The sequence below is a fragment of the Pseudomonas sp. Pseusp49 genome, from assembly GCF_059491875.1.
In genome coordinates this window covers 4712101-4768225 of record NZ_CP168514.1, presented here as the reverse complement: position 1 = coordinate 4768225, position 56125 = coordinate 4712101, and the positions used below count along the sequence as shown (strand labels likewise).

The following is a 56125-nucleotide window of genomic DNA, read 5'->3' as shown; positions in this document are numbered from 1 at the left end:
TGGTCTGGCTGTTGAGGCTGGTCATATCAATCCCTGGCAAAAAACGTCACGTCCTCAACGGACAGTAATCGACCGAGGAGGGTTCGATCAGTGCCCGGAAAGTTTTACGGTCAAACAGGGCGACATCGTTGCACAGCGCCGCTGTTTTTCGCGATATGTTGAGCCATTCCAATGACACACGGAGGGCGCCATGGCGCAGAGGTACGATGCACGGGGCAATATTTACATCGTGGTAGCGCCCGAAGAATTGCGCCACCAGGGCATCGACTTGCCCGATCAGGCCAGCCACGCAGCACAAACTCGTCAGGCATGGGCCGTGGCGGCCATCGAAGCCTGCTGCAACTGGGCACCCGGCACGCAACCGGCCGGCAGCAAGGATCATCGCAGCGACGGATTGCTGGTCGGACCGTTCCAGTCCTCGCCCCCCTTTGACCTGTTGATCGTCAACACCGACGGTACCCTGGCCGAACGCAGTGGCAACGGGCTGACGATTTTTTCCCAGGCGTTGAGCGACCAAGGGCTTTTACCCGGCGACGAATCCTGTCTGCTCAGGGTTCACCACGACAAGTCCGACACGCCTTCACCGGGGCAGACTTCGGTGAAAGCCGCTGAAGTCGAGGACGTGCAGGGTTTCTGGCTCGACCTGGGCCAGCCTGGTTTCGGGCCGTCGGCGGTCAGTGCCGAGGGTGTTGAAACGGCGCTGTTGAATGGCCGCGAACTCAGCCACGTCAAACCGCTGTCGGCACTCAATGGCGCATGGTCGCGCAGCCAGTTCGCGCGGGTCGGTAATCCGCATTGCGTGACGCTGGTCGAAAACGCCGACGACTTGCCGAGTAATGAGCAGATGCGAGAACCGGCGCTGGGTGACGGGTTGATGCGAATTGCCTACGCCATGCCGGTCGGTGCAGGCAAACCCTGTCCGGCGGGGATCAATCTGCAATGGGCGATGCGCTTGTCAGATGGACACATCGCCGCGCGGGTATTCGAGCGCGGCGAGGGACCGACGGCGTCGTCGGGGACCAGCGCCAGTGCGGTGGCCTGTGCGGCCTGGCGCGTGGGTTGGGTCAGGGCCGGGGAAGTGAAGGTGACGATGCCGGGTGGCACGGCGCCGATCTTGCTGGAAGAGGAGCGGGGGGAGTTGAGGCGGGTCAGTCTGTTTGGTACGGCTCGGTTAATCGATTGACTTCAAAATAGCCTTCGCGGGCAAGCCCGCTCCCACAGGGTTTTGTGAACGACACAAATCTACTGTGGGAGCGGGCTTGCTCGCGAAGAGGCCAGATCAGTCAACACCAAACTCAACTCAGCTCACTGAACTCCACCACCGGCATTGTCCGCTTCATCAACACCTTGCCCTCGCGCACCGAGTACAGCGGCAAACCCTGGCTGCGGATCACCTCGTAATCACTCTCCGCCGACAGAATCAGCAGGTTCGCCGGCCGCCCGCGTTCCAGGCCATAGCGTTCGCCGAGGTTCATGGCCCTGGCGCTGTTGTCCGTCACCAGGTCCAGCGCGCTTTGCAGGTTGCGATAACCGAGCATGTGGCAGATGTGCAGCCCGGCCTCGAGCACCCGCAAAATGTTGCCATTGCCCAGCGGGTACCACGGATCGACGATGGAGTCCTGGCCGAAGCACACGTTCATCCCCGCTTCCAGCAACTCGTTGACCCGGGTCACGCCCCGGCGTTTCGGAAAGCTGTCGAAGCGACCTTGCAGGTGGATGCTTTCGGTGGGGCAGGAGACAAAGCTGATCCCCGAATGCCCGAGCAAGCGAAACAGCTTGGCGCAGTAGGCGTTGTCGTAGGAGCCCATGGCCGTGGTGTGGCTGGCCGTGACCCGCGAACCCATGTCGCGGCTTCGGGCCTCTTCGGCGAGCACTTCGAGAAAGCGTGAATGCGGGTCGTCGGTTTCATCGCAATGCACGTCGACCAGGCAACCGCTGCGTTCGGCCAGGTCCATGAGGAACTTCACCGAGCTGACACCCTGGTCGCGGGTGTACTCGAAATGCGGAATGCCACCGACCACGTCCGCCCCCATGCGGATCGCCTCTTCCATCAACTCGCGACCATTGCGGTACGACTCGATGCCTTCCTGAGGGAAGGCGACGATTTGCAGGTCGACCAGGTGCTGGCTTTCCTCGCGCACTTCGAGCATCGCCTTGAGCGCGGTCAGTTGCGGGTCGGTGACGTCGACGTGGGTGCGCACATGCTGGATGCCGTGGGCGGCGAGGGCCTGGATGGTTTTCTTGGCACGGGTCTTGGTGTCTTCCTGGGTGATGGTCGCCTTGCGTTCGCCCCAGCACTCGATGCCTTCGAACAGCGTGCCGCTCATGTTCCAGCGCGGCTCGCCGGCGGTCAGGGTGGCGTCGAGGTGGATGTGCGGCTCGACAAAGGGCGGCACCACCAGATTGCCACCGGCATCCAGGTCGCCAGGGCCTAGGGTCGGGGCCTCGATCTGGCGGGCGATGCTGCTGATCAGGCCGTTTTCCAGGTTCAACTCATGCAGGCCTTCCTGGTTGCGCAGACGGGCGTTGATGATGTGCATCGGGCGAGTCCTTTTAGCGAATCGTATTGGCAATACCTTTACGTTAGCTCGGTGGTGGCGATCCCCGCCAGTTCAAAATGTGGGAGCGGGCTTGCTCGCGAAGGCGGTTGTACATTCGACATATGCATCGACTGATACTCCGCTTTCGCGAGCAAGCCCGCTCCCACAGGGGATTGGGTTTGTTCAGGTGGATTGAAGCAGGGGCAGAAAACGCAGCAGCGCGGCGACTATGGCTTCAGGCGCATCTTCCTGAACCAGATGACCGGCGTTGGGGATCGGATGGAACTGCGCGCCGGGAATCATCTGCTGCAAGGCCCGCCCGCGTTCGACGGGAATCCACTGATCGTCTTCACCCCAGAGAATCTGCACCGGGCAGCGAATCGTCGGGTACAAGCCTTCGGCCTCACGGGTATAGCGCTCGTCCATCTGCGCGATCTGCCGATAGAACGCCGCTTGCCCCAGCTCCCCCAGCCACGGCTGAACGTAGGGGGCGAGATCGGCGTCGGGGATTTCGCGCTGGATGGCCCCGCGAATATAGGTTGGCACGATGGCGCGCTGGATGTAATCGGGCAGTCCGCTGAACGCCGCTTCATGCTGGCGCACATGCTGCACGAACGGCGAACCCCAGGGCGTCAGCGCCACCGGATCGATCAGCGTCAGGCTGCGGTAATCCTTGCCGTTGAGCAGATGCGTGCGCAGGGCGGTGGCACCGCCGAAGTCGTGGGCCACCACGTCGGGGCGATCCAGGCCCCAATGCTCCAGCAACTGTGCCAGCAACTCGTTCTGCACACCCAGGGACACGTCGCCATCGACTTTCTCGGATTGCCCGTAGCCCAGCAGATCGAAATAGTGCACCCGGTGCGTGGCGATGAAATGCGGGGCAATCCGGTGCCAGACACAGGAGGAGAAGGGCGTGCCATGCACGAACACCAGCGACGGGCCATCGCCGCGCACGGCGTAGCGCACGGAGTGCCCTTTGAAGCGATAGGTCTGGGGCAGTGGCCAATCAGTCATGGGCTTGTCCTCTTGGCGGGGGAAGAGGCAAAAAGCATAGGCATAAAAAAACAGCCAATGAAGGCTGTTCTTTATTTCTCTGACAAAACGCTGTTCCCCTGTGGGAGCGGGCTTGCTCGCGAAGGCGTAGTGTCAGTCACCACAATGTCGAATGACACGACGCCTTCGCGAGCAAGCCCGCTCCCACATTCGATGGGGAGCGCCGGGATTACTCGCCGCGATAGATGCAACCGCTGGTGCAGGTTTCGTGGATACGAATCGCACTGAGCTCCGGCAGCAATGGCTTCATCTCATTCCAGATAAACTTGGCCAGCACTTCGCTGGTCGGGTTTTCCAGGCCGGGAATGTCGTTCAGGTAGTTGTGGTCCAGACGCTCGTACAGTGGCTTGAAGATCGCCTTGATCTCGGAGAAGTCACGGATCCAGCCGGTGTGCGGATCAAGATCGCCGCTCAGGTGGATCGCCACTTTGAACGAGTGACCGTGCAGGCGCCCGCACTTGTGGCCGTCCGGTACGTGGGGCAGGCGGTGGGCGGATTCGAAAGTAAATTCCTTGAAGATTTCCACAGTGTTTTCAGCTCTGTTCAGGTGGCGTTCGCCGCAGCGATTCGGGCAGGCGGCGAGTTTACCAGTTTGTCCTGACTAAAGGGTCAGCAAGCGTTCGCCGAGGCGACCGTTGGCGGCCAGTTCGAGGAATTCGTCGCCCAGGCGGCGGCTTTCTTCCATGGTGGTGCGCCAGTATTTCTGCCGGCTCGGGGCGTCGCCCATGAAGCGTTTGAAGTCGTTACGGTCCGGCAGTTTGCCGTAGGGCAGGCGCGCCAGGTATTCCTTGGACGGTGCCAGCAGCAGCACGTTTTGCAAGCGGGCCGGGCAGGCGCGGCGCCACGGCAGGGTCTTGTCGAACCAGCCGGGAATCACCCGGTCGGTGAAATGTGGGTAGAGCACGATGTCATCGCCGCTGTAGGGCAGGTCCAGGTGATAGTCCAGCAGACCGCCGTCGCGGAAGGTGCCGGCACCGGCGCCCGGCAGGTCGCGCACGCCTTCCATGACCATCGGGATCGAGCCGGAAGCCAGCAAGGCCTGGCGCAAATTGCCGGCATCGAGGGCGACGAAGCGCGACGGGAAGTCGTTCAAGGCATTGACCGGAGGCGCCAGGCGCGGGTCGTGGATGATCAGGCGTTCGAAGTGCCGGGCCAGCCGCGCCCGGCCGCGCAGGTTGTCGGCGATGACCGAGGACAGCCCCAACCCCAGGCGACCGCGATGGTCGTCGGCGAGCAGGCCGTGGCTTTTGACCACCATGATGTTCAGGCGGTAGGCGCTGTTGCCGAGGATCGCGGCATCACGACCGTCGAGCAGGTCATCGAGCATGCGCCGCGAGCTCTGGCTGATTTGCGCCATGGTCACGCCCTTGGCAAAGTTTTGCTCGGTGTACAGCTGCCCGAGACGCCGGATGCCCTCGGCGGCGTCCGGCAGGCAGGCGCTGGCGAAGCGCCAGGAGCCCACCGATGCACCAATCAGCGAGCGCTCCCGCGGTGCCGCCGGCAGCCACTCGCCGAACAGCGCCAGGTCCAGCCCCTGAATCCCCAGCGCCTTCGGACCGCCCGCCGCACCGGGCAGGGTGCCGACCTCGGCGGCGTTCAAGCCGCTTTCACGGATGCGCGCAAAAGCGCGCGGACCGGCCTTGAGGGTCAGGGAAGGAAACTTGATGTGGATGGCCGTCATACCGGTCTCGAATGTTGGCAAGCGGGGAATTATAAACACCACATCCCCTGTAGGAGCGAGCCTGCTCGCGATGGTCGTCAACGATTACGCGGGTAACCTGACACCCCGCGGCGTTCCAAGGTCCATCGCGAGCAGGCTCGCTCCTACAGGGGGTGCGGTGTGAGCAATGATGGCAATTCAGTTTCAATTAAGTTTAGCGGGTTAAGGTGGCTCGGCTGGCCCCCCGACGCAACGCTGGTACCATTGCGGCTTTCGAGAAGCTCACACCACTCGCATTAGACCCGGTCAGCGGGCAGTGACTCAAGGATCATCAGGATTCGTAATGAAGGTGTTTCTACTCAATCGATGTTTCGCACGGCGAATGGCGCTGCTGCTTCTGGCATTTTGCTCGGCAGTGATGGCCCGCGACCTGGATCAGGATGAAGCCCTGCGCCTGCGTCAACAGGGCGTGATCCTGCCGCTGGAGCAGCTGTTGCAGCAAGCGATGGATCGCTACCCCGGTGCAAAACTGCTGGAAGCCGAACTCGAAGAGAAGCACGACATCTACCTTTATGATGTTGAATTGCTGACGCCCGAAGGCGTGGTCCGTGAGCTGCACATCGATGCGACTGACGGCCGACTATTGAAAGACAAGGAAGACTGATCCATGCGTTTGCTGCTGGTGGAAGACCATGTGCCCCTGGCCGACGAACTGCTGGCCGGTCTCAACCGCCAGGGTTATGCGGTGGACTGGCTGGCCGACGGTCGCGACGCGGTGCATCAGGGCGGCACTGAGCCATACGACCTGATCATCCTCGATCTCGGCCTGCCGGGCGTGCCGGGGCTCGAGGTGCTGGCGCAATGGCGCGCGGCGGGGCTGGCCACGCCAGTGCTGATCCTCACGGCCCGGGATTCCTGGGCCGAACGCATCGAAGGCCTCAAGGCCGGCGCCGACGATTACCTGACCAAACCCTTTCATCCCGAAGAGCTGTTCTTGCGCATCCAGGCGTTGCTGCGCCGCTCCCATGGCCAGGTCAACCAGCCGACGCTCCAGGCCGCCGGGCTGCACCTGGACGAAGGTCGCCAGTGCGTTGTCCGCGACGGTGCGGACATTCAGCTGACCGCCGCGGAGTTTCGCCTGTTGCGTTATTTCATGCTGCACCCCGAGCAGATCCTCTCCAAAAGCCACCTCGCCGAACACCTCTACGACGGCGAAACCGAGCGCGATTCCAATGTGCTGGAGGTCCACGTCAACCATTTGCGCCGCAAGCTCGGCAAAAGCGTGATCGAAACCCGGCGTGGCCAGGGCTACCTGTTTGGCGGGCAAGCGCGGTGAGATCGATCCAGCGTCGCTTGAGCCTGGGCCTGATCAGCGTGATGGTGGTCGTTGGCCTGGTGCTGGCGCAAACCAGCCTGTGGCTGTTCGAAATGGGTTTGCAGCGCTACCTCGAAGCCGGGTTGCGCAATGACAGCGAGAGCCTGCTGGCGGCGCTGGTGCGCGGGCCGCAAGGTTTGCAACTGGATGAACGACGTCTGTCGCCGGCCTATCAGCGGCCGTTTTCCGGGCATTATTTCCGCATCGATTTCACCGATGGCCATTGGCGTTCCCGTTCGTTATGGGATCAGGAACTGCCGGCGCTCGATCACCCCGGTCTGCACGACGATCTGCAACTGGGGCCGGAAGGTCAGCAGTTACTGGTGCTGCGCACGGACTATCGGCGTTTGGGGTTGCCGATCTCCATCAGCGTCGCCGAGGATTACACGCCGATACGCGAAAGCTTCCGGCGCGTGCAACAGCTCGGGTTGGGCCTGGGTTTGACCGGGCTGCTGTTGATTCTGTTGCTGCAACGGATTACCGTGCGCCGCGCCTTGCGTCCGCTGGAACAGGCCCGCGAGCAGATCGCGCAGTTGCAACAGGGCCAGCGCTCGCAACTCGATGATCAGGTACCGCTGGAGCTGGAGCCACTGGTGGCGCAGATCAACCACTTGCTGGCCCACACCGAGGACAGCCTCAAGCGTTCACGCAATGCCCTGGGCAACCTCGGCCACGCGTTGAAAACACCGCTGGCGGTTCTGTTGAGCCTGGCCTCGAGCGAGCAGCTTGAGGCGCACCCGCAACTGCGCAAGACCCTCAAGGAACAACTGCAACAGGTCGAGCAACGGCTCAATCGGGAACTCAATCGTGCACGGTTGTCCGGTGATGCGCTGCCGGGCGCGCTGTTTGATTGCGATGCCGAACTCCCCGGATTGCTGGCAACCCTGAACATGATCCATGGCGAACACCTGGCGCTGAGCTACCGCGTTCCGGCCGGCCTGCAATTGCCCTGGGATCGTGAAGACCTGCTGGAGCTGTTGGGCAACCTGCTGGATAACGCCTGCAAATGGGCGGATGCCGAGGTTCGCGTGAGTGTCGCCGAGTTGGCGAACGGGTTTGAACTCAGTGTGGAAGATGACGGCCCGGGCATTCCCGAAGAGCGTCGCGATCAGGTGTTCGGCCGGGGAACACGGCTGGATGAGCAGACCCATGGGCATGGCCTGGGACTTGGCATCGTGCGCGACATCGTCGATAGCTGGGGTGGCAAGTTATCGCTGCTGGAAAGCGAGTGGGGCGGGCTGAAGGTTGTCATCGAATTGCCCAAACACTGAGATCCATTGTGGGAGCGGGCTTGCTCGCGAAGGCGGTTGTACATTCGACAGATGCATCGACTGTTACTCCGCCTTCGCGAGCAAGCCCGCTCCCACAGGGGTTCACTGATTGGCTGGCAAGTTTCAGGTGTGATGAATCTCCCGATCCTTGGTTTCAGGCATGAAGAAAATACCCAGCACAGCCGTCATCACCGCGATGACGATCGGATACCACAGCCCGTAATAGATATCCCCCGTGGCCGCGACCATGGCGAACGCCACCGTCGGCAGGAAGCCGCCGAACCAGCCATTGCCGATGTGATAGGGCAGCGACATCGAGGTGTAGCGGATGCGCGCCGGGAACAGTTCCACCAGCCAGGCGGCGATCGGCCCGTAGACCATGGTCACGTAGATCACCAGGATCGTCAGGAGCAATAGCACCATCGGGTAGTTGGTCTTGGCCGGGTCGGCTTTCTCGGGGTAGCCGGCGTCCTTGAGGGCGGTGGCGAGGGTGGCGGTGAAGGCATCGTTTTTGGCCTTGAAGTCGGCGGCCGGCATGCCGGTGCCCTCGAAGCTCTCGATCACTTTCTCGCCGATGCGCACCTGCGCAACAGCGCCCGGCTCGGCGTTGACGTTCTTGTAGGGGATGGCCCGCTTGGCCAGCACGGTCTTGGCCAGGTCGCAGGAGCTGGTGAATTTGGCCTTGCCTACCGGGTCGAACTGGAACGAGCACTGGTCGGGATTGGCGACCACCGTGACCGGGTTTTTCTCCTGCGCAATGAACACGTCGGGGTTACCGTATTGGGTCAACGCATGGAAGATCGGGAAGTATGTCAGTGCGGCGATGATGCAGCCGGCCATGATGATGCCCTTGCGGCCGATGCGGTCGGACAGGCTGCCGAATATGACGAAGAACGGTGTGCCGATCAGCAGCGAGCCGGCAATCAGCAAGTTGGCGGTCTGCGGGTCGATCTTCAGCATCTGCAGCAGGAAAAACAGCGCATAGAACTGCCCGGTGTACCAGACCACGGCCTGGCCGGCGGTGCCACCGAGCAGGGCCATGATCACGATCTTGAGGTTGTCCCAGCGGGCGAAGGATTCGGTCAGCGGTGCCTTGGACGATTTGCCTTCCGCCTTCATTTTCATGAACACCGGTGACTCGCTCAGTTGCAGGCGGATGTACACCGAGATAATCAACAACAGGATCGAAAGCAGGAACGGAATCCGCCAGCCCCAGGCTTCGAAGGCTTCCGTGCCCAGCGCGGTACGGCAGGCCAGGATCACCAGCAGTGAAAGAAACAGGCCAAGGGTGGCTGTCGTCTGAATCCACGAGGTGAAATAGCCGCGCTTGCCCTTGGGCGCATGTTCGGCCACGTAGGTGGCTGCGCCGCCGTACTCGCCACCCAGCGCCAGGCCCTGCAGCAAGCGCAGGCTGATCAGGATGATCGGTGCGGCCACGCCTATGCTCGCGTAGCCGGGCAGCAAACCCACCACGGCCGTCGAGACACCCATGATCACGATGGTGATGAGGAAGGTGTGCTTGCGTCCGATCATGTCGCCCAGGCGGCCGAACACAATGGCGCCGAACGGCCGGACGGCGAAGCCGGCGGCGAAGGCGAGCAGGGCGAAGATGAAGGCTGTCGTTTCGTTGACGCCGGCGAAGAAGTGCTTGGCAATAATCGCCGCGAGGGAGCCGTACAGGTAGAAGTCGTACCATTCGAACACGGTGCCCAGGGACGACGCGAAGATGACCTTGCGCTCCTCCTTGGTGATCCCGTGGTTGGGCGCGCTGCCCGTGGTTGCATTGTCGATTGCTGCCATGAGTATTCTCCGTCTTGCTCTTGTTGTAGGCCGGAGTTCTCACCAACACTTGCCGTACCCAGGCCCTGGGGCTGAAGTCATCGGATCACGTGGCTTGCATTCAAGTTGACGCCAGAAAAAGCTGCAAGGTTCCATGAAGCATAATCGGCTTGTGGCAGATATCCACTTGCCACCATTTCATTCAGCAGCGCGCAGAAAAATGTGGGAGCGGGCTTGCTCGCGAATGCGGTGGATCAGTCAGCAAAGATTGCGCCTGACACACCGCATTCGCGAGCAAGCCCGCTCCCACATGGGGATTTTGCAAGGCTTAAACGCGGAACTGGTCCATCAGACTCTGCTGCTGGTTCGCCAGGCTGTTGAGCGACTGGCTGACCCGTGCCGACTCATTGGCCTGGCCCGACAGCGACTCGGTCACGTCGCGAATGGTCGCCACGTTGTTGTTGATCTCCTCGGCCACCGCGCTTTGCTCTTCGGCGGCGCTGGCGATCTGCATGTTCATGTCGTTGATCACGGTCACCGCGTCGCCGATCTGGCGCAGTGCGGTCACGGCCTGGCCAACCTGCTCGACGCTGCCCTGGGCCTGGCGATGGCTGTTGTTCATCGAACCCACCACGTCCTGGGTGCCGCTTTGCAGTTGTTCGATCACCAGGCGGGTTTCCTCTACCGACTCCTGGGTACGCCGCGCCAGGTTGCGCACCTCATCGGCGACCACGGCAAAGCCGCGCCCGGCCTCACCGGCACGGGCCGCTTCGATCGCCGCGTTGAGGGCCAGCAGGTTGGTCTGCTCGGCAATCGCGCGGATCACTTCCAGCACCGTGCCGATCTTCTCGCTGTTGGCGGCCAGGCCTTCGACCTGGATCATGGCCGCGCTCATGTCGGCGGCGAGGTTGTCGATGCTGGCGGTGGTGCGGTCGATCACGGTCAGGCCCTGACGGGTTGCCTGATCGGCATCGCGGGCGGCGTGTGCCGCTTGCGCGGCGCTGCGGGCGACGTCCTGGGCGGTGGCGCTCATCTCGTGGGAGGCGGTCGCGACCTGATCCACCTGGCGGTACTGCTGCTCCATGCCGGCGCTGGTCTGGGTGGCGATGGCGGACGACTGGTCCGCCGTGCTGCGGGCGTCCTGCACCGAGCGTTTCACTTCGGCAATGATCGGTTGCAGCTTGTCGAGGAAGCGGTTGAACCAGCCGGCCAACTGGCCCAGTTCATCTTTCTTGTCGTAGGCCAGGCGGCGGGTCAGGTCACCTTCGCCGCTGGCGATGTCTTCGAGCATGTTTGCCACGCCGAGAATCGGCTTGGTCACGCTGCGGGCCATCAGCCACACCAGCATCAGGCCGAGCAGCGCGGCGAGCCCCCCCAGGCCGAGCTCGACCAGGGTGCCGGCGGTGTTGCTGTCGTCCAGTTGCTTTTTCAGGGTTTCGGCGGGGCCGACCAGGACTTTCTCCGGCACGTCGAGCAGTACGCCCCAGGACTTGCCGCCGGGAATCGGCTGGAAGGGTGCCAGCACTTTCAATTGCTGATGGCTGTGCAGGCTGGCGGTTTTGCTGCTGGCGGCCAGCATGCGCAGCAGTTCGGTACCGCTGTCCTTGTCCACGGCATCCAGGCGCTGGCTGAGTTTGCTGGCGTCCGGGCTGTAGCCGGCGAGCAGGCCCGCCGGGCTGATGATGCTGACACTGGTCTGGCCGTCGTAGAGTTTCTTGCTGGCCCCCAGGCTGACCGCTTGCAGGCTGTTGAGGTTGATGTCCACCGACAGCGAGGCGATGACCTTGCCGTTGACCATCAGCGGGAAAACGATGCTGGTCATCAGCACGTTCTGGCCGTCGATCTCATAGAAGTAGGGTTCGATCACGCACGGCTTGAGCGTGGTGCGCGGGCAGGTGAACCAGGCGTTGGCCGCTTCGCCGCTGGGGCCGGTGCTGGTGTCGGCCATATCCTTTTCCGGCAGCGCCATGGACGTCAGCTTGCCCGGCGTCGGCTGCGACCAGTAGAGGGCGAAACGGCCCTTGTCGTTGCTGCCCAGTTCCGCTTGGCCGGCGAACAGGTCGTCCTTGCCGTCCAGCCCGTTGGGTTCGAACACCAGGGACAGGCCAAGCAGGTCCGGATTGGCCTGCAGGGCCGACTTGACCTGGCGGGTCAGGTCTTCGCGCAGGTCGAAGGCATCGAGGAAGCGCTTTTCGGCCTGCTCGCGCAAAAACAGCACCTGCCGGGAGAAACCGTGGCCGTACTGATAGGCGTCCATGAACTGCTGGCGGATCCCCAGTGCCTGGTTCTCGCCCTGGGACTCGATCCGGGCCTGGGCCGATTCGGTCAGCATCTCCATGCTCGAGGCTTTCACCAGCTCGGAGCTGTGCTCCATGCGGTACAGCGAAAGACCCACCAGCAGGGTCACGATGCCCGCCAGGCACAGCCCGGCCAGCAGGGTGATTTTCCATTGAATGGAAAGTTGTCTGAGCGACATGGAGGCGTCCTTATTCGATAAATATCTGAGACTTTGCACTGTAGCGGCCGCCGTTCGGCATTCTTTAAGCCGCCCCTTGAATTTCGTCTCCCCCCTGTAGGAGCTGCCGCAGGCTGCGATCTTTTGATCTTCAACGTCGGCAAAGACGCCAAAGATCAAAAGATCGCAGCCTGCGGCAGCTCCTACGCGGGTTTGTGCGGGCTTTGACAAGGCGGCAGCGGTCCGGCAAAGTGCGCGCCCTCTAATAAAACCCATTCCTGTTATCCGCTGGCGGCTCACGCAGACTGCCGGGCGGACTCTTTCCGTTTGTCACGAGGTTACGAAATGAATGCAGTCATTGCCGCGGTCGGCATCATGCTGGTGCTCAGCCTGTCCCGCGTGCATGTGGTGATCGCCCTGATCGTCGGTGCGCTGGTAGGTGGCCTGACCGGTGGCCTGGGCATCGAGGCGACGCTCAAGGCTTTCAACAGTGGCCTGGGTGGCGGGGCGACGGTGGCGTTGTCCTACGCCTTGCTCGGCGCTTTCGCTGTGGCCATTGCCAAATCCGGCATGGCCCACGCGCTGGCCGACAAGGCCTTGGCAATGGTCGATCGCCAGCATGCCAGCGGCGGTGGCCAGGTCAAATGGCTGCTGATCGGCCTGCTCTGGGTCGTGGCCATCGCCTCGCAGAACATCCTTCCGATCCATATCGCGTTCATTCCGTTGCTGGTGCCACCGCTTCTTTATGTGCTGACCAAGCTGCAACTGGACCGTCGACTGATCGCCTGTGTCATGACCTTCGGCCTGATCACGCCCTACATGTTCCTGCCGGTGGGCTTCGGCAATATCTTCCTCAATGAGATCCTGCTGGCCAACGTCGCCCGCAGCGGCGTGGACATCAGCGGCATCAACGTGACCCACGCCATGGGCATTCCGGCGCTGGGCATGGTGGCGGGCCTGCTGATCGCGTTTGTCAGCTACCGCAAGAAGCGGGTCTACGACCTGGCAAAGATCGAGCAGGTCGAGCAAGTGGCGGTGCAATACAACCCGCTGAGCCTGATGGTGGCCGGCGTGGCCATCGCCGCGGCGTTCGTCATTCAGTTGTTGCTCGATTCGATGATTATCGGTGCACTGGTCGGCTTCCTGATTTTCTCGGTATCGGGCATCGTCAAATGGCGCGACACCGATGACCTGTTCACCGAAGGCATGAAAATGATGGCGATGATCGGTTTCATCATGATCGCCGCCTCGGGCTTTGCCGAAGTGATGAAGGCCACCGGTGAAGTGCAGACGCTGGTCGAGTCGTCGGCGTCGTACATCGATCACAGCAAAGGCATTGGCGCCTTGCTGATGTTGCTGGTGGGGTTGCTGGTGACCATGGGCATCGGCTCGTCGTTCTCCACCGTGCCGATTCTGGCGGCGATCTTCGTGCCGCTGTGCGTGCAACTGGGCTTCAGCCCGTTGGCGATCGTGTGCATCGTCGGCACGGCCGGTGCCCTGGGCGACGCCGGTTCGCCGGCTTCGGACTCGACCCTCGGCCCGACCTCCGGCCTGAACATCGACGGCCAGCACCATCACATCTGGGACACCGTGGTCCCGACCTTCCTGCACTACAACCTGCCGCTGTTGGCGTTTGGCTGGGTGGCGGCGATGGTGCTGTGATCTGACAGGCACAAGATCAAAAGATCGCAGCCTTCGGCAGCTCCTACAGGTGAACACCCTTCCCATGTAGGAGCTGCCGCAGGCTGCGATCTTTTCGAGGCGTTCAACTTTTGACCTGGCATGCCGTTAAAGCTTTTAACCACGCCAACAAAAACAAAAGAGTGAACGCCATGCGCATGAGCCTCAAGGCCAAAGTCCTGTCCCTTGCCGTCCTCCCGGTGCTGCTGTTTGCGCTGGTCATCAGCCTGACCACGCTGTTCATTCTTCAGGAACAGGCCCGCAAGGAGGTCGAGCAGACCCGCGAACGCCTGCTCGGCGATGCCAAGGCGACTTTGCAAAGCTACGTGGCCGTGGCCATGACCACGATCAAGCCGCTGTATGACGCGGCCACCCCCGGCGACGAGACGGCGCGGGCCCAGGTGATCAAGCTGTTGTCGAGCATCACCTATGGCAAGGACGGCTACTTCTTCGGCTACGACTCCAACACCGTGCGCCTGTTCAAGGCCAACAGCCCCGAAGGCGTAGGCCAGAGCTTCAAGGACAATCGCGACCCGAACGGTGTCTACGTCAACCGCGACCTGGTGAAAGTCGCCAAGGACGGTACGCACTACCTGCAATACAGCTCGCCATTGCCCGGCAACACCCAGGTGCTGGTGCCCAAGCTCGGCTACACCGAATACCTGCCCAAGTGGGACATGGCGGTCGGTACCTCGGTCAACCTCGACGGCATCGAAGCACAAGTGGCGGTGGTCCAGGACAAGGTCCAGGAGCGCATGCAAGGCATGGTGCTGAGCATCGTCGGCGTGGCGGTCGTGGTGTTGCTGGTGATCGCCGCAGCCGGGATGTTGCTGGCCAACACCATTCTGCGTCCGCTGCATTTGATGAAAGCCAACCTTGACGACATCGCGGCGGGCGAGGGCGATCTGACCCGCCGCCTGACCATCACCAGCCAGGACGAACTGGGCGAACTGGCCGGCTCGTTCAACCGTTTCGTCGACAAGATTCATGGGCTGGTACGCCAGATCAGCGAAATGACCACGCAACTGACCGGGCTGGTGAACCAGGTGTCCGACCAGGCCAATCGTTCGGATCAGGCCATGGAGCGTCAGCGCCATGAGACCGATCAGGTGGCCACGGCGATCAACGAAATGTCGGCGGCGGCCCAGGAAGTGGCCAAGAGCGCGCAGAACGCTGCGGTGGCAGCCCAACAGACGGATGAAGAAGGCCAGGCGGCCAAGCGGGTGGTGGCCGGCAGCATCGAGAAGATCCATGCGTTGGTGGACGACATCCGCAGCAGCGGCGTGTCCCTCGACAGTCTGCAAAAAGACGTGTCATCGATTGTCAGCGTGCTGGGGGTGATCCGCTCGATTGCCGATCAGACCAACCTGCTGGCGCTCAACGCGGCCATCGAAGCCGCCCGTGCCGGTGAGGCCGGGCGCGGTTTTGCGGTGGTGGCCGATGAAGTGCGGGCGCTGGCCAGCCGTACGCAAATCAGCACCCAGGAAATCCAGGGCATGATCGACCGCCTGCAGGCCGGCACCCAGTCGGCGGTGGAGGCGATGCGTCGCTCCAGCGAGGCGGGCGACGGTACCTCGGCCCAGGCCAACGAGGCGGGAGCTTCGCTGGACACCATGGCCCAGTTGATCGCGACCATCAATTCGATGAACGCGCAGATCGCCAGCGCCGCTGAAGAACAGACCGCCGTGGCCGAAGAGATCAACCGCAGCGTGCATCAGATTGCCGTGGCGGTGGACAACGTCGCCGACGAAACCCAGCTCGGCGCGCAGACTTCGCGCAGCCTGGCCGAGCTCGGTCAGCGCCTGGGCAGCCTGGTCGGGCAGTTCCGTATCTGATCAAAGTTTTTGTGGCGAGCGAGCTTGCTCGCGCTGGGCTGCGCAGCGGCCCCCCAAAAACGGTGAGCGCTCCGCACTCAAGCGGGAGCAAGCTCCCTCGCCACAAAGATCGCAGCCTGCGGCAGCTCCTACACTTACGGTGTGCGTATGAGCACTGGCGACCACACAAGAGGAGTCAGACCCATGATTGACCGTGAAAGTATCTGCGATTGTCCGAAATGTTCCTGCAAGCTCGGTGAACATCCGATTGCCCGTCACGGCAAGCATTACTGCTGTGAAGCCTGCGCCAAGCACCATGAGCACGGCGAGGAGTGCGCTCATAAAGGCTGCAAGTGCTCCCATGGCTGACGGCATTCGCGACACGCTATGAAAAGTGGAGCCTAGTCCGGCTCCACTTCCAGCCTGAGGCTGTCATCCTCCAGGCGTTCGCTGTGGCGAACGGTGCCCTGCAAGCGCCGCCCTTCGACCCGCAGCACCAGGGTGCTGGCTTGCTCCAGACCTTCCGGCAGTGGCGCCGGGACGCGTACGGCGAAGCAGAACGGGTCATTTTCAACCGCTTCCAGTCCGATCCGGCATTCCGCGCTTTTGGTGATGCGGCCGGACTGTGTGTCCAGGCCGTAGTCCAGCAGTGCAGGGCTGTAGACGGATGTCGCACTCATATCACCTCCCCGAACCTGACGGTTGCCAGTGATCAGTTCGCCGGCCGCCACTTGACGTTTTCCACGCCGAACTTTTCAGCCATCGGCTTGCTGGTCTTTTGTACCTTCTCGCGTCCAAACCGGGGAATTCGCCCCACCCCCGCGTCACAGCTCGCCCAATGCCAGGCTTCTGCGTTATCCATTTTATCCAGGCGGATAATGAATGATTTCGGAGTGCCATGGAGTGTGTACTCGATGACGAATAATTTTGCACTGTTCATAAAGCCCCGGTTCCTCCCTGTTGTACATAAAAGGATCGCGTGCCATCAGGAAAATTCACTCGGATTGTCGGATGCCGGTGGTTGCTGGCGACAAGTTCGGTGCCCCGTTACCATGGAATCCTCCCGAACCCCAATGAACATAGACCATGGCCCTCGCCGCACCGCCTGACCTGAGTGACACCGATGTGCCGGTGCAACCGCTGGCTCGCACCTATCCGCGCGGGTTGTACATCGAGCCTCATGAGCACGTCTGGGGCCAGTTGCTGTATGCGATGAGCGGGGTGATGTGGGTCGAGACGCCGCATGAGGCGCTGGTGGTGCCGCCGCAGCGGGCGGTGTGGCTGCCGCCGGGCGTGCCCCACGGGATTCGCGTGGTGTCCGACCTGCAAATGCGCAATATCTACCTGCGACCGTCCCTGGCCGCGACCCTGGATGACATTGTGCAAGTCATCGAAGTCGGCGGTTTGCTGCGCGAGCTGATCGTCGCTCTGGTGGAGCAGGGTAACGACGCAGCGCCTGAGTACTACGACGCGCTGGTGGGCCTGGCGCTGCTGGAACTCAAGCGGGCCAGGCGCTCGCTGCTGAAAATCCCGCTGCCGGACGATTCCGACCGGCGATTGATGAATGTGTGTCAGGCGGTCATGGCCTCGCCTTCACTGGCTATTCCTTTCGAACACCATGCCGATAACGCCGGTGCCAGCGTGCGCACCCTGGCGCGGCTGTTCAAGGACGGTCTGGGCATGGGCTTCGCCGAGTGGCGGCGTCAGGTGCAACTGGCGACGGCGGTGGCCGGGTTGATCCAGGGCGTTGCGGTCAACTCGATTGCCCGGGAGCTGGGCTATTCGCCGAGCAGCTTCAGTGACATGTTCCGGCGTGAACTGGGAGTTGCCCCTTCGCAGTTTCCTGTGGCGCAACGCCAGGACTGAGTTCGCCGACGCCAGGCTTTGGCCGACATTCAGAAGTACTTGGCCGATGCTCGAGGGCATCGCCCTCTAGACTTGGCGCCTACCTCGATTGCTGCGGAATCTGCCATGAACTACCTCCTGTCACTGGCTATCGGCCTGGGTGTCGGTCTGCTCTACGGCGCCCTGGATTTTCGTTCCCCCGCACCCCCGGCCATCGCGCTGGTGGGCCTGCTCGGCATGCTCGCCGGCGAAAAGCTCTGGCCGATGGGCCGTGAGCTGGTGGCTGGCTGGATCTCCTGAACCCTTTTCGACTCGATGGATACGCCCATGAAAGCTCTGCAATTCGATAAAACCGGTGATCTCTCGGCCCTGCGCTACGTGGAGGTGCCTACGCCTGTTCCCGGCGCCGATGAAGTGCTGGTCGAGATCAAGGCCGCAGGCCTCAACCCCAGCGATGTGAAGAACGTGCTGGGACGTTTTCCCTACACCACCTTGCCGCGGATTCCCGGTCGGGATTTTGCCGGGGTGGTGGTGGCCGGCCCGCAGGCGCTGATGGGGCAGGAAGTCTGGGGCACGGGCCGCGAACTGGGTTTTTTCGCCGACGGTTCCCATGCCCAGTTCGTCAAGCTGCCGGCCAATGGCGTGGCGCTCAAACCCACGCACCTGAGCTTCGCCCAGGCTGCCAGCCTCGGTGTGCCGTACACCACGGCGTGGGATGCGCTGGAGCGCAGCCTGGTGACGGCCCAAACCCGTGTGCTGGTCATCGGTGGCGGGGCGGTCGGCAGTGCCGCGCTGGCCTTGGCCAAGGTGCGCGGAGCCCGGGTACTGGCGGCCGCGCGGCGTCCGGAGCAGGTCAAGGACTTGCAGGACCAGGGCTATCAAACCCTGCAACTGGATAAACCCGAGGACCTCGCAGCCCAGGTCAACGCGGTCTATGCCGGCGGTGCCGAGGTGATTTTCGACACCACCGGATTCTGGTTGCCGGCCTCGGTGCCGGCCCTGGCCGCGTTCGGCCGCATTGCGATCATCGCCGCGCCCGTGGACGGTCACGTGCAACTGCCGGCCCTGGCGTTGTATCGCAAGGGTGGCTCGGTCGTGGGGATCAATTCGTTGCTGTACGGGGTGCAAGCGTGTGCAGCGATGCTCGACCAGTTCGGCAAGTTCTTCGATCAGGACCTGTTGCCGTTGCCGCAGGGCTTGTTCGAGTCGCCATTGGCCGAAGGGCTGGCGCGTTATGCCGAGGTGAATCAGGGCAGCGGCGACAAGGTGATCCTGCTGCCATAACCCAACCCCCTTGTGGGAGCGGGCTTGCTCGCGAAGGCGGTGTGTCAGCCAACATGTTTGGCGACTGATACGACGCCTTCGTCGGAACGCCGCCCGGAGCAAGCCCGCTCCCACAGGGGGCCGGTTTCCACCAGCGCATCTCCTGCAAAGAAAAAGGCGCGATTGCTGTAGGATTGGTTACCTAGACTCCAAGAGGTGACCCTATGAGCGAGCCGATTCGCCTGACCCAATACAGTCACGGCGCCGGATGCGGTTGCAAAATTTCCCCCCAGGTGCTGGAAGTGATCCTGGCCGGCAGCGGGGCGCAGAATCTCGACCCGAAACTCTGGGTCGGCAACGCCTCGCGTGACGACGCGGCGGTGTATGCCATCGATGAAGAACGCGGTGTGGTCTCGACCACCGACTTTTTCATGCCGATCGTCGACGATCCCTTCGATTTCGGCCGAATTGCCGCCACCAATGCCATCAGCGACATCTACGCCATGGGTGGCGATCCCTTGATGGCGATTGCGATCCTGGGCTGGCCGGTGAACGTGCTGGCGCCGGAAATCGCCCGGGAAGTGATCCGCGGTGGGCGTTCGGTGTGCGACGCCGCGGGCATCCCGCTGGCGGGCGGACACTCCATCGACGCACCCGAGCCGATCTTTGGCCTGGCCGTCACCGGCCTGGTGGAAAAGCGCCACATGAAGCGCAACGACACCGCCACCGCCGGTTGCCTGCTCTATCTCACCAAGCCCCTGGGCATCGGCATCCTTACGACGGCCGAGAAAAAGGGCAAGTTGCGCCATGCCGACATCGGCCTGGCCCGGGACTGGATGTGCACCCTGAACAAACCCGGCAGCCGCTTCGGCAAGCTCGATGGCGTGACCGCGATGACCGACGTCACCGGTTTCGGCCTGCTCGGGCACCTGGTGGAAATGGCCGACGGCAGCCAGCTCACGGCGCGCATTGAATATGACCGGGTTCCGCGTCTGCCGGGTGTGGAGTATTACCTCGAACAGGGTTGCGTACCGGGCGGTACGCTGCGCAATTTCGACAGCTACGCCAGCAAGCTCGGACGCCTTCAGGAGCTGCACAAACGTGTGCTCTGCGACCCGCAGACCAGCGGCGGCCTGCTGATCGCCGTAACGCCGCAAGGCAACGAGCAGTTCCTTGCCGTGGCCGCCGAACTGGGCCTGAGCCTGGAACCGATCGGTGAACTGGTCGAGCGACAGAGCAACGCGGTCGAGGTGTTTTGATGTTCGTCGACTGCACCGATTACCGCGACATCTTCCTCAACGACCGGCCCATGATGGACGCGCGCGCGCCGGTCGAATTCAACAAGGGTTCGTTTCCCGGTGTGATCAACCTGCCGTTGATGAATGACCATGAACGCCAGCGGGTCGGCACGTGCTACAAGCAGCACGGCCAGCAGGCGGCCATCGTGCTCGGGCATCAACTGGTATCGGGCGCGGTCAAGGCCGAACGCATCCAGGCCTGGGCCGACTTTGCCCGGGCGCACCCCGACGGTCTGCTGTATTGCTTCCGCGGCGGCCTGCGCTCGCAGATTGTCCAGCAATGGCTCAAGGACGAGGCCGGCATCGACTATCCACGGGTGGGCGGTGGCTACAAGGCCATGCGTACCTTCCTGCTGGACACCCTCGATCAAGCGGTTGCCCAGTGCGATTTCGTCCTGCTGGGCGGGATGACCGGTACCGGCAAAACCGAGGTGCTCACGCAACTGGGCAACAGCGTGGACCTTGAAGGCCATGCCAACCACCGCGGCTCCAGTTTCGGCAAGCGCGCCACCGGCCAGCCCTCGAATATCGACTTCGAAAACCGCCTGGCCGTGGATGTGCTGAAAAAACGCGCCCGGGGTATCGAGCAGTTCGTATTGGAAGACGAAAGCCGTGCGGTGGGCAGTTGCGCATTGCCGTTGCCGCTGTACCAAGGCATGCAGCAGTTCCCGATGGTCTGGCTGGAAGACAGCCTGGAGGGTCGGGTCGAGCGGATCCTGCGCGATTACGTGGTGGATCTGTGCGCCGAATTCATCGACGTGCATGGCGATGACGGCTTCGCCCTGTTTTCCGAGCGGTTGCTGGAGAGCCTGAACAATGTGCAGAAACGCCTGGGCGGCGAACGTCATCGGCGCATGCTGGTTTTGATGGAAGAGGCGTTGGCGGAGCAGGCCCGCAGTGGCGCGGTGGATCTGCACCGGGGCTGGATCGAAGGGTTGCTGAGCGAGTATTACGATCCGATGTACGCGTTCCAGCGGGAGAAGAAAGGTGCGCGGATCGAGTTTGCCGGGGAGCGGGGGGCGGTTCTCGAGTATTTGCGTGAGCGGGGCAGTCAGATAGGTTGAGGGTGTTTTTGCCGGCCCCTTCGCGAGCAAGCCCGCTCCCACATTCGATCTCCAGCGAACACAAATTTTGTGACTGTCGCTGATTAAATGTGGGAGCGGGCTTGCTCGCGAAGAGGCCCGATCAAGCAATGCACAACCTCAGGTCGGGCAGGTTTCAGCACCATTATCCAGACCTTGCTTGTACACATGGCTCTGCAGACTGGCCTTGCCGTTGTGCCAGGTCAGGGTGAGCACATACAGCGAGTCGTAGTCGCTGGACTCCCAGTCTTCGGTGATGGTCGTTTTCTTGCCGGTGGCGTCGCCGGCCACCTTGTTGATCAGCTCCGGCAGGTAGCCGTGCGACCAGGCGGTGTAGATGACCGAGTTGTGATACTTGTCGTGAAGCAGTTCATCGGCCAGGTCACTGGTGTCATTGGCGGAGAAATTGATGTTCACCGGCAGGCCCAGCTTGATGGCGCTGGGGCTGATGGTCATCAGGGGGCGGATGTAGCTGTAGGAATTGTCGAACTCGCCTTCCTCGACGTTACGGGTCGGGTTCGCCGCAAACACGTAGTTGGCCTTGCCGAACTTTTCCGGCAGCAACGTGGCCAGGTCGATGGCGCGGTTCAGCCCCTGGCAATTGAGCTGGCCGAGGCCACCGTCGGGTTTTTCGCCGTGGCGCAGGAACACCAGCGTCTGGGTGCCGTCCATCGGTTGGGCACGACTCAGGCTGGATTCCAGCAACAGGAACACCGCGCTGACCGCCAGCAAGACGGGCAACAGCACGTAGGCGCGATGTTTAAAGCGTTTGGTAAAGTTGAACAGATTCATGAATAAAAGGTTCTTCAGCGCAATTCGGTTAAGGCTGACAAACCTTTACACCACGACTTTCCAGCGTCGGGTGTGTTCCATGTCGTTGAAGCCGGTCCGTTTTCAAAGGGGGTGGTGCTCAGAGTCCCCTGAACCCGTTTGGTTCGATTCCGGCCAAGAGCGCAGCAATGTACCGGTAACCTTTAGCGGATTGCAGTGAAGGTTATCGACAGGATGTTGCGGATTTATGGACAGGCTATATCAGATGGTGGTGAAACCGTCGTGATCTCTCTTGATCTCCTCTATCAGCGAGATTGATGGCTCCAGGGGATCGCTGAGCCGATATCTCCATTATGATCGTCACTCTCACTGTCTTCGTGGATCCTGCCCATGACCGATTTGTCCGCATTCCCCATCACCAGCAAATGGCCTGCCCAATACCCGGAGTGGATTCAGCTGTACTCCTTGCCGACCCCCAACGGCGTCAAGGTTTCGATCATGCTCGAAGAGATCGGCCTGCCGTATGAGCCTCACCGGGTAGGTTTCGACACCAATGACCAGATGTCCCCGGAATTCCTGTCGTTGAACCCCAACAACAAAATCCCGGCGATCCTCGACCCTCACGGTCCGGACGACAAGCCGCTGGCGCTGTTCGAGTCGGGAGCGATCCTGATCTACCTGGCCGACAAGAGTGGGCAACTGCTGGCCCAGGAATCGGCCGCGCGCTACGAAACGATTCAATGGCTGATGTTCCAGATGGGCGGCATTGGCCCGATGTTCGGCCAGCTCGGCTTCTTCAACAAATTCGCCGGCAAGGACTACGAAGACAAGCGTCCCCGTGATCGCTATGTCGAAGAGAGCAAACGCCTGCTCAAGGTGCTCGACGGCCGGCTCGAAGGGCGCGACTGGATCATGGGCGAGCGCTACACCATCGCCGACATCGCCACCTTCCCGTGGGTGCGCAACCTGATCGGTTTCTATGAGGCCGGCGACCTGGTGGGCATTCAGAATTTCCCGAACGTCACACGGGTGCTGGAGCGCTTCCTGGCGCGGCCGGCGGTGGTGCGCGGGCTGCAGATTCCAAACCCCGTCGCCAGCTGATACACCGCATAACCTGTGGGAGCGGCGGTGCGGCGGTCCGACTTGCTCGCGAAAGCGGTGGGTCAGTCAATATCAATGCCGTCTGACACTCCGCCTTCGCGAGCAAGCCCGCTCCCACATTCTGTCCTCTGATATTCAGGAATCCCCATGTCCAGCCAGTTCCCCGAAGCACGCCCACGCCGTCTGCGCCGCAATGCGAGCCTGCGCAGCCTGTTCCAGGAGACCGAGTTCAGCCTGAATGACCTGGTGCTGCCGATTTTCGTCGAAGAAGAAATCGACGACTTCGTACCGATCAAAAGCATGCCCGGGGTGATGCGCATTCCCGAGTCGAAGCTGGCCGGTGAGATCGAGCGCTACGCCCGCGCCGGGATCAAGTCGGTGATGACCTTCGGCGTGTCCCATCATCTGGACAGCAGCGGCAGCGACACCTGGCGTGACGACGGCCTGGTCTCGCGCATGTCGCGCATCGCCAAGGACGCGGTGCCGGAAATGATCGTGATGTCCGACACCTGTTTTTGCGAATACACCGACCACGGCCATTGCGGCGTGCTGCACAACCATGAAGTCGACAACGACCAGACCCTGATCAACCTCGGCCGGCAAGCCGTCGCGGCGGCCCGAGCCGGTGCCGACGTGATCGCCCCGTCGGCGGCCATGGACGGGCAGGTCCAGGCGATCCGCCGGGCCCTCGATGACGCCGGGTTTACCCAGACGGCGATCATGGCTTATTCGACCAAGTTCGCCTCGGCGCTCTATGGTCCGTTCCGCGAGGCGGGCGGCAGTGCGCTCAAGGGCGACCGCAAAAGCTACCAGATGAACCCGATGAACCGCCGCGAAGCGGTGCGCGAGTCCTTGCTCGACGAACAGGAAGGCGCCGATGCGCTGATGGTCAAGCCGGCCGGTGCCTACCTGGACATCATCCGCGACATCCGCGAAGCCTCGCGCCTGCCGCTGTCGGCGTATCAGGTGAGCGGTGAATACGCGATGATCAAGTTTGCCGCCCAGGCCGGGGCCATCGATGAAGACCGCGTGGTGCGCGAGAGCCTGGGGGCGATCAAGCGCGCCGGGGCAGACCTGATTTTTACCTACTTTGCGATGGATCTGGCATTGGCCGGGATCTGAAACCCGACACTTTCCCCCCTGTGGGAGCGGGCTTGCTCGCGAATGCGGAGTGTCAGTGACAGATGTATTGACTGACACACTGCATTCGCGAGCAAGTCGGATCGCCGCACCGCCGCTCCCACATTTTGATCTGTGTTGAATCAGGGCGTGCCAAAAAACGAGCGGATCCCGTGATCACGGAAATACCGTTCGATCACTTTCGGGTCCGCGCACGTCTCGGCAATCGCTACATAGGTATCGGGCCGCAACAGATAAAAGCCGTTGCGCCCCAGGCCCGCCGCTTCGAACGCCGGTCGCCAGTCGAACACATGCAACGGCAGATGGTGCTCGTGGCACCAGGCGATCATTTCGTCGCTGGTGTCGCCATAGACATGCACCTGCCAGGTCATGCATTTGAGTGACTCAAAGTTGTCCCCCTCACCGTCGTGGGCCCAGGGCAGGCGATCACCGCCATGCACGTGCCCGGCAACGCCTGTGCTCAATGGCATGCCCCGATAATTCAGGGTGATCTGCGACACCGTGCGAAACAGGAACTGGCGGGAGGTTTCGAACGAGGTGATTTTCGGGATCAGGAACGGCGCCAGGCGCGTACGCAGCAAATCGGCCATCGGCCCGTCGGCGGTAACGAAGGTGAAGACCCGATCAGTGGTCGCCACCAGTTTGCGCGCAAAGGCGATGCGCTCGGTTTCATAGGTGTCGAGCAGCCTGGCCTCGGCAGCGCCGCTCAGCACGGCCGCCAGTTTCCAGGCCAGGTTGATGGCATCGCCTATCCCGGTGTTCATGCCCTGGCCGCCCGCCGGGCTGTGCACGTGGGCCGCATCACCGAGCAGAAACGCCCGGCCATCGCGAAAATGATCCGCCACCCGGTGATGCACGCGGTAGGTCGAGAACCAGTTCAGTTGCTCGATCTGCACCTTCATGTGCTCGATGGCCCGGCTGCTGACGTCTTCGAAGCACAGGGTCTCGGCGTGGTCGGCGCGCTCGTCGCGTACGGTGCCGATCAAGCGCGCGCGGCCACTGCCTGCCAGCGGGAACACGGCAAGGAAGTCCGCCTCGTCGAGGTCCACGTGCAGTTCACCGTTGAATGTCGGGCCGCTGCCCTGTACGTCGGCGACGTAGAAAATCTGCTGGTAAGTACCGCCGGGAAACCCGGTATCCAGGGTCTTGCGCACAATCGACCGGGCGCCGTCGCACCCGGCGAGGAAACAGGCCTGACAGATTTCCTGCTGGCCGTCGGGTAGATTCAGCGTGGCGGTGATGCCGTCGGCGGTTTGCTCGAAGCTGGCCAGTTCGGTGTTGCGTTCCACCGAGATGCCGAAGGCTTGCAGGCGCTCGATCAGCAGTCGTTCGTGTTCGTCCTGCGGGAAAATTTCCAGGAAGGCGTAGGGTGTCAGTCCCTCGCCGACCTGGGTCAGTGGCAGGTGCGCCACGGGTTCACCCTTGACCCAGAAGTTGGCGGCCGCCACCCGATGGCCGTATTGCACAACCGCGTCGGCCAGCCCGAGTTGTCGATACAGTTCCAGCGTCCGCGCCTGGACAGCCAGTGCCCGGGACGTGGTGCCAGGGGCCGAGGCCTTGTCGACAATCCGCACGCGCACGCCCAGTTTGCTCAGCCACAACGCCAGGACCAGCCCGGTCGGGCCGGCGCCGATGATCAACACATCGCTTCTGTGCATGAACCTGTCCTCCTCGCTGGGTAGAACAAGTATGGACGACCCGGCCCCCTGTAGGAGCGAGCCTGCTCGCGATGAACGAAAGAGCGCCGCGTTAATCCTGAGAGTACGCGTTATCGTTAACGTCCATCGCGAGCAAGCTCGCTCCCACAGGTACAGGCACAGGCACTCGGCCCCCTGTAGGAGCGAGCCTGCTCGCGATGAACGAAAGAGCGCCGCGTTAATCCTGAAAGTACGCGTTATCGTTAACGTCCATCGCGAGCAGGCTCGCTCCTACAGGTACAGGGCTGGGCTGCCCTCAATCAGAAGTCGATGGTGCCCGACAACTTCGCGGTACGCGGTTCGCCCTGGGTCAGGTAACCCCCCTGGGCCGATTCCCAGTAGCTCTTGTTGGCGACGTTTTCCACGCCCAGGCGTACGGTCACGTCTTTCTCCTGGACCTTGAACGCGTAGCGGGCGCCGGCATCGAAGCGGTTCCAGGCCGGCAGGCTGAGGTTGTTCGCCGCGTCGGCGTATTGGCCGCCGGTGCGCAACATGCGTCCGTTCAGGGCTGCGCCCGGCAGGCCCGGTACATCCCAATCGAGACTGGCATTGAACTGGAAGCTCGGCACGCCGATGGCCCGGTTGCCATCGTTGAGGCCGTCCTGGGTGTTCTTCAGTTCGGTGTCCATCACGGTCACGCCGCTGAGCAGGCGCAGGCCGTCGATGGGTTCGCCGAAGACATTGAGTTCCACGCCTTTGTTGATCTGTTCACCGTCATGAACGAACACGGCGGTGGTGTCGTCGATGACTTGGGTGTAGCCGTCAGCCGGTTGTTCGATGCGGTACACACCGAGGGTCGCACCATAGGTGCCCATGTCGACTTTGACCCCGGCTTCAACCTGTTTGGAGCGCGACGGTGCAAACACTTCATTGCCGTTGACCACGACCCTGGAGCCTGAGGTCGTCGGAGCCGTCGGCCCCTGGGCCAGGCCCTCGATGCGGTTGGCGTAGAACGACACGTGGTCCCACGGCTTGAACACGATGCCGTACACCGGCGTCGTGATCGACTTGTCGTAGTTGGACGTGCGGTTTTGCGTGTCGTAGTCGTAGCCTTGAACGACCAGCTGTTGACGGCGTACGCCCAGGGTGACCAGCAGGCGATCATCGATAAAGCCCAGGGTGTCGGACACGGCGGCGCTGCGCATGAAGGTTTTGCCGGTGATGCCCGGATCGCCCAGGTCACCGCCGGAGAAGCCGCCCGCTGGTGCTGGAACGTCAATCGGATGGTAGATGTTGTTCGGGTATTGGGTCAGATCGAAATCGAAGGCGTTGCGCTGTTGGGTCCAGATCCCGGCCAGGCCGAAGTTCAGTTTATGGGTCACCGGACCCGTGGCGAAACGGCCATTGAGGCCGGCCATGGCACTGGTGTTGTCTTCTTCGTGGGGAATGAACGAACCGCTGGTCACCGAGCTGCCATCGTTGCCCACCAGGGTAGTGGAGTCGTAATTGCCGACTTCGCGGGTGTGCTTGGCGCCGCCGGCGGCATAGGCGGTCCAGCTGTCGTTCAGGTCGTATTCGGCGCGCAGCATGCCGAAGGTGTCCTCGATCTCGCTGAAGCCCCACTTCTGCGCGTAGTTGGTGTCGGCGGAGGGCGCATCCGGGATGTGCGTGGTGTCGCCAAGGTTGACCGAGCTGCGGCCGCCGTTGATGCGTTCCTTCGAATAGACGAAATCGCCGGACAGGCGTAGCGCATCGCCGCGGTAGTCGAGGCCCAGGGCGAACAGTTTGGAGCGCTGGTTCTCGTCGTCGATGGCGGTGTCGCCTTCACGTTGGGACAGGTTCAGGCGGGCACCGAAGCGGTTGTCCTCGCCAAAGCGCTGACCGATGTCCAGGTGTTCGCCGATGCGCCCGTCGTCGCTGATGTCCGTGGTGAACCGTCGCAGCGGCACGTCACTGGCGCGCTTGGGTTGCAGGTTGACGCCGCCACCGATGCCGGAACCGGTCGGGGTGACACCGTTGATGAAGGCGTTCGGCCCCTTGAACACTTCCACGCGCTCCAGGGCATCGGTGGAAATGATCTGCCGCGGCAGGATGCCGTACAGGCCGTTGAATGAAATATCATCGCCGTTCAGGGGCAGGCCGCGAATCATGAAGGTCTGGGCCTGGTTGGAAAAACCGGAAGCCTGACGCACCGAGGCATCGTTGAGCAGCACGTCGCCGACGGTTTCGGCCTGCTGGTCGCGGATCAACGCTTCGGTGTAGGACGTCATGGTGAACGGAACATCCATGATGTCCTGGTTGCCCAGGATACCCAGTTGAGCGCCGCGTGCGACCTGACCACCGGCGTAAACCGGGGGCAGGTCGGACGGTGCCGGGGCCTGGGCGTTGACATTGACGTCGCCCAGTACCAGCGGTGTTCCCTGGGCCTCGGTTGTTTCGGGCGTTGCGGCATGGGCCGTCAGGGACAAGGAGCAAAACAGGGCCAGTAGCGTCGGGCGAAAAGGTACGCGCAGTCGTGCTGGAGTGGTCATGATGGGTTCCTGGGCGGCGCGCGGCCGATTGAAAAAAAGGGGCGGCGCGGGAACTCCATGCGCAAATGCGACTCCTGATGCAAATGGTAGTTATTCTCAGTAACGTTGTGCAATGCGTTTTCTGCAAGGCACACAGGCATTTTCTGCAAATGCAGATTTCGGATAGCGGAGCTTCAGGGCCGTTTCAGTGACTAATAAAGGCACGTGGTGGACAAGGGTCATAGCCGCTGCCCTGCCATTGCTCGTATGGTTAAGCCGGACCCAAGGACTAGATGGAACGACATGCAAGCCAATCGATTGATCTTCAGCATCGCCGCTTTGTTGATACTGGCCGGTTGCGGCAGCCAGCGGACCCAGGAACCGGCGGCGCGTAGTCCGGCCCAGGTGAAGGCTGAGATTGTGCGATTGCTGCCGGCCAAAGCCGCCGACCCCCAGGGGTGGGCCACGGATATCCAGGTGGCGTTTACCGCGCAAGACATCTCGCCGACCACGCAAAACCTGTGCTCGGTGCTGGCGGTGACCGAACAGGAGTCGACCTTTCAGGTCGATCCGAGCGTACCGGGCCTGGGCAGGATCGCCCGCGACGAGATCGACCGCCGCGCCGCCAAGGCACACATTCCCGGCCTGCTGGTGAACAGCGCGTTGAAGCTCGACTCGCCCAACGGCAAGAGCTACAGCGCCCGCCTGAATGCCGCGCGCAGTGAAAAGGAGCTGAGTGGCATTTTCGACGACTTCATCGGCATGGTACCGATGGGTAAAACCCTGTTCGGTGGCTTCAACCCGGTGCATACCGGCGGACCGATGCAGGTCAGCATCGATTTTGCCGAGCAGCAGGCCAAGGGCTACCCGTACCCGGTGCAGGGCTCGATCCGCCATGAAGTGTTCACCCGGCGTGGCGGCATGTATTTCGGCATCGCGCATCTGCTGGGGTATCCGGCGAACTACCCACAGCCGCTGTACCGCTTTGCGGACTTCAACGCGGGTTGGTACGCCAGCCGTAACGCCGCGTTTCAGAACGCGGTGAGCCGGGCTTCCGGTATCCCGTTGGCGCTGGATGGCGACCTGGTGCGTTACGGTTCGATCATGCCCGGCACCACGGAACTGGCCGTGCGCACCCTGGGCAAGCAGCTGGACATGCGCAATCCGACGATCCGCGAGCAACTGGAAGAGGGCAATACCCTGGCATTCGAAGACAGCAAACTCTATCGACGGGTTTTCGAACTGGCCGAACGGGTCGAGGGCCGGCCGCTACCCCGTGAAGTGTTGCCGGGGATCGTGCTGCAAAGCCCGAAAATCACACGCAAACTGACCACCGCGTGGTTCGCCAAACGGGTCGATGAACGTTACCAGCGCTGCATGGCGCGGGCAGGGAAGTAATCGGTCGTTCACACAACTCCGGGCAACTGTAGGAGCCAGCTTGCTGGCGATGGACACCAGTGCGCCGCGGTTATCCAGCTCACCCGCGTTATCGTTAACGACCATCGCTGGCAAGCCAGCTCCTACAAGGGAACTTGCCCAGGCTGAAACTGTAGGAGCCAGCTTGCTGGCGATGGACTCAAGCGCGCCGCGTTCATTCAGTTCGCACGCGTTATCGTTCACGCCCATCGCTGGCAAGCCAGCTCCTACAAGGGGCCATGCCCACGCTGGAAATGAAGCGACCTCCAAAACAGTGAAAGCTCCAAGCATAAAAAACCCGGCGGGTGAGGCCGGGTTTTCGTCGAGTCCTGCGGTAAAGCCCTGCATTCAGACTGCGCGGCTTTCGATCAGACGATCCGAACCACCTTCAGCAACGCGGTTCTGCAGCAGCTTATCGGAGCCACCTTCGGCGACGCGGTTCTGCAGCAGCTTATCGGAGCCACCTTCGGCGACGCGGTTCTGCAGCAGCTTATCGGAGCCACCTTCGGCGACGCGGTTCTGCAGCAGTTTGTCGGAACCACCTTCAGCGACGCGGTTCTGCAGCAGTTTGTCGGAACCACCTTCAGCGACGCGGTTCTGCAGCAGTTTGTCGGAACCGCCTTCGGCAACGCGTTTTTCCAGCAGGCGATCCGAACCACCTTCGGCCACACGATTCTCGATCAGACGATCCGAACCACCTTCAGCCACACGGCTTTCAATCAGACGATCCGAGCCGCCTTCAGCGACCACAGGTTGAGCAGAAGTTGCGGCGAAAGCGTTAACTGCGAAAACCGAGAATGCGATGCTGAGGAGGGTCTGGCGTTTCATGATGGTGTGCTCCGGGGTGCTTATGGGTGGGTATGGAGCAGATGTTACGCCGCGGATTTTTTAAGAGAACTTCATTGAGGTGATGGTGAACATCGATGGCAGTGATAGGACCTGCGCCATACCTCTTGTGAGCTTGATGGTGCGATCGTCGGATGGTCGCTGCGTGGCAGGTGGCGGCTTCTACACTGGAAAGCTGACGCGTTCCTCTGCCGGGACGGATGATGAGGCACTGCAGAGATCGCGGTGTGCAAGGAGACGATCATGTACCAGCTCTACGGTCATCAGAACTCCGGGGCCGCGGCCATCGAAGCCGCCCTTGAACTCTGTGATGTTCCCTATCGCTTCATCGATGTCGAGGCGTCCGCAGAGGCGGCCCATGCGCTGGAAAAACTCAATCCGCTCAAGCAGATTCCGACCCTGCAACTCCCTGATGGCGCTGTCCTGACCGAGAGCGTGGCGATCCTGATTCACCTCGGGCTGAGCTTTCCCGCTTCGAGGTTGTTGCCCCAGGACCCGGCCGAGCGGGACCAGGCCATTCGCGCCATGGCGTACATCGCCAGCAATTGCTATGCGGCCATCGGCATCATCGATTACCCCGAGCGCTGGCTGGCCGGGGCGGACGAGTCGTCCAGGCAGAACCTCATGGAGGGAACCCGCCGGCGCCTGCACTGGAGTTGGGAGGTGTTTGCCGACCAGTTTTCGGGCGAGCTGTATCTGGGCAGCGAGAAACCAGGGGCCCTGGATGTGCTGACGGCGGTGATCTCGCGGTGGGCGGGCAGTCGGGAACATTTGCGCACTGCGCGGCCCGGGTTTTTTGCCTGGCTGGAACGCATCGACCGCCATCCGGCTCTGGCACCGGTGTTCGCCCGGCATTGGCCGGCCTGAACACCGAATACCAAATGTGGGAGCGGGCTTGCTCGCGAAGGCGTCGTGTCAGACAGCATTCATGTTGACTGACACGACGCCTTCGCGAGCAAGCCCGCTCCCACAGGGGATCTTCGGTGTGTCGATTATTCCCCGCGAATGTACTGCTCCAGCTGGCGAATCAGCTCCGCCTGTTCGGCAATCGCTTCCTTGACCAGGTCACCGATCGACAGCAGGCCGATCAATTTGCCGCCTTCGACCACCGGCAAGTGACGCAGGCGTCTATCGGACATGATGCCCAGGCAGGTATCCACGGTTTGATGGGTGTCGACGGTAATCACCGGTGACACCATGATGTCGCGCACGGGCGTGCCCACCGAGGAGCGGCCGTGCAGCACCAGTTTGCGCGCATAGTCCCGTTCGCTGATGATGCCCAGCACTTCATCATTCTCCACCACCAGCAAGGCGCCGACGTTTTTCTCGGCCATCTTCATCAGCGCTTCGAGCACCATGTGATCGGGTTTGATCTGGTGCACTTCCTGATTCTTCTGATCTTTGAGCTTGAGCAGTTGGGCGACGGTTTTCATGGTGGTTACTCGGGTGTTGTCGTTGTCCTTGAAGAATCGTAGACGCAGGCGCTCAGGGCAAGGGCGAAAGCGGCAGATAACACGCAAAAAACGTCATTCGGCGGTTTTTCTTCGGTAAACCCCTTATTTCAGGCCAACGAACCACCTGTGGGAGCGGGCTTGCTCGCGAAAGCGGACTGTCAGCCAGCAAAGATGTTGACTGTGCTGGCCCCTTCGCGAGCAAGCCCGCTCCCACAGGTTCGGTGTCTGCCTGACAGGCCTGCGGCAAACGCGCTATCCCTGCCGATGACAGGTAGAATCCCCCTCTGAATCAACGTTGAGGTTTGCAGTGGTGGATCTACAGCAGGGCTTCGTCCTGACCCGGCATTGGCGCGACACTCCGGCCGGTACGGAAGTCGAGTTCTGGCTGGCGACCGACAGCGGTCCCCGGCGCATCCGCCTGCCTTTGCAGCCCTCGGTGGCGTTCATCCCGGCTGCGCAGCGTCTGCAGGCCGAAAGCGTCTTGCATGACGAGAAGAACGTCGAGCTCAAGCCCCTGAGCCTGCAGGATTTCGACCATCGCCCGGTCCTCGGTCTCTACTGCCGGCAACATGGCCAGTTGATGCGCCTGGAAACCGCATTGCGCCGAGCCGGTGTCGACGTGTTCGAAGCCGACGTGCGCCCGCCGGAACGCTACATGATGGAGCGCTTCATCACCGCACCGGTGCGCTTCAGTGGCACGCCGAATGCCGAGGGCCTGCTGCTCGACGCACAGATGAAGCCCGATCCCGACTATCGGCCGAGCTTGAAACTGGTGTCCCTGGACATCGAGACCACGGCCCAGGGCGAGTTGTATTCGATTGCCCTGGAAGGCTGCGGCGAGCGTCAGGTGTACATGCTCGGCGCGCCCAATGGCGACGATAGCCTGGTGGATTTCCAGCTCGAGTACTGCGATTCGCGGACCCTGTTGCTGAAAAAACTCAACGACTGGTTTGCCCGGTTCGACCCCGACGCGATCATCGGCTGGAACGTCGTGCAGTTCGACTTGCGGGTGCTTCACGAACACGCCCGGCGCCTGGCGGTGCCGTTGAAACTGGGGCGTGGTGGCGAGGAAATGCAGTGGCGCGAACATGGCAATGGCAACCACTACTTCGCTTCAGCCGCTGGCCGCCTGATCATCGACGGTATCGAGGCCCTGCGTTCGGCGACCTGGAGCTTTCCCTCGTTCAGCCTGGAAAACGTCGCGCAAACCTTGCTCGGCGAGGGCAAGTCCATCGACAACCCGTACCAGCGCATGGACGAAATCAATCGCATGTTCGCCGAGGACAAACCGGCGCTGGCCAAATACAACCTCAAGGATTGCGAATTGGTCACGCGGATTTTCGCCAAGACCGAGTTGCTCACCTTCCTGCTGGAGCGGGCCAGCGTCACCGGTCTGCCGGCCGATCGCATGGGCGGTTCGGTGGCGGCGTTCACCCACCTGTACATGCCGCTGATGCACCGTCAGGGTTTCGTTGCGCCGAACCTCGGTGGCAAGCCACCTCAAGCCAGCCCGGGCGGTTTCGTCATGGATTCGCAACCGGGGCTGTACGAATCGGTGCTGGTGCTCGACTACAAGAGCCTCTATCCGTCGATCATCCGCACCTTCCTGATCGACCCCGTGGGGCTGATAGAAGGGCTCAGGCACCCGGACGATAGCGAGTCGGTGCCGGGCTTTCGAGGCGCACGCTTTTCTCGCACCCGGCATTGCCTGCCCTCCATCGTCGCCCGGGTCGCCGAAGGCCGGGAAACCGCCAAGCGCGAACACAACGCACCGCTGTCACAGGCGCTGAAAATCATCATGAACGCGTTCTATGGGGTGCTCGGCTCCAGCGGTTGTCGCTTCTTCGACACGCGCCTGGCATCGTCCATCACCTTGCGCGGGCACGAGATCATGCTACGCACCCGCCAGTTGATCGAGGCCCAGGGGCATGCGGTGATTTACGGCGACACCGATTCGACGTTCGTCTGGCTGCGTCGCGCCCACGGCCAGCAGGAGGCGGCGCAGATCGGCCAGGCGCTGGTGGCACACGTCAATCAGTGGTGGCGCGAGCATGTGCAGCAGGAATATGGCTTGCAAAGCGTTCTCGAACTGCAGTTCGAGACCCACTACAAGCGCTTTTTGATGCCGACCATTCGCGGTGCCGAAGAGGGCAGCAAAAAGCGCTACGCCGGACTGGTGACCCGCGCCGATGGCAGCGACGAAATGGTCTACAAGGGCCTGGAAACCGTGCGCACCGACTGGTCGCCGCTGGCCCGGCAATTCCAGCAAGAGCTGTATTCGCGGATCTTCCTGCGCAAGCCCTATCAGGATTACGTGCGTGACTACGTGCGCAAGACCCTGGCCGGCGAGTTCGATGACCGGCTGGTTTATCGCAAACGCCTGCGCCGCACCCTCGATGACTATCAGCGTAACGTCCCGCCCCACGTACGCGCGGCGCGCCTGGCCGATGAGTACAACGACAGCCAGGGTCGCCCGCGGCAATACCAGAACGGCGGCTGGATCAGCTACGTGATCACCGTCGCCGGCCCCGAACCGCTGGAAGTGCGCAGCGCGCCCATCGATTACGACCACTACATCACCCGACAACTGCAACCGGTGGCGGACGCGATACTGCCGTTTGTCGACGACGACTTCTCAACCCTGATTGGGGGGCAACTGGGCCTGTTTTGAGTCCATCAGCGACAAGGTCCAGTCATCCAGGATGCCGTGGAAGTACTGGTTCAAGGCTTGCTGGAAAAGGCTGTCGGCGGCATCGACCTGGGCGAACAGGGTCATCGAGGAATGAAATTTCAGGTCGTCGGGATGACCGAAAATCCCGGCCACCGAGCGCTCCCGGATGTTCAGCACTTCCTGGGTGCAGGTGCGCAGGCGGGCGCCGAGCAACGGATGTTCAAGGTAGGCCAGGGCCTCCTCTCGCGAGCGGATGGCAAAGCGGCGCGACATCTCGCTGCCGCCGAGCCCGGCAAACTGCGGAAAAATGAACCACATCCAGTGGCTGCGCTTGTGTCCGTTGTTCAGCTCGTCTTGAACCCGGTCGAATACCGGGTCCTGAGCCTGGAGAAAGCGTTGCAGATTGAACGGGTCCAGGTGGTCGGTGCTTCTCATGGCGAAGCTCTCTGACTGCGTTGGCTCAGACCATGGCCAGCCGCTGTTTGCGTTGTGGCGCATGAAACGCGTGGTCCAGCGCCTCCAGATCCCCGGGTTCAAGTTGCAGTGTGGCGGCTTGGGCATTGAGTCGCACATGTTCGGGCCGGACCGCTTTGGGGATGGCGATCATGCCGTCCTGGCGCATTATCCATGCCAGCGCCACCTGTGCTGGCGTCACGCCGTGCCGGGCGGCCACCTGCTTGAGCGTGGCATTGGCGAGCATTTTTCCACCCTGGCCGATCGGGCAGTAAGCCATGACCGGCAGCCGTTGCTGTTGGCTCCAGGGTAACAAGTCAAATTCTATGCCGCGCTGCTCCAGATTGTAGAGCACCTGATTGGTGGCGCAGGCCGGGGCGTCCAGTTCCAGCAGGTCGTCGAGGTCGAAATTGGACACACCCCAACGCCCGATCTTGCCGGCTTCGCGCAGGCGCTCGAAGGCGTCGACGGTTTCCTCCAGTGGAAACTGGCCGCGCCAGTGCAGCAGATACAGATCGATGTAATCGGTGCCGAGCCTGCGCAGGCTGCGCTCGCATGCCTGAGGAATGCCCTGGCGGCTGGCGTTGTGCGGGTACACCTTGCTCACCACGAAGACGCTGTCGCGCTGGCCGGCGATGGCATCGCGGACCACTTCCTCGGCGCCGCCTTCGGCGTACATTTCAGCGGTGTCGATCAGGGTCATGCCCAGTTCGATGCCCAGGCGCAGTGCCGCGACTTCTTCCCTGTGCCGTGAGTGGTCCTCGCCCATCTGCCAGGTACCCTGGCCAATGACGGGCACCTGGGCGCCAGCCAATTGAAGCGTGCGCATGCAAACCTCCTGTGTGTTCGGTGATGTAGGAGCTGCCGCAGGCTGCGATCTTTTGATTTTAATTGTTCAAGATCAAAAGATCGCAGCCTGCGGCAGCTCCTACGGGGAGTGTGGACCGTTTCATGATGTTCTGATCCGTTTTTTCTATGAACATTCCCCTGCCAGTGATCGATTGGTGTCGCCCGATACTGCACTTTTTCGAAATGTCCGGCTCTATCCATGGCAGCCTGCGGCGATCCCCACCGTCGGCCCATGCCCAAGTTCAACAACCCATGGCTCGAGTTTCACCTGCGATCAGTACAAAAATCCGCCGTCATTGCCTGCTGCTGGCAGGTCTGTCGATGTTCTTCGTCACCGGTTGCAGCCCGCAGCAGGGCGGCGACATCTTCACCCAGATGCGCGAAGGCCAGCCTCAGGAGTTCCTGCAGACCAGTGTCGACCGCATGGCCACCCTGACCATGCGCGACAACCTCGACAGCCTTTACCTGCTCATGGGCAAGCTCTACCTGCGCAACCCCGATGAGCTGAAAAAGTCCGGTTTCCTCGATGCCCGTACGGCCGGCAAGCAAGTGCGCCTGGCCATTGAACAGCAGCAGCCATTACCGACCCTGGGCGGCAAAAAGGACCTGGCGGCCCTGCGTTTTGCCATGAGCCCGGAGTTTCTCGGCGATCGGGTCGGGGCGTTCATCTATGCCATCGGCAGCATGCTGGTGACCGCCCATGGCAATCGCACCGAGTTCTACATGACCGATACGATCAACCCGGTATTCGTCAGCAATGCCGCACGCAACATCGAGATTGCCACCTGGATCCTCAGCCAGCGACAAGACAAGCAAGGCCAACCCCTGCTGTTTTCCAACGAAATCTCGGAGGAGGGCAGCAACCTGAGCTTTGCCGTCGAGTTCGGCAAGATCGTCGCCCGGCTGGACCTGCTGACCCAGATGCTCGACGAGCGCTACCGACGCATCGGCCTCAACTACGCCCAGAGCCTGCTGTTCCTGAATTTCCTGCCGGTGCAGTGAGCACGACACATATTCCCCTGTGGGAGCGGGCTTGCTCGCGAAGGCGGTGGGTCAGTCAATATTAATGTTGCCTGACACTACGCCTTCGCGAGCAAGCCCGCTCCCACAGGAGGGGTGGTGGTTCCGGAATAAAGATAGATCGCATCGATATAACTGGTTATAAGAAATATCGCTATGCTGCGGGCCAGATTTCCCCTGCGATCTTTGTGGACGTATCAATGGATTTAGTGAACATCGGGTTGGTCGTGGCCGGGTTGGTGGTTGGCTTTATTGTCGGCATGACTGGCGTCGGTGGCGGGTCGCTCATGACCCCGATCCTGCTGTGGTTCGGTATCAACCCGGCGACGGCGGTCGGTACCGATCTGCTCTACGCGGCGATCACCAAGTCCAGCGGCGTACTGGTTCACCGAAAGAACAACAACATCGACTGGGCGATTACCGGTTGGCTGACCCTTGGCAGCGTGCCGGCGGTGGCACTGACGTTGTGGTTCCTGAGCAGCCTGCACTCCAGCCCCGATGCGATGAACGCGATCATCAAGCAGGCCCTCGGCTTTGTGTTGTTCGCCACGGCACTGGCGATCCTGTTCAAGAAGCGTCTGCTGGATTTCGCCCACAAACGTGCTGGCGGCCACTACAACCCCAGCGGCTCGCGCCTCAATGTCCTGACAGTCATCACAGGCCTGGTCCTCGGCACCATGGTCGCACTGACGTCCATCGGTGCCGGTGCACTGGGCACCGTGGCCCTGTTCATTCTCTATCCGATGCTGCCGACCCGCCGTCTGGTCGGCACTGAAATCGCCCACGCCGTACCGCTGACCCTGGTCGCCGGCCTCGGCCATGCGAGCATGGGCAACATGGACTGGCACGTCCTGGGTTACTTGCTGGTGGGTTCGTTGCCGGGGATTTACCTGGGCAGCCACCTGACCGGGCGCATCTCCGACGAACTGCTGCGCCCTTGCCTGGCGACCATGCTGTTGCTGATCGGCTACAAGCTGGCGTTCTGATTCAATTCGTTACGCCGACCTCCTTCGCGGGGCAATGCCCAGTCGGTGCCTGTCCGGGCACCCCTTGCGACCCGCTTGATCCTTGATCTGCCTTGAACTTTGTAAGTCCTGAGATGACCCCGAGTTGTTGCGCAATGACCGCCCTGACCTAAGCTTGGGACAAGGCGAAAAAATTTGCGGTACGTCACCCGGAACAATCGCCGCGATGCGCAATCATTAGAGCGTGGATATCAAAAAGGAGATGCGCATGCTCATCAGGTCACTGACCATGGCTATCTTGCTGGCGATTGCCGGCACCTCGTTCGCCGCCGATGGCGACTCACCGCTGGACATGGACAAGGGCAGGGCACGACCACTGATTGTCATCGCTCCAAGCACTGTGGATCCGACCTGGGTCAGCCTGAAAAAGTCGCTGGATGAACCAGCCAACGGCAAGGGTTTCACCGACCGCAACATGGTGCTCTACACCGTGCTCAACCTGATGGGCCAGCGCGACGGCAAAGACCTCGGGCCACAGGACACGGCGGCGCTGATCCGCTCGCTCAAGCTGGGTGCCGGCGCCAAGACCAAGGTGATTCTGGTCGGCAAGGACGGCGAAAAGAAACTGGAACAATCGGACACCATCAAGCTGGACGAGATCTTCAGCGCAGTCGATCAACTGCCGGCGGCCGAGAAAGAATTTACCGCGACAGTGGCCGCTCCCGTCGCTGAAGCCGAGCCGGCGGCCAAAGGCGCCAAGCCCGGGAAAAACAGCAAACCGGCGAAGCCCGCCAAGCCGCCGGAAATGCCGGATGATTGATTCGGCCCTGAATCCTGGTGGTAAGCAATTAACTTGTGGGAGCGAGCTTGCTCGCGATGGGGGTCTGACATTCAACAGTTATATTGACTGTTACGACGCCATCGCGAGCAAGCTCGCTCCCACAGGTTTCGTGTGTTAACTGATCAGTATCAACCTCCAGTTTTTTCTCTGGGAGCGCGAACCAGACTTATTGGGCAAGCGCACTCAAAATCTGATGCGCAATCCTGACCCGCTGCGCATTCGGGAAGTTCTTGTTGGCCAGCATCACAATGCCGATCTCCTTCGATGGCACGTACGCCACGTAAGCGCCAAAGCCACCGGTTGAGCCTGTCTTGTTGATCAGTACGTTTTGCGGCTGCGCTTGCGGCGGGTTCAGCCACTGGACTTCATGGGCCTGCATGGCCATCGGCGTGGAGTTGCCTTCGAGCAAGCGATCCAGTGTGATCGGGTAGCGATACATCTCCCAGCCCAGGCCCTGGGTCATGTCGCCAACGCTGTAGTAGGCGCTATGGGTCAAGGCGATGGCTTGCTGCAAGGGCTTGTCCAGATGCGCCGGCTTCATGTTGGCGTCGACGTAGGCCAGCAAGTCAGAGGCGCTGGTTTTCACCCCGTACGCCTCTGAATCCAGTGCGCCCGGAGTGACCCGCACCGGCTTGCCGTCCTTGTTGTAGCCCTGGGCGTACAGCGCCATCTGGTCCTGCGGTACATGCACATAGGTGTGCTTGAGGCCCAGTTTCGGCAGCAGGGTTTTCTCCATCAGGTCATCGAACGGCTGGCCCATGCTGTGGGCGGCGAGGTAGCCGAACAGGCCGAGGCTGGGGTTCGAGTACAGTCGGTGGGTGCCGGGGGCGTAGAGCGGTTTCCATTGTTTGTAGTAGCCGAGCATTTTGTCGGCCGAATCAGATTCGGCAGGAAATTGCAGCGGCAGGCCGCCGGCGCTGTAGGTGCCCAGTTGCAGCACGCTGATGTGGTCGAAAGCGCTGCCGCGCAAGGCCGGCAGGACCTGGCTGGCCTTGTCCGACAGTGACAGCTTGCCCGTAGCCTGGGCGTAGGCGGCGAGGGTGGCGGTGAAGGTTTTGCTGACCGAGCCGATTTCGAACAGGGTGTCCTGTGTGACGGGGGTGCCGGTTTCCTTCGAGGCGACGCCATAGTTGAAGTAGTGCGGTTGGCCGTTGACGGTGACCGCTACGGCCATGCCGTGGATACCTTCGGCCTGCATCACCGGTTGTACGGCGGCGTTCACCAGCGTCTCGATCTGATCCTGTGCCACGCACTGGCCTGCGGCAAATAGTGCCATGCCGGCGGCGATGGTTTTCAGCCTGTCCATGTGGGTTTCATCCGTCGTTGATTCAGTTGCGCGCCATTTTAGGGGGTTAGGAGCTAGGCTCCGAGCGCTTTTTTAAAAGGTTCTTCACGGCACAGATTACGAAATTTCTGTAGGAGCTGCCGAAGGCTGCGATCTTTTGATCTTGCTTTTGCGATCTGGAAATTTCTGAAGATCAAGATCAAAAGATCGCAGCCTTCGGCAGCTCCTACAGTTTCCCGGAATTACGTGATGAACCTTTTTAAAGCGGCCGCCAACAGGCGGCCACGCGCAACCCTTGAATCAACTCACTTGGCGATTCAACCCACTGGGCGTTTCAACGCACCAGGCACGGCCGCTTGTTGTCGAACGTCCAGCCCGGAATCAAAAACTGCATGGCCACGCTGTCATCCCGCGCCCCCAGGCCCATGCCTTTGTACAGTTCATGAGCTTTGGCGACCTGATCCATGTCCAGCTCGACCCCCAGCCCCGGTTTCTGCGGCACCTGCACGCAGCCGCCGACGATTTGCAGCGGGGCCTTGGTCAGGCGCTGGCCGTCCTGCCAGATCCAGTGGGTGTCGATGGCAGTGATCTCGCCCGGCGCGGCCGCCGCGACATGGGTGAACATCGCCAGGGAAATGTCGAAGTGGTTGTTGGAGTGCGAACCCCAGGTGAGGCCCCATTCGTGGCACATCTGCGCCACGCGCACCGAACCCTGCATGGTCCAGAAGTGCGGGTCGGCCAGGGGAATGTCGACCGACTGCAACTGGATCGCGTGGCCCATCTCCCGCCAGTCGGTGGCGATCATGTTGGTTGCGGTTTTCAGCCCCGTGGCCCGGCGGAATTCAGCCATGACTTCGCGTCCCGAGTAACCGTTTTCCGCCCCGCACGGGTCTTCGGCGTAGGCCAGCACGCGGTGCTGATCGCGGCACAGGCGGATGGCTTCCTTCAGTGACCAGGCACCATTCGGGTCAAGGGTGATGCGCGCATCGGGGAAGCGTTCGGCGAGGGCCGTGACCGCTTCGATTTCGGCGTCGCCGCTGAGCACGCCGCCCTTGAGCTTGAAGTCCTTGAAGCCATAACGCGCGTGCGCCGCCTCGGCCAGGCGCACCACCGCTTCGGCGGTCATGGCTTTTTCGTGACGTACGCGGAACCAGTCGTTGTCGGCGTCTGGCTCGCTGCGGTAGGCGAGGTCTGTTTCGTTGCGATCACCGACATAAAACAGATAGCCAAGCATCTTCACTTCATCGCGCTGCTGGCCTTCACCGAGCAGGGCGGCGACCGGCACGTCCAGGTGCTGGCCGAGCAGGTCGAGCAGCGCGGCTTCCAGGCCGGTGACGGCGTGGATGGTGATGCGCAGGTCGAAGGTCTGCAATCCGCGACCGCCGGCATCGCGGTCGGCGAAGGTCTGGCGTACCTGGTTGAGAATCTTCTGGTAGGTGCCGATCGGGCTGCCGACCACCAGGCTGCGGGCGTCTTCCAGGGTCTGGCGAATGCGTTCGCCACCCGGCACTTCGCCGACGCCGGTGTGGCCGGCGTTGTCCTTGAGGATCACGATATTGCGGGTGAAAAACGGGCCGTGGGCGCCGCTGAGATTGAGCAGCATGCCGTCGTGGCCGGCCACCGGAACAACCTGCATGCTGGTGATGATCGGGGCTTTGGCGATGTCGTGTGCGGTCATGTCGTTATCCTTTTAAACCAATGATTCAGGCGTGGTGGGGCGCTGGTTTGCCCGGTGCGGTGACGGGGGTGACCTTGGGTTTGTTGCGTGCGGCAAAGACGATGATCGCGGCGATGATCGAGGTCGCGGCCAAGCCGTAGAGTCCGCCCTGGATGGTACCGGTGCGCTCCTCCAGCAGACCGAAGGTGGTCGGCGCGACGAAGCCGCCGAGGTTGCCCACCGAGTTGATCAGCGCGATGACGCCGGCGGCGATGCGTGCGTCCAGGTAAGCCTGGGGAATCGGCCAGAACAGCGACGAGGCCGATTTGAAACCCAGCGCCGCAAAGCAGATCGCGACGAAGGCGAAGACCGGCCCGCCGGTGGTGGACATGAACATCCCGGCAGCGGCAATCAGCAGGGCCGCGGCGACCCAGGCTTGCTGATGCTTCCACTTGGCCGACAACGAGGCAAAGGCATACATGCCGACAATCGACAGCAGCCACGGAATCGAGTTGAACATTCCGACCTGGAAGTCGCTGAGGTCGCCCATCTTCTTGATGATGCTCGGCAGCCAGAAGGTCGCGGCGTAGATGGTCAGTTGGATAAAGAAGTAGATCACGCAGAACAGGATGATCTGCCGGTCCTTGAGCAGCTTGCCCAGTGACGGCTTGACCGGTGTGGCGGCTTCGCGGGCCAGTTGTTCGTCGTCGATGGCCTTGACCAGTGCGTCCTGCTCGTCGCGGTTCAGCCATTTGGCATCGTGGGGTTTGGAATCGAGCCAGAACCAGACAAAAACACAAAGACCCACCGAGAACATGCCTTCGATGAAGTACATCCATTGCCAGCCATGCATGCCGAGTCCGCTGATTTGCAACAGCAAACCGGACAGGGGACCGGAGATCAGCGAGGCAATCGCCGAGCCACTGAGGAAGATGGCAATCGCCTTGCCGCGCTCCACCCCAGGCAACCAGCGGGTGAAGTAGTAGATCACCCCGGGGAAGAACCCGGCCTCGGCCACGCCCAGCAGAAATCGAAGGATATAGAAGTGGGTTTCGTTCTGGATGAACGCCATGCCCGCGGCGACCAGGCCCCAGGTCAGCATGATTCGCGTCAGCCAGATGCGGGCACCGACTTTTTGCAGAAGGATGTTGGAGGGCACTTCGAACAGCGCATAACCGATGAAGAACAGACCGGCGCCGAGGCCGTAGGCGGCCGCGCCAATGCCCAGGTCGTGTTCCATGTGGGCGCGGACGAAACCGATGTTCACTCGATCAATGTAATTGACGATGAACATGATGACGAACAGTGGCAAGACGTGACGTTTGACTTTGGCGATGGCGGACTTCAGCGCTGAATTGGCGTCGTCGTGCATCCCGGAGACGGATGTATTCACTGCGTGTTCTCCCACTCGTTATTTTTATGCGGGGTGAAGCTGGGTACTGCGTTGTTGATAGACATCATACAACTAGGTTTTTTGATCTTGCAACCGCCTTTGTCCAATGAAATGGTGCAATTGTGGAGGAATTTTATTCTATTGATGGTGGCGAGCGGCTTTATGAGCGATCAATATGGGCTGATTGTTGAGTGTTGTCATACAAGCTGGGCGAGATTTTTCAGGATTCCCGCCCGACGCAGTGCTAGGATTCGATAGCCCTGACTTCCGGACACCCTCATGCAAGAAGACCTCGAAGCACCCGCCCGCAAGCGCAGCCACAACCTGGCCCATGACCTGGTGGAGAAACTGACCCAGCGCATCCTGCTCGGCCAGATGTTGCCCGGCGACAAGCTGCCGTCGGAAAACACCATCGTTCAGGAACACGGGGTCAGTCGCACAGTGGTGCGCGAGGCGATCTCGAAGTTGCAGGCCTCGGGGCTGGTGGAAACCCGGCATGGCATTGGCACGTTCGTGATCGAGCGCGCACCGGAGCAGGGGCTGCGGCTGAATGTCGACACGGCGTTGGGGGTGCGCAGCATTCTGGAGTTGCGCATGGGCCTGGAAACCCAGGCGGCGGCGCTGGCGGCAACTCGCCGCACCGATCTGCAACTGGCGCAGATGCGTGAAGCGCTGGATGACTATCAAAACCTGCTGGCCAACAACGACAGCTGTGTCGAAGCGGACCGGCGTTTTCATCTGCTGATCGCCGAAGCCACCGGCAATGTCTGCTTCACCGAAATCATGCAGCACCTGGGCAGCGCCATGATCCCGCGCACCCGGGTCAATGCGGCCGAGCGGGGGGCGGTGGACTTGAGCAAGCTCGGTGAGCTGGCCAATCTTGAGCACGAGGCGATTCTCAATGCCATCAAGCGCCAGGACCCGGACGCGGCGCGGGCGGCGATGTGGTTGCACCTGACCAACAGTCGTGACCGGTTTTCGGCTAGCTGATGGTCAGTGACACCGCGTTATCGTTCATCGCGGGCAAGCCACGCTCCCACAGGTTCTGGGTCGTGCTCAAGAACCGCGGCAACCATGAAACCCTGTGGGAGCGAGCTTGCTCGCGATAGCGCCAGACCTGACAGCGAAAAACCTGAATCAGACCCTGACAGCCTGAACAACCACAGCCCGCCGCTCCAGATTCAACGCCAGCACACTCGCCAACACCACCAGCCCGCCGACCACGATCATCAACGTCGGCCGTTCACCGAGCGCATAGGACGCAATCACCATCGCCGTCGGCGGTGTCAAATACAGCGTCATGGTCGCCCGGCTCAAATCGACATGCGCCAGCACATAGGCCCAGGCCAGGTACGCCAGGGCACTGGGGAATATCCCCAGGGCAATCACCGCCCATTGCACGCGCAGCGGCGCCAGGGCGACTTGATCCACAAGCCCGGGCAGAAAAATCAACAGCAGCACCGTACCGGACCACACCGTGTAGCACACCAGCGTCAGCCCGTCGTAACGCCCGGTGTGATGTTTTTGCAGGGCAAAGTAGAGGCTCCAGGACACCGCCGCCAGCAGGATCAGCAAGCCGTGGGCGTCAATGCTGCCCAGGCCATGATCGCCCGCCACCACTATCACCACGCCAAACAACCCGAGCAGCACACAACCCCAGCGCCACAGGCTCACCTGATCCTTGAACACGAAGCGCGCGATCAATGTGCTGAACAGCGGCGTGGTCTGGGCCAGGACGCTCGAAGCGCCAGCGCTGACACCCTGCTGCCCGAAGTTGATCGCAACGTGATGCAGGCTCACGGCAAAGAAACCCAGGCCGAACATCAGCGGCAAGTCTCGCAGGCTGGGCAGGCGAATGCCTTTGATGACCGCGACCACGGCCATGAACACGGAGGCCAGCAGGAAGCGCAGCAGGGCCAGGTGCACGGGGTCGTAGGCCTGCAAGCCGATATGGATGCCGGTCGGGGAGTAGCCCCAGCACGCCACGACAAACGCCATGGCCAGAATGATTTTCCAGGGTGAAACGGGGGAGGGTGTGAGCGGCGTCATGGTCGTGCACCTGAGGGCTGATGCACGGAGTATCAGAAAGCCTATCGTTCGCCACAACTGACTTATACTGCGCTAATCGTTCACTATGGGTGATGTATGGAGCTGGCACAGATTCGCATGTTCAAGACCGTGGCCGACGTCGGCAGCATTGCCCGCGCGGCTGAATTGCTACATTGCGTGCCGTCCAACATCACGGCACGGATCAAGGCCCTCGAGGCTGAACTGGGTGTCGCGCTGTTCCTGCGCGAAGGCCGAGGGCTGCGCATCAGCCCGTCGGGGCAGACTTTCCTGGCCTACGCCTCGAAAATTCTCGCCCTGACCGCCGAGGCCAAGCGCGCGGTCGATCCTTCGGCCGAACCCTCAGGGCCGTTGCGCATCGGCGCCATCGAGTCGTCGGCCACCGGGCGGTTGCCGCGCCTGCTGGCGAAATTCCACAAGCGTTTCCCGCAGGTGGCGCTGGAGCTGACCACCGGCGCCTGGGGGCAGTTGCTCGATGACACGCTCAATCACAAGCTCGACGGCGCCATCGTGGCGGTGGATGTCGAGCGTTCGTACCTCAAGCGCACGCCGATGTACCGCGAAGATTTGCTGCTGATCGCCTCGACATCCCTGGGGCCGTTGCGCGACATCAGCGATTTGCAGGACCAGACCGTGTTCATGTGGCCCCAGGGCTGTCCGTACCGGGCGGCGCTGGAGCATTGGTTGCTGCGACAGGGGCAGGCACTGCCGATTGTCAGCCTGGCCAGTTATGGCGCGATTGTCGGTTGCGTCAGTGCCGGGGCCGGTGTGGCGCTGGTGCCCAAGGGGATCTTCGACCAATACGCCAAAGGCGCGGGGTGCGCGGGGTTCGAGTTCCCTGAACTGACCGCCGTCGACAACCTGTTTTACTGGCACGAAAACGCCGGGGTGCACCCGGCGCGCGAGGCGTTCGTGGCGATGCTCCGCGAAGAGTTTGCGTAACGCAGTACCTGTGGGAGCGGGCTTGCTCGCGAAGGGGCCGGCACATTCAAAGTTAATATTGGCTGACACACCGCCTTCGCGAGCAAGCCCGCTCCCACAGGGATTACGGCAGGTTGATATCTCGCATCAACAACCCAAACTGCAGATCCACCGCATCCGGTATCGGCAAATACACCGTATGCCCATCCCCCGGTGCAACGTCGATCGCTTCACCCTTGGCGTTCTGCAGCTGATGCAGATCGAAGTGGAAGTTGCCCTTGGGCGTCATCAGCTCCATGTGGTCGCCCACGCCGAAGCGGTTTTTCACCTTGACCTCGGCCAGGCGATCCCGGCGCTGCCCGGTGAGCTCACCGACAAACTGTTGCCGTTCCGACACTGAGCTGCCGTTCTGGTAGTTCTGGTATTCGTCATGCACATGGCGACGCAGAAAACCTTCGGTGTAGCCGCGCTGGGCGAGGGATTCCAGGTCGCTCATCAGGCCACGGTCGAAGGTCCGGCCCGCCACGGCGTCGTCGATGGCCCGGCGATAAACCTGGGTGGTGCGCGCGCAATAAAAGTGCGATTTGGTCCGGCCTTCGATTTTCAGCGAATGCACGCCCATCTGCGTCAGGCGTTCGACGTGCTGCACGGCACGCAGATCCTTGGCGTTCATGATGTACGTGCCGTGTTCGTCTTCGAAGGCGGGCATCTGTTCGCCGGGACGATTGGCTTCCTGCAACAGGAACACCTGATCGGTGGGTGCGCCGATGCCCAGGGTCGGTTCGGGATCGAATGTCTGCACGATCTCGCCCAACTGGTTTTCCGTGGCCGGCTGCGCCGTGTATTTCCAGCGACAGGCGTTGGTGCAGGAGCCCTGATTGGCGTCGCGCCTGTTCATGTACCCCGACAGCAGGCAGCGCCCGGAATAGGCCATGCACAACGCGCCATGCACGAACACTTCCAGTTCCATGGCGGGCACTTGTCCGCGGATCTCGGCGATCTCTTCCAGCGACAGCTCCCGCGACAGGATGATCCGGCTCAAGCCCTGTTGCTGCCAGAACTCGACGCTGGCCCAGTTCACGGTATTGGCCTGCACCGAAAGGTGGACCGGCATCTGCGGGTAGTGCCGGCGCACCAGCATGATCAGGCCCGGGTCGGACATGATCAGCGCATCGGGGGCCATGGCGATCACCGGTTCAAGGTCCTTGAGGAAGGTCTTGAGCTTGGCGTTGTGCGGCGCAATGTTCACCACCACGTAGAAGCGCTTGCCCTGCGCCTGGGCCTCGCGAATGCCGAGGGCGAGGTTGGCGTGGTCGAATTCGTTGTTGCGCACCCGCAGGCTGTAGCGCGGCTGGCCGGCGTACACGGCATCGGCGCCATAGGCGAAGGCATAACGCATGTTTTTCAGGGTGCCGGCGGGGGCGAGCAGTTCTGGCGCGGTGAGGTTCATGGCGGTGTCGGTCGCAAAAGCCGCGCAGGATAAACGCTCGGCATGGAGCGTTTATTGACCTGGATCCATGTCTGGTCAACAAAGAGATGGCACTCGCGCGAGCCGTAGCGGACTAAACATCAGGGCCCAAGTGTTGCGTCCCGGCGGGCATGGATCGGATATGAACGAAGAAACCCTGAAAGACAGATCGCTGACGATCCTTCTGGCCCTGGTGAGCATTGCCTTCATCTGGATCCTGCTGCCGTTCTACGGCGCTGTGTTCTGGGCGGTAATCCTCGGCATCCTCTTTGCCCCGCTGCAACGGCGACTGCAGCTGAAGTTCGGCTGGGAGCGCAACCTCACGTCACTGCTCACGCTGAGCATCTGCCTGTTGATTGCGATCCTGCCAGTGATAGTCCTCAGCATCCTCCTGATCCAGGAGGGGGCCGCGCTCTACAAGAACATCGAGAGCGGCGAACTGGACATCGCCGGGTACGTGGCGCAGTTCAAGCACATCCTGCCGCCCTATTTCCAGCACCTGCTGGATCGCTTCGGCATGGGCGAGCTGAACGGTTTGCGAGAAAAAATCGTCAAGAGTGCGATGACTGGCGGGCAGGAACTGGCCGCCCAGGCCTTCATTTTTGGCCAGGGCACGTTCGAGTTCATCGTCAGTTTCTTCATCATGCTGTACCTGCTGTTCTTCTTCCTGCGCGACGGCGCGGAACTGGCGCGCAAGGTGCGTGCGGCGGTGCCGTTGGAGGAACAGCAGAAACGTCGTTTGCAGCTCAAGTTCAATCGCGTGGTACGGGCTACGGTCAAGGGCAACCTGCTGGTGGCGATCACACAGGGCGCGCTGGGTGGCCTGATTTTCTGGTTCCTGGACATTCCCAGCGTATTGCTCTGGGCGGTGTTGATGGCGTTTCTGTCGCTGTTGCCGGCGGTGGGGGCGGGGATTGTCTGGGTGCCGGTGGCCGCGTTTTTCCTGCTCACCGGGGCGATCTGGCAGGGCGTGGTGCTGGGATTGTTCGGGATCTTCGTGATCGGCCTGGTGGATAACGTGCTTCGACCGATTCTGGTGGGCAAGGACACCCGGATGCCGGATTACATGATCCTGATCTCGACCCTCGGCGGCCTGGCGATTTTCGGGCTGAACGGCTTTGTCATCGGCCCGTTGATCGCGGCCCTGTTCATGGCCAGCTGGGACATTTTCATCGAAACCAAACCGCGGGTGCAGCTGCCCTAGGCGCTGAACCTGCCGGACTGGCCGGTGCCGATGCGTTGCGACAGCTCACGGGCGGCGGGCAGCGAAGTGAGCGGGCCGCTGATCTGCACACCGTCCTGCACCAGATACCAGCAGGCGAGCATGCCCAGCTCTCTGAGCTGTGCGGGGACGGCGCTGCCGATAACGGACATGATCTGAACCTGGGACATGAAAAGTACCTCCATCAATCTGTGGAGCTACTTTAAGGTCCGGATGCCTCGAGGAGTAATCAACGCTTTCGATAGTGGTCATTGATGCCAGCGGGGGCAAATGACCGTTGGTCGGTCAGTTGACCACCTGATCGAGCATATTGACCACTTCCTGCTCGTTGAGCAGGCCCTTGCGCACCAGGTTTTGCGTCAGCAGCGAGAGAAACTTGGCGCTGCGATGACCTTCCAGGTGCTTGAGTTCGGTCAGTGCGTTGTACACCTTGCTGGAGGTGCACAGACCGACGATGCGGTGCGGGTTTTGCGTTGGCATGTGGTCGTCCTTGTTGTTATCAACCTGTTTTCGACGGACAGCACCGAGCTTGCGGATCTGTCATGACAAAAATATGACCGTTTTTCGCCGCACGGCAGAAAACCGGTCGAGTCCATCTTGCCCGTTTCTGCCGCGCGCACTGTCCCGATAGCGACCTTGGCGAGATTTATCCAGACCTGTACCGCCCAATGGGCATAAAAAAGGTAGTTCATGTCATTCCGGGAAACACCGATACCTGTAGGAGCTGCCGGAGGCTGCGATCTTTCGATTTTCAGCAATCTCCAGATCGCAAAAGCAAAATCAAAAGATCGCAGCCTTCGGCAGCTCCTACAGATGTTTCCGTGAAGTCCCATAAAAAAGCCCCGCTGTTTCAGCGGGGCTTGATGAATTCGTTACCAGCGGCCGTAGTGGGGGCCGTAGTAGCCGCGTGGCGGGCCGTAGTAACCACGGGGTGGCCCATAGTAGACCGGGGCCGGGCGGTAGTAGATCGGTTGCTGCACGTAGACCGGGGCCGGCTGGTAGTAAACCGGGGGCGGTGGCGCGTAATAAACCGGAGGCGGTGCTGCGTAGACCGGTTGTGGCGCGACATAGACCGGGCGGTTGGCGTTGATCAGAGCCGAACCTACGATGGCAGTACCGACGATCGCGCCAAACACCGCCGGACCCTGCCAGTAATTGCCACCACCATGGGCTTGCGCCTGTCCCGCGATAGCGAGGGCGCCGATCAGCAAGGCTACTGTGGGGATTTTACGGATCATGATAGTTCCTCGTTTCTTCAGCCCGGCGCCTGCGTCTGCAATAGACCCAGGGATTGTCGCGGGGATACTTCTAAGACAGCGTTTTTTCGAAAAACAGCACGGCCGCCGGGTAAATTTTGTGTAAGGTCTGTACCGACTTTCTTACCGACCTGCTCAAGCCTGTGCGTCCAGGCTTTCATGATCGATCAGATCCCGATGGACGGCTAATCCCGTCCATCCGAAAAGTGCATTTGAAGGAGCTTTGCCATGCAGATGAACCCCAACAAAGACACCCAGCTGTGCATGTCCCTTTCAGGGCGCCCCGGGAACTTTGGCCTGCGTTTTCATAATCATCTGTATGAACAACTGGGCCTGAATTTTTACTACAAGGCCTTTGCCAGCCAGGACCTGCCGGGCGCCGTCGCCGGCATTCGCGCCCTGCGCATTCGTGGTTGTGGCGTGTCGATGCCGTTCAAGGAAGCCTGCATTGCCCTGGTGGATGAGCTCGACGCCTCTGCCGCCGCCATTCAATCGATCAACACCATCGTCAACACCGACGGTCATCTCAAGGCCTACAACACCGATTACATCGCCGTTGCCCAGTTGCTGGAAAAACACCAGGTGCCCAAAGACTCGACCTTTGCCCTGCGCGGCAGCGGCGGCATGGCCAAGGCCGTGGCGAGCGCCTTGCGCGATGGCGGCTACGAGAACGGCCTGATCGTGGCCCGCAACGAGCGCGCCGGGCAGGCACTGGCGCAGTCGTTGGGCTATGAGTGGCAGGCAGAGCTGGGCAATCGTCGCCCGCAGATGCTGGTCAATGTCACCCCGATCGGCATGACGGGAGGGCCGGAGGCCGAGCAACTGGCCTTCGAGGGCGATGTGATCGAAAAAGCAGACACCGTCTTCGATGTGGTGGCGATCCCCTCGGAAACGCCGCTTATCGTGCGTGCCCGTGCCGAAGGCAAGCGGGTCATCACCGGGCTGGAAGTGATCGCGATCCAGGCATTGGAGCAATTTGTGCTCTATACCGGTGTACGGCCAACGGATGAGCAGTTCCAGAAGGCCGTGGCTTTTGCCCGCAGCTAGGAGGTGTCCATGCACCCGCCCATTCTCAATCTGAACACTGTCGAGCTTGAACCGCTGCCCGAAGGGTTTGCGCCGACCGGTGAAACCGCCGGTCGCTATCAACAGCGTCTGGCCCGAGTCGGTCAGCAACTGGGGGCGCAAAAGCTGGGATATCGCCTGTATGTGCTGGAGCCGGGCATGCGCGGCAGTCCGTTTCACAGCCATCGAGTCAACGAGGAAATGTTCTACGTCGTGGCCGGGGAAGGGCACGTTCGCCTGGGAGACGAGCGTTTTCCAATCCGCGCCGGAGATGTGATCGCCTGTCCACCGGGTGGGCCTGAAAAGGCCCATCAGATCATCAATACCAGCAACGGCGAGTTGCGGTATCTGGCCGTCAGCACCCAGCAATCGCCGGAGATCTGCGAATACCCGGATTCCGGCAAATATGCCGTGATGGATGACTTCAAAGTCGATGCCGAGGGTAATGCATCGGGATTTGTCGCGGTGGCCCGGCAGGCCGATGGGGTGGATTACTGGGACGGGGAGTAAGTTCTCACAGGTTCTGTGCCAATCACAAATGCCAGTCAGTCCACAGCTCCACTGTGGGAGCGGGCTTGCCCGCGAAAGCGTCGGCACATCCAGCATTGATGTGACTGACAATCCGCTTTCGCGAGCAAGCCCGCTCCCACAGGTTTTGTGTCAATCACAAAGCCAGTCAGCCCACAGGTTTTGTGTCAATCACAAATGCCAGTCGGTCCACCGATCCACTGTGGGAGCGGGCTTGCCCGCGAAAGCGTCGGCACATCCAGCATTGAGGTGACTGACAAACTGCTTTCGCGAGCAAGCCCGCTCCCACAGGTTTTGTGTCAATCTCAAATGTCAGTCAGCCCACAGGTTTTGTGCCAGGCAAAAATCCAGGCTATTCCAGCCGTGCCAACCGCTCTTCCAGCGCCGCAATTCGCGCTTCCAGCTCCTCGATCCGTTCAACCGAAACCCCACTGCTGCCGCGCTCGGACGGGTTCTGCCGGGCCGCCATGATTGCCTCGATATCCGCCGGATCACCCAGGGCGTGGGTGTAGCGGTCTTCGCGCTGGCCGGCCTGACGCGGTATCAGCACGGCCAGGCCCCTGGCAATCAGGCGTTCCAGTTGATGCACGACCTGTTCGGCGTCTTCGAATTCATGCATGCGGCCGCTGCGGGTCAGCAGTTCGTTGACGGTCTGCGGGCCGCGCAGAAACATCAGCCCGGTCAGGATCACCTGCGCCGGCACCAGTTCCAGGGCCTTGTCGACCTTGTGTTCCCAGCGGTCGGCACGGCTGCCCATCACCAGCCTGGCGAAGCCGCGTCCTTCGAGTGCACGCAGGCTCTGGCCGACCTGGCCCGGCGTCAGGTTCATCACCGGTTCGCGGCTGGTTTTCTGGTTGCAGGCGATCACCAGCGCATTGAGGGTCAGGGGATAGGTTTCCGGGCTGGTGGCCTTTTTCTCGATCAACGAACCCAGAATGCGGATTTCCGTGCTGTTGAGCCGTGGTTCGTCAAAAGTCGTCTCTTGCTCAGTGCTCATGGTTCTGCATCCTTAGCCGATTCATGTTTTTCACTTGCGTGGGTGCACTTTAGATGGGCAGGCGCCAATGGCAACAGAATTCGCTGTGTCATCAGGGCAATGATGACAAAAAGTGCATGGAATATTGACGCGATTTTTACAAACGGCCGGGCACCGTGTGCGAGGTCGCGCGAGTGTGTCCACGGGACGGGGCACTGTTGGCGTCATCGCCGTGAAAAGCTGAGTACTGCATCGAGTCGGCCGGTGTACGACACCTTGATTCGCCTCTGATAAAAGAAATCCAATAAAGGCGAGAGTGACTCCATGAGCCAAGACATTTTTGTATCCGTACTGATTCCCGCCAAGAACGAAGCGAACAACCTCAAGCCGCTCATTGAGGAAATCCGCGTGGCGCTGGCCGATGAGTCGTACGAAATCATCGTCGTCGACGATGGCAGCACCGATTCGACCCTGCAGGAACTGCGGCAGATCCGCCAGAGCGGGCTGAACACCCTGCGCATCCTCCATCACGAGCGGTCGCTGGGGCAGAGCACGTCGCTGTACCACGCCGCCCGCGAGGCCCGCGGGCAATGGCTGGCGACCCTCGATGGCGACGGCCAGAACGACCCGGCGGACATCCCCGGGATGCTGGCGCTGGTACGCGGCGAACCGGGCAAGGCCGATGTGCAGCTGGTCGCCGGGCACCGGGTCAATCGCCGCGACACCGCGAGCAAACGCTACGCCTCGCGGTTCGCCAACAACCTGCGCCGCCGCCTGCTCAAGGACGCCACCCCGGACACCGGTTGCGGCCTGAAGCTGATCGAGCGCGCGGCGTTCCTGCGCCTGCCATACTTCGACCACATGCACCGCTTCATTCCGGCGCTGATCCAGCGTCACAACGGGCGCATGATCGTGCACCCGGTCAACCACCGGCCGCGCACGGCCGGGGTGTCGAAATACGGCAACCTCGACCGCGCACTGGTCGGCATTCTCGATTTGTTCGGCGTCTGGTGGCTGATCAAGCGCACGCGGCTGAACACCATTGCCCAGGAGATAGAAGGATGAATCTCTCCCGCGAAGCCCTCTGGCTGGCCGTCGGTTTTGTTGGCCAGATCGCCTTTACCGGGCGGTTTGTCCTGCAGTGGCTGTACAGCGAGTACAAGAAACGCAGCGTGATCCCGGTGAGCTTCTGGTACCTGAGCATCGTCGGCAGCACTTTGTTGCTGGCCTATGCCATTTACCGCGAGGACCCCGTGTTCATCGTCGGGCAGGCCTTCGGCTCCCTTGTCTATTTTCGCAACCTGCAGTTGATCGCCAAAAGTAAAAGCCTGAAGGAGTAGGTCATGCGCGGATCGTTATCGACCCGAAATATTACGTTGCTCGTGGCCATCGCGGTTGCGTTGCTGTTTTTCTGGGGACTGGGCAGCGTGCCGTTCCTCAGTGTCAACGAGGCCCGCCGCGCCGTTACCGTGCGCGAAATGCGCGAGGCGGGTAGCTGGCTGCTGCCTTACATGAACGGCGACTTGTATCTCTCCAAGCCGCCGTTTTTCTATTGGGCCGGTCTGGTTTCAACGGCGGTGCTGGGCAGCTTGTCCGAGTGGAGCGTGCGCCTGCCTTCGGCGCTGGCTGCCGCCTTGTGCTGTTTTGGCACCTATCTGTACGGCGTCCGGCAGGCGGGGCGGCAGGTCGGATTGTTCGCCGTGGTGTTCCTGGCCGCGAACGGTGCCTTCAGCCTGTTCGCACGGCGCTCGGAAATCGAGATGCTATTGACTCTGCTGTGCTTCGGCGCGCTGCTGGCGGCCTGGCAGTTCATCTTCCTGCAGGGGCGGGCCCTGTGGAGTCGATTGAGCTACGTACTGCTGGGGTGCGCGCTGCTGACCAAAGGGCCGGTCTGCCTGTTGTGGGTGACGGCACCGATCCTGACCTATGCCTTGATTTACCGCGATGCCCGGGCCAAGGCTTATCTGTGTGACGGTTGGGGCTGGCTGATTGCCCTGGTGCTGGGCAGTTCCTGGTACGTGGCGGTGTCGGTGAGCCAGGGCTGGGGCATCTGGGCCTCGATCATCAGCGAAGACATCGTGAAGAAGATCGACGGGCAGGGCGCCGAGGCCTGGTATGCCTATCTGCTGTACCTGGCCGGTGATTTCTTCCCGTTCTGGCTGATCGTGTTTGTACAGCCGCGCAAGTTCTGGGCAATGATCCGCGCGCGCCGTGAGGCCGGCATGCTGCTGTGCTGCAGCCTGTTGCCGCTGCTGGTGTTTTCCCTGTTCACCGAAAAGCATGGCAAGTACCTGTTGCCGGTCTATCCGTCCATGGCGTTGCTGCTGGCGATGCACTGGTCGGCGCTGCTCGACGAACTGAAGGGGCGCTGGCGCACGGTCCTGGCCGTTGTGCCCTACGTGATGCTGGCCGGGTTCGTGGTGTTCTACATGTTCGTCGAAGCGCGGGTGTTGTCGCACCGGGTCGGCGGTCTTGAGCAGGTTGCCACGCTGGCCGACAGCCAGCCGGGGCAGAAGGCTTATACCCTCGGTGAGCCGGATATCCGCCTGGTCTATTACATGGGCCGGCCGGTGGCGCCGCTGACGGTGGCGCAGTTGCAGTCCGGGTCCCGTCCGGCGGGGCTGCTGTTCCTGCAAGAGCCTCTCGCGGCTGAACTGCAGAACCTGGCGTCGTGCCAGGTCGGTGAAATCAACCCGTACCTCAAGCCGCACCGTTCAGCGCTGCTTGTGCGCATGGGGGGCGACTGTCGCTGATCGGCTTCCCGGCTGAGCAGTCACCGCAGCACATCACCCGTTCGGACTAGGCAGGGCTAACGATTCTGCCGCGTCCGGGCGGCGCCAAACTTCATGCTCAAAGGGGTGTTGCGCCATGCGCGCCCCGCCAAACGAGCAGAAGGCGCCGCGATGGAGTTTGCATTCAGCGACGAACAGGAAATGATCCGCGCATCGGCCGAGGGCTTCCTCGCCGATGTCTCGGATTCAGCCGCCGTGCGGGCGGCAATGGTCAGTGAACGGGGCTTCGATGAAGCCCTCTGGCAGCGGTTGTGCCAGGAAATGTACTGGCCCGCCATTCATATCCCCGAAACCTACGGTGGCCTTGGCCTGGGCTTTGTCGAGCTGACGATCCTGCTCGAGCAGATGGGCCGGCGTTTGCTGTGCTCGCCGTTTTTCGCCACCGCCTGCATGGCCACACCCGCGCTGTTGCTGGCCGCCAATGATGAACAGAAACAGCGCTGGTTGCCGTCGATCGCCGATGGCAGCGTGACGGCGACCCTGGCGTTCAGCAGTGCCAACGGCTGGTCGGCCGACGATGTCCAGGCAACGGTGGTGGCCGAAGGCGACGGGTTTGTCCTCGATGGCACGCTCAAGCATGTGCTCGATGGGCATGGCGCTGATCTGTTGATCATTGCCGCACGACAACCCGGAACCACTGGCGAAAAGGGTATCAGCCTGTTTGCCGTGAGCGCCGCAAGCGCAGGCATCGAGCGGCAGATGTTGC

General features: G+C 61.6%; 53 protein-coding genes and 2 pseudogenes (2 of these 55 running past the window's edge). 29 read left to right on the top strand and 26 right to left on the bottom strand.

Translation table 11 applies throughout. The features are described from left to right. Positions 1–25 carry the beginning of an MFS transporter gene (locus ACEN83_RS21290; protein WP_495578334.1) on the bottom strand. Its footprint begins 1127 nt before the window's first position, so 25 of the gene's 1152 nt are visible here — the first part of the coding sequence; the start codon lies at positions 23–25; the stop codon falls past the left edge of the window. Between the two features lie 165 nt (positions 26–190). Between ACEN83_RS21290 and ACEN83_RS21285 the strand changes: the two genes are divergently transcribed. Next, positions 191–1183 (top strand): diaminopimelate epimerase, encoded by a 993-nt coding sequence (locus tag ACEN83_RS21285; RefSeq protein ID WP_495578333.1) that lies wholly within the window; start codon positions 191–193, stop codon positions 1181–1183. A 112-nt stretch (positions 1184–1295) separates the two neighbouring features. Here ACEN83_RS21285 and codA read toward each other — a convergent pair whose 3' ends face one another. From codA to ACEN83_RS21265, 4 genes are all read right to left on the bottom strand, one after another. Continuing rightward, complete coding sequence (gene codA, locus ACEN83_RS21280; RefSeq protein WP_495578332.1) at positions 1296–2540, bottom strand: cytosine deaminase; 1245 nt, start codon at positions 2538–2540, stop codon at positions 1296–1298. A 183-nt stretch (positions 2541–2723) separates the two neighbouring features. Then, a complete protein-coding gene (locus tag ACEN83_RS21275) occupies positions 2724–3554 on the bottom strand; it encodes an alpha/beta fold hydrolase (RefSeq protein ID WP_495578331.1) in 831 nt (276 codons plus the stop codon). 208 nt (positions 3555–3762) lie between these two features. Continuing rightward, complete coding sequence (gene queD / locus ACEN83_RS21270; protein ID WP_003223505.1) at positions 3763–4119, bottom strand: 6-carboxytetrahydropterin synthase QueD; 357 nt, start codon at positions 4117–4119, stop codon at positions 3763–3765. A gap of 75 nt (positions 4120–4194) precedes the next feature. Beyond that, the gene (locus tag ACEN83_RS21265; RefSeq protein ID WP_007971997.1) at positions 4195–5274 is read right to left on the bottom strand and encodes a hypothetical protein; all 1080 of its coding nucleotides are present in this window, start codon (positions 5272–5274) and stop codon (positions 4195–4197) included. A 322-nt stretch (positions 5275–5596) separates the two neighbouring features. On the opposite strand from ACEN83_RS21265, the gene ACEN83_RS21260 reads away from it, so the two are divergent. The 3 genes from ACEN83_RS21260 to ACEN83_RS21250 are packed head-to-tail and all read left to right on the top strand — an operon-like array spanning position 5597 to position 7899. After that, positions 5597–5917, top strand: coding sequence for a PepSY domain-containing protein (locus ACEN83_RS21260; RefSeq protein ID WP_104447942.1), 321 nt, complete (start codon positions 5597–5599; stop codon positions 5915–5917). A gap of 3 nt (positions 5918–5920) precedes the next feature. Next, positions 5921–6589: a response regulator transcription factor gene (locus ACEN83_RS21255; RefSeq protein ID WP_007971994.1), complete on the top strand. Its 669-nt coding sequence runs from the start codon at positions 5921–5923 to the stop codon at positions 6587–6589. After that, positions 6586–7899 (top strand): sensor histidine kinase, encoded by a 1314-nt coding sequence (locus tag ACEN83_RS21250; RefSeq protein WP_495578330.1) that lies wholly within the window; start codon positions 6586–6588, stop codon positions 7897–7899. The genes ACEN83_RS21255 and ACEN83_RS21250 overlap by 4 nt, the downstream gene beginning before the upstream one ends. Positions 7900–8022: 123 nt before the next feature. Here ACEN83_RS21250 and ACEN83_RS21245 read toward each other — a convergent pair whose 3' ends face one another. From ACEN83_RS21245 to ACEN83_RS21235, 3 genes and pseudogenes are all read right to left on the bottom strand, one after another. Then, positions 8023–9699, bottom strand: coding sequence for an MFS transporter (locus tag ACEN83_RS21245; RefSeq protein WP_495578329.1), 1677 nt, complete (start codon positions 9697–9699; stop codon positions 8023–8025). 307 nt (positions 9700–10006) lie between these two features. Further along, positions 10007–10600 (bottom strand): annotated as a pseudogene (locus ACEN83_RS21240) (methyl-accepting chemotaxis protein); the annotation flags it as partial. Between the two features lie 264 nt (positions 10601–10864). Then, positions 10865–11935: pseudogene (locus tag ACEN83_RS21235) on the bottom strand (methyl-accepting chemotaxis protein); the annotation flags it as partial. 543 nt (positions 11936–12478) lie between these two features. Here ACEN83_RS21235 and ACEN83_RS21230 point away from each other — a divergent pair. The 3 genes from ACEN83_RS21230 to ACEN83_RS21220 all read left to right on the top strand — a co-directional run bounded on the left by ACEN83_RS21230 (position 12479) and on the right by ACEN83_RS21220 (position 15996). Then, positions 12479–13795 carry a Na+/H+ antiporter family protein gene (locus ACEN83_RS21230; RefSeq protein ID WP_495578328.1) on the top strand — a complete coding sequence of 439 codons (1317 nt, stop codon included), beginning with the start codon at positions 12479–12481 and terminating at the stop codon, positions 13793–13795. Positions 13796–13965: 170 nt separating this feature from the next. Next, positions 13966–15648, top strand: a complete 1683-nt coding sequence (ctpM, locus tag ACEN83_RS21225; protein WP_495578327.1) for a methyl-accepting chemotaxis protein CtpM — start codon at positions 13966–13968, stop codon at positions 15646–15648. A gap of 183 nt (positions 15649–15831) precedes the next feature. Then, positions 15832–15996, top strand: coding sequence for a metallothionein (locus ACEN83_RS21220; RefSeq protein ID WP_015094211.1), 165 nt, complete (start codon positions 15832–15834; stop codon positions 15994–15996). 32 nt (positions 15997–16028) lie between these two features. On the opposite strand, the gene ACEN83_RS21215 is transcribed toward ACEN83_RS21220, so the two are convergent. Both ACEN83_RS21215 and ACEN83_RS21210 read right to left on the bottom strand, forming a co-directional pair. Beyond that, positions 16029–16307, bottom strand: a complete 279-nt coding sequence (locus ACEN83_RS21215; protein ID WP_495578326.1) for a hypothetical protein — start codon at positions 16305–16307, stop codon at positions 16029–16031. 32 nt (positions 16308–16339) lie between these two features. Continuing rightward, positions 16340–16567, bottom strand: a complete 228-nt coding sequence (locus tag ACEN83_RS21210; RefSeq protein ID WP_102701839.1) for a DUF6555 family protein — start codon at positions 16565–16567, stop codon at positions 16340–16342. A 146-nt stretch (positions 16568–16713) separates the two neighbouring features. Between ACEN83_RS21210 and ACEN83_RS21205 the strand changes: the two genes are divergently transcribed. The 5 genes from ACEN83_RS21205 (at position 16714) to mnmH (ending at position 21097) form a co-directional block, all read left to right on the top strand. Continuing rightward, on the top strand, positions 16714–17493 hold the full coding sequence (locus tag ACEN83_RS21205) for an AraC family transcriptional regulator (RefSeq protein WP_495578325.1): 780 nt from the start codon (positions 16714–16716) through the stop codon (positions 17491–17493). A 105-nt stretch (positions 17494–17598) separates the two neighbouring features. Further along, positions 17599–17772: a DUF1427 family protein gene (locus ACEN83_RS21200; RefSeq protein ID WP_007971979.1), complete on the top strand. Its 174-nt coding sequence runs from the start codon at positions 17599–17601 to the stop codon at positions 17770–17772. A gap of 27 nt (positions 17773–17799) precedes the next feature. Beyond that, the gene (locus tag ACEN83_RS21195) at positions 17800–18756 is read left to right on the top strand and encodes a quinone oxidoreductase family protein (protein ID WP_495578324.1); all 957 of its coding nucleotides are present in this window, start codon (positions 17800–17802) and stop codon (positions 18754–18756) included. Positions 18757–18959: 203 nt separating this feature from the next. Continuing rightward, entirely contained in the window at positions 18960–19994 is a 1035-nt protein-coding gene (gene selD / locus ACEN83_RS21190; protein ID WP_007979269.1) for a selenide, water dikinase SelD, read from the top strand. Next, a complete protein-coding gene (mnmH, locus tag ACEN83_RS21185; RefSeq protein WP_495578323.1) occupies positions 19994–21097 on the top strand; it encodes a tRNA 2-selenouridine(34) synthase MnmH in 1104 nt (367 codons plus the stop codon). The genes selD and mnmH overlap by 1 nt, the downstream gene beginning before the upstream one ends. Positions 21098–21235: 138 nt before the next feature. Here mnmH and ACEN83_RS21180 read toward each other — a convergent pair whose 3' ends face one another. Then, positions 21236–21907: a histidine phosphatase family protein gene (locus ACEN83_RS21180; protein WP_495578322.1), complete on the bottom strand. Its 672-nt coding sequence runs from the start codon at positions 21905–21907 to the stop codon at positions 21236–21238. A 369-nt stretch (positions 21908–22276) separates the two neighbouring features. Here ACEN83_RS21180 and ACEN83_RS21175 point away from each other — a divergent pair, with 369 nt between their 5' ends. Beyond that, positions 22277–22987 (top strand): glutathione S-transferase family protein, encoded by a 711-nt coding sequence (locus ACEN83_RS21175; protein WP_495578321.1) that lies wholly within the window; start codon positions 22277–22279, stop codon positions 22985–22987. 147 nt (positions 22988–23134) lie between these two features. Next, positions 23135–24109 carry a porphobilinogen synthase gene (hemB, locus tag ACEN83_RS21170; protein ID WP_008021700.1) on the top strand — a complete coding sequence of 325 codons (975 nt, stop codon included), beginning with the start codon at positions 23135–23137 and terminating at the stop codon, positions 24107–24109. A gap of 140 nt (positions 24110–24249) precedes the next feature. Here hemB and ACEN83_RS21165 read toward each other — a convergent pair whose 3' ends face one another. Further along, complete coding sequence (locus ACEN83_RS21165) at positions 24250–25785, bottom strand: FAD-dependent oxidoreductase (RefSeq protein WP_495578320.1); 1536 nt, start codon at positions 25783–25785, stop codon at positions 24250–24252. A gap of 299 nt (positions 25786–26084) precedes the next feature. Continuing rightward, positions 26085–28295, bottom strand: coding sequence for a TonB-dependent receptor (locus tag ACEN83_RS21160; RefSeq protein WP_495578319.1), 2211 nt, complete (start codon positions 28293–28295; stop codon positions 26085–26087). A gap of 282 nt (positions 28296–28577) precedes the next feature. On the opposite strand from ACEN83_RS21160, the gene ACEN83_RS21155 reads away from it, so the two are divergent. After that, positions 28578–29672 carry a DUF1615 domain-containing protein gene (locus tag ACEN83_RS21155; protein ID WP_495578318.1) on the top strand — a complete coding sequence of 365 codons (1095 nt, stop codon included), beginning with the start codon at positions 28578–28580 and terminating at the stop codon, positions 29670–29672. Positions 29673–30038: 366 nt separating this feature from the next. On the opposite strand, the gene ACEN83_RS21150 is transcribed toward ACEN83_RS21155, so the two are convergent. Further along, entirely contained in the window at positions 30039–30518 is a 480-nt protein-coding gene (locus ACEN83_RS21150) for a hypothetical protein (protein WP_008021706.1), read from the bottom strand. A gap of 261 nt (positions 30519–30779) precedes the next feature. Here ACEN83_RS21150 and ACEN83_RS21145 point away from each other — a divergent pair, with 261 nt between their 5' ends. Beyond that, positions 30780–31403 (top strand): glutathione S-transferase family protein, encoded by a 624-nt coding sequence (locus ACEN83_RS21145; protein ID WP_116581563.1) that lies wholly within the window; start codon positions 30780–30782, stop codon positions 31401–31403. Positions 31404–31528: 125 nt separating this feature from the next. Here the strand turns inward: ACEN83_RS21145 and ACEN83_RS21140 are convergent, their stop codons facing one another. After that, positions 31529–31969 carry a CBS domain-containing protein gene (locus tag ACEN83_RS21140; protein ID WP_007976812.1) on the bottom strand — a complete coding sequence of 147 codons (441 nt, stop codon included), beginning with the start codon at positions 31967–31969 and terminating at the stop codon, positions 31529–31531. A 331-nt stretch (positions 31970–32300) separates the two neighbouring features. Here ACEN83_RS21140 and ACEN83_RS21135 point away from each other — a divergent pair, with 331 nt between their 5' ends. Beyond that, positions 32301–34661: a DNA polymerase II gene (locus tag ACEN83_RS21135; RefSeq protein ID WP_495578317.1), complete on the top strand. Its 2361-nt coding sequence runs from the start codon at positions 32301–32303 to the stop codon at positions 34659–34661. On the opposite strand, the gene ACEN83_RS21130 is transcribed toward ACEN83_RS21135, so the two are convergent. Beyond that, entirely contained in the window at positions 34626–35096 is a 471-nt protein-coding gene (locus ACEN83_RS21130; RefSeq protein WP_116581565.1) for a DUF1810 domain-containing protein, read from the bottom strand. The genes ACEN83_RS21135 and ACEN83_RS21130 overlap by 36 nt on opposite strands. A 25-nt stretch (positions 35097–35121) precedes the next feature. Beyond that, positions 35122–35943, bottom strand: a complete 822-nt coding sequence (locus ACEN83_RS21125; RefSeq protein WP_495578316.1) for an aldo/keto reductase — start codon at positions 35941–35943, stop codon at positions 35122–35124. A gap of 272 nt (positions 35944–36215) precedes the next feature. Between ACEN83_RS21125 and ACEN83_RS21120 the strand changes: the two genes are divergently transcribed. From ACEN83_RS21120 to ACEN83_RS21110, 3 genes are all read left to right on the top strand, one after another. Continuing rightward, positions 36216–36965, top strand: coding sequence for a hypothetical protein (locus tag ACEN83_RS21120; RefSeq protein ID WP_495578315.1), 750 nt, complete (start codon positions 36216–36218; stop codon positions 36963–36965). A 218-nt stretch (positions 36966–37183) separates the two neighbouring features. Next, a complete protein-coding gene (locus ACEN83_RS21115; RefSeq protein WP_007976821.1) occupies positions 37184–37969 on the top strand; it encodes a sulfite exporter TauE/SafE family protein in 786 nt (261 codons plus the stop codon). A gap of 247 nt (positions 37970–38216) precedes the next feature. Further along, complete coding sequence (locus ACEN83_RS21110; protein WP_495578314.1) at positions 38217–38768, top strand: DUF4174 domain-containing protein; 552 nt, start codon at positions 38217–38219, stop codon at positions 38766–38768. Between the two features lie 187 nt (positions 38769–38955). Here the strand turns inward: ACEN83_RS21110 and ampC are convergent, their stop codons facing one another. The 3 genes from ampC to ACEN83_RS21095 form a co-directional block, all read right to left on the bottom strand. Continuing rightward, a complete protein-coding gene (gene ampC / locus ACEN83_RS21105) occupies positions 38956–40065 on the bottom strand; it encodes a class C beta-lactamase (RefSeq protein ID WP_495580900.1) in 1110 nt (369 codons plus the stop codon). A gap of 343 nt (positions 40066–40408) precedes the next feature. Further along, positions 40409–41752 (bottom strand): glucarate dehydratase, encoded by a 1344-nt coding sequence (gene gudD / locus ACEN83_RS21100; protein ID WP_428605391.1) that lies wholly within the window; start codon positions 41750–41752, stop codon positions 40409–40411. 25 nt (positions 41753–41777) lie between these two features. Beyond that, positions 41778–43124 carry an MFS transporter gene (locus ACEN83_RS21095; RefSeq protein ID WP_495578313.1) on the bottom strand — a complete coding sequence of 449 codons (1347 nt, stop codon included), beginning with the start codon at positions 43122–43124 and terminating at the stop codon, positions 41778–41780. A gap of 279 nt (positions 43125–43403) precedes the next feature. On the opposite strand from ACEN83_RS21095, the gene ACEN83_RS21090 reads away from it, so the two are divergent. Next, positions 43404–44114, top strand: coding sequence for a FadR/GntR family transcriptional regulator (locus ACEN83_RS21090; protein ID WP_428605387.1), 711 nt, complete (start codon positions 43404–43406; stop codon positions 44112–44114). Between the two features lie 147 nt (positions 44115–44261). Here the strand turns inward: ACEN83_RS21090 and ACEN83_RS21085 are convergent, their stop codons facing one another. Continuing rightward, complete coding sequence (locus tag ACEN83_RS21085; protein ID WP_495578312.1) at positions 44262–45173, bottom strand: DMT family transporter; 912 nt, start codon at positions 45171–45173, stop codon at positions 44262–44264. 96 nt (positions 45174–45269) lie between these two features. Between ACEN83_RS21085 and ACEN83_RS21080 the strand changes: the two genes are divergently transcribed. Beyond that, positions 45270–46133: a LysR substrate-binding domain-containing protein gene (locus tag ACEN83_RS21080; protein WP_495578311.1), complete on the top strand. Its 864-nt coding sequence runs from the start codon at positions 45270–45272 to the stop codon at positions 46131–46133. Between the two features lie 103 nt (positions 46134–46236). Here ACEN83_RS21080 and trhP read toward each other — a convergent pair whose 3' ends face one another. Next, positions 46237–47562 carry a prephenate-dependent tRNA uridine(34) hydroxylase TrhP gene (gene trhP, locus ACEN83_RS21075; protein ID WP_495578310.1) on the bottom strand — a complete coding sequence of 442 codons (1326 nt, stop codon included), beginning with the start codon at positions 47560–47562 and terminating at the stop codon, positions 46237–46239. Positions 47563–47722: 160 nt separating this feature from the next. Here trhP and ACEN83_RS21070 point away from each other — a divergent pair, with 160 nt between their 5' ends. Beyond that, entirely contained in the window at positions 47723–48784 is a 1062-nt protein-coding gene (locus ACEN83_RS21070; protein WP_007976839.1) for an AI-2E family transporter, read from the top strand. Here ACEN83_RS21070 and ACEN83_RS21065 read toward each other — a convergent pair. The 3 genes from ACEN83_RS21065 to ACEN83_RS21055 all read right to left on the bottom strand — a co-directional run bounded on the left by ACEN83_RS21065 (position 48781) and on the right by ACEN83_RS21055 (position 50040). Continuing rightward, positions 48781–48972: a hypothetical protein gene (locus ACEN83_RS21065; protein ID WP_007976842.1), complete on the bottom strand. Its 192-nt coding sequence runs from the start codon at positions 48970–48972 to the stop codon at positions 48781–48783. The two genes, ACEN83_RS21070 and ACEN83_RS21065, sit on opposite strands and share 4 nt — an antisense overlap. A gap of 115 nt (positions 48973–49087) precedes the next feature. Beyond that, a complete protein-coding gene (locus ACEN83_RS21060; RefSeq protein WP_007976845.1) occupies positions 49088–49282 on the bottom strand; it encodes a hypothetical protein in 195 nt (64 codons plus the stop codon). 392 nt (positions 49283–49674) lie between these two features. Next, a complete protein-coding gene (locus ACEN83_RS21055; protein WP_103395354.1) occupies positions 49675–50040 on the bottom strand; it encodes a hypothetical protein in 366 nt (121 codons plus the stop codon). Positions 50041–50286: 246 nt separating this feature from the next. On the opposite strand from ACEN83_RS21055, the gene ACEN83_RS21050 reads away from it, so the two are divergent. Continuing rightward, a complete protein-coding gene (locus ACEN83_RS21050; RefSeq protein WP_495578309.1) occupies positions 50287–51105 on the top strand; it encodes a shikimate 5-dehydrogenase in 819 nt (272 codons plus the stop codon). 9 nt (positions 51106–51114) lie between these two features. After that, the gene (locus tag ACEN83_RS21045; RefSeq protein ID WP_495578308.1) at positions 51115–51633 is read left to right on the top strand and encodes a cupin domain-containing protein; all 519 of its coding nucleotides are present in this window, start codon (positions 51115–51117) and stop codon (positions 51631–51633) included. A 370-nt stretch (positions 51634–52003) separates the two neighbouring features. Here the strand turns inward: ACEN83_RS21045 and ACEN83_RS21040 are convergent, their stop codons facing one another. Then, positions 52004–52648, bottom strand: a complete 645-nt coding sequence (locus ACEN83_RS21040; RefSeq protein ID WP_116581577.1) for a YceH family protein — start codon at positions 52646–52648, stop codon at positions 52004–52006. Positions 52649–52951: 303 nt separating this feature from the next. Between ACEN83_RS21040 and ACEN83_RS21035 the strand changes: the two genes are divergently transcribed. The 4 genes from ACEN83_RS21035 to ACEN83_RS21020 all read left to right on the top strand — a co-directional run. Continuing rightward, a complete protein-coding gene (locus ACEN83_RS21035; RefSeq protein WP_495578307.1) occupies positions 52952–53692 on the top strand; it encodes a glycosyltransferase family 2 protein in 741 nt (246 codons plus the stop codon). Next, a complete protein-coding gene (locus ACEN83_RS21030) occupies positions 53689–53967 on the top strand; it encodes a lipid-A-disaccharide synthase N-terminal domain-containing protein (RefSeq protein ID WP_258681886.1) in 279 nt (92 codons plus the stop codon). Before ACEN83_RS21035 ends, ACEN83_RS21030 begins: the two co-directional genes overlap by 4 nt. 3 nt (positions 53968–53970) lie before the next feature. Further along, positions 53971–55380, top strand: a complete 1410-nt coding sequence (locus ACEN83_RS21025; RefSeq protein ID WP_007976858.1) for an ArnT family glycosyltransferase — start codon at positions 53971–53973, stop codon at positions 55378–55380. Positions 55381–55530: 150 nt separating this feature from the next. Beyond that, positions 55531–56125 carry the 5' portion of an acyl-CoA dehydrogenase family protein gene (locus tag ACEN83_RS21020; RefSeq protein ID WP_495578306.1) on the top strand. The gene runs 578 nt beyond the window's last position, so only the first 595 of its 1173 coding nucleotides appear in the window; it begins with the start codon at positions 55531–55533; the stop codon falls past the right edge of the window.

Coding starts and splice junctions, on each gene's coding strand:
- ACEN83_RS21285 (WP_495578333.1), top strand. CDS start 191: ATGGCGCAGAGGTACGATGCACGGGGCAATATTTACATCGTGGTAGCG.
- codA (WP_495578332.1), bottom strand. CDS start 2,540: ATGCACATCATCAACGCCCGTCTGCGCAACCAGGAAGGCCTGCATGAG.
- ACEN83_RS21275 (WP_495578331.1), bottom strand. CDS start 3,554: ATGACTGATTGGCCACTGCCCCAGACCTATCGCTTCAAAGGGCACTCC.
- ACEN83_RS21265 (WP_007971997.1), bottom strand. CDS start 5,274: ATGACGGCCATCCACATCAAGTTTCCTTCCCTGACCCTCAAGGCCGGT.
- ACEN83_RS21260 (WP_104447942.1), top strand. CDS start 5,597: ATGAAGGTGTTTCTACTCAATCGATGTTTCGCACGGCGAATGGCGCTG.
- ACEN83_RS21255 (WP_007971994.1), top strand. CDS start 5,921: ATGCGTTTGCTGCTGGTGGAAGACCATGTGCCCCTGGCCGACGAACTG.
- ACEN83_RS21245 (WP_495578329.1), bottom strand. CDS start 9,699: ATGGCAGCAATCGACAATGCAACCACGGGCAGCGCGCCCAACCACGGG.
- ACEN83_RS21230 (WP_495578328.1), top strand. CDS start 12,479: ATGAATGCAGTCATTGCCGCGGTCGGCATCATGCTGGTGCTCAGCCTG.
- ctpM (WP_495578327.1), top strand. CDS start 13,966: ATGCGCATGAGCCTCAAGGCCAAAGTCCTGTCCCTTGCCGTCCTCCCG.
- ACEN83_RS21220 (WP_015094211.1), top strand. CDS start 15,832: ATGATTGACCGTGAAAGTATCTGCGATTGTCCGAAATGTTCCTGCAAG.
- ACEN83_RS21215 (WP_495578326.1), bottom strand. CDS start 16,307: ATGAGTGCGACATCCGTCTACAGCCCTGCACTGCTGGACTACGGCCTG.
- ACEN83_RS21210 (WP_102701839.1), bottom strand. CDS start 16,567: ATGAACAGTGCAAAATTATTCGTCATCGAGTACACACTCCATGGCACT.
- ACEN83_RS21205 (WP_495578325.1), top strand. CDS start 16,714: ATGGCCCTCGCCGCACCGCCTGACCTGAGTGACACCGATGTGCCGGTG.
- ACEN83_RS21200 (WP_007971979.1), top strand. CDS start 17,599: ATGAACTACCTCCTGTCACTGGCTATCGGCCTGGGTGTCGGTCTGCTC.
- ACEN83_RS21195 (WP_495578324.1), top strand. CDS start 17,800: ATGAAAGCTCTGCAATTCGATAAAACCGGTGATCTCTCGGCCCTGCGC.
- selD (WP_007979269.1), top strand. CDS start 18,960: ATGAGCGAGCCGATTCGCCTGACCCAATACAGTCACGGCGCCGGATGC.
- mnmH (WP_495578323.1), top strand. CDS start 19,994: ATGTTCGTCGACTGCACCGATTACCGCGACATCTTCCTCAACGACCGG.
- ACEN83_RS21180 (WP_495578322.1), bottom strand. CDS start 21,907: ATGAATCTGTTCAACTTTACCAAACGCTTTAAACATCGCGCCTACGTG.
- ACEN83_RS21175 (WP_495578321.1), top strand. CDS start 22,277: ATGACCGATTTGTCCGCATTCCCCATCACCAGCAAATGGCCTGCCCAA.
- hemB (WP_008021700.1), top strand. CDS start 23,135: ATGTCCAGCCAGTTCCCCGAAGCACGCCCACGCCGTCTGCGCCGCAAT.
- ACEN83_RS21165 (WP_495578320.1), bottom strand. CDS start 25,785: ATGCACAGAAGCGATGTGTTGATCATCGGCGCCGGCCCGACCGGGCTG.
- ACEN83_RS21160 (WP_495578319.1), bottom strand. CDS start 28,295: ATGACCACTCCAGCACGACTGCGCGTACCTTTTCGCCCGACGCTACTG.
- ACEN83_RS21155 (WP_495578318.1), top strand. CDS start 28,578: ATGCAAGCCAATCGATTGATCTTCAGCATCGCCGCTTTGTTGATACTG.
- ACEN83_RS21150 (WP_008021706.1), bottom strand. CDS start 30,518: ATGAAACGCCAGACCCTCCTCAGCATCGCATTCTCGGTTTTCGCAGTT.
- ACEN83_RS21145 (WP_116581563.1), top strand. CDS start 30,780: ATGTACCAGCTCTACGGTCATCAGAACTCCGGGGCCGCGGCCATCGAA.
- ACEN83_RS21140 (WP_007976812.1), bottom strand. CDS start 31,969: ATGAAAACCGTCGCCCAACTGCTCAAGCTCAAAGATCAGAAGAATCAG.
- ACEN83_RS21130 (WP_116581565.1), bottom strand. CDS start 35,096: ATGAGAAGCACCGACCACCTGGACCCGTTCAATCTGCAACGCTTTCTC.
- ACEN83_RS21125 (WP_495578316.1), bottom strand. CDS start 35,943: ATGCGCACGCTTCAATTGGCTGGCGCCCAGGTGCCCGTCATTGGCCAG.
- ACEN83_RS21120 (WP_495578315.1), top strand. CDS start 36,216: ATGGCTCGAGTTTCACCTGCGATCAGTACAAAAATCCGCCGTCATTGC.
- ACEN83_RS21115 (WP_007976821.1), top strand. CDS start 37,184: ATGGATTTAGTGAACATCGGGTTGGTCGTGGCCGGGTTGGTGGTTGGC.
- ACEN83_RS21110 (WP_495578314.1), top strand. CDS start 38,217: ATGCTCATCAGGTCACTGACCATGGCTATCTTGCTGGCGATTGCCGGC.
- ampC (WP_495580900.1), bottom strand. CDS start 40,065: ATGGCACTATTTGCCGCAGGCCAGTGCGTGGCACAGGATCAGATCGAG.
- gudD (WP_428605391.1), bottom strand. CDS start 41,752: ATGACCGCACACGACATCGCCAAAGCCCCGATCATCACCAGCATGCAG.
- ACEN83_RS21090 (WP_428605387.1), top strand. CDS start 43,404: ATGCAAGAAGACCTCGAAGCACCCGCCCGCAAGCGCAGCCACAACCTG.
- ACEN83_RS21085 (WP_495578312.1), bottom strand. CDS start 45,173: ATGACGCCGCTCACACCCTCCCCCGTTTCACCCTGGAAAATCATTCTG.
- ACEN83_RS21080 (WP_495578311.1), top strand. CDS start 45,270: ATGGAGCTGGCACAGATTCGCATGTTCAAGACCGTGGCCGACGTCGGC.
- trhP (WP_495578310.1), bottom strand. CDS start 47,562: ATGAACCTCACCGCGCCAGAACTGCTCGCCCCCGCCGGCACCCTGAAA.
- ACEN83_RS21070 (WP_007976839.1), top strand. CDS start 47,723: ATGAACGAAGAAACCCTGAAAGACAGATCGCTGACGATCCTTCTGGCC.
- ACEN83_RS21065 (WP_007976842.1), bottom strand. CDS start 48,972: ATGTCCCAGGTTCAGATCATGTCCGTTATCGGCAGCGCCGTCCCCGCA.
- ACEN83_RS21060 (WP_007976845.1), bottom strand. CDS start 49,282: ATGCCAACGCAAAACCCGCACCGCATCGTCGGTCTGTGCACCTCCAGC.
- ACEN83_RS21055 (WP_103395354.1), bottom strand. CDS start 50,040: ATGATCCGTAAAATCCCCACAGTAGCCTTGCTGATCGGCGCCCTCGCT.
- ACEN83_RS21050 (WP_495578309.1), top strand. CDS start 50,287: ATGCAGATGAACCCCAACAAAGACACCCAGCTGTGCATGTCCCTTTCA.
- ACEN83_RS21045 (WP_495578308.1), top strand. CDS start 51,115: ATGCACCCGCCCATTCTCAATCTGAACACTGTCGAGCTTGAACCGCTG.
- ACEN83_RS21040 (WP_116581577.1), bottom strand. CDS start 52,648: ATGAGCACTGAGCAAGAGACGACTTTTGACGAACCACGGCTCAACAGC.
- ACEN83_RS21035 (WP_495578307.1), top strand. CDS start 52,952: ATGAGCCAAGACATTTTTGTATCCGTACTGATTCCCGCCAAGAACGAA.
- ACEN83_RS21030 (WP_258681886.1), top strand. CDS start 53,689: ATGAATCTCTCCCGCGAAGCCCTCTGGCTGGCCGTCGGTTTTGTTGGC.
- ACEN83_RS21025 (WP_007976858.1), top strand. CDS start 53,971: ATGCGCGGATCGTTATCGACCCGAAATATTACGTTGCTCGTGGCCATC.